The sequence below is a fragment of the Flagellimonas sp. S3867 genome (genome assembly GCF_014698935.1).
GTDB lineage: Bacteria > Bacteroidota > Bacteroidia > Flavobacteriales > Flavobacteriaceae > Flagellimonas.
Window position 1 is genome coordinate 922,744 of record NZ_JACVMN010000001.1, and the last position, 57,180, is coordinate 979,923.

The following is a 57,180-nucleotide window of genomic DNA, read 5'->3' on the forward strand; positions in this document are numbered from 1 at the left end:
CTCTAAAGCCTTTTTTAAAAAATTTTAGCTTCTTAATTTTCATGCAAGACAATTCAAGTAGTAAGAATTAGCCTACAATGTAGTTCAAAAAAATACTAAGGAAGATATAAATGTTGTGAAACAAGGTTTTGGAAAGGTGAAAGTCTTATTTGCCAAATGTATTCTCAAAGCCTAGTAGAGTACCCTGAACTTAATGGTATTTTCCACATTTTTGAGCGCTCTTACCACTTCTTTGTTATATTCCTTGTCCAAATCGGTAATTACATAACCAACTTCACTATCTGTGGACAGGTATTGACCCGTAATATTCATCTCATATTCGGCTAAAACCTTACTGATCTCGGCCATTATTCCAGGAACATTTTTGTGGATATGCAGAAACCTATGGGAATTAATTTGTTTTGGCAGTCGAATGTTAGGAAAGTTAACCGCATCTACCGTATTTCCAGAATTGATATAATCCATGATTTTGTTTGGCACAAAATCAGCTATATCGCGCTGGGCTTCCTCAGTACTTCCCCCAACGTGAGGAGTAAGAATCACATTTGGAATACCTTGCAACGAAGTTTCAAAACTTCCATTACTGCGGGGTTCCGAAGGGTATACATCTACAGCGGCTCCACTCAATTTTCCAATTTTAAGAGCATTGGTAAGGGCTTCAATGTCAACTACAAAACCTCTGGATAGATTAATGAGCATAGCACCATCTCTCATTTGGTTGATTTCATGCTCACCAATAAAATTCTTGTTTGCTTTGTTGTCATCCACATGAAGTGTCACCACATCGGAAATGGAGAGTAAATCCTCAAGACTGCTACATTTTGTGGCATTACCCAATGCCAATTTATCCGCAACGTCATAATAATAAACGCGCATACCAACAGCTTCCGCCAAAACGGACATCTGTTTTCCAATGTTGCCATACCCGACAATACCAAGGTTTTTACCGCGAACCTCTCTTGAGTTAATGGCAGTTTTGTTCCATTCTCCTTTATGGATTTCGCTACTACGTGTAAAAACATTACGCATTAGCATAATAATTTGTCCTAATGCCAACTCAACTACCGAACGTGTATTGCTGTATGGTGCGTTGAAAACAACTACTCCTTTCCTTTTTGCCGCTTCAAGGTTAATTTGAGTAGTTCCGATACAAAAAGCACCTACTACCAATAGTTTATTGGCCGCTTCCAATACCTTTTCGGTTACTTGGGTCTTCGAACGAATTCCCAGCACATGGACGCCTTTAATTTTTTCGATAAGCTCTTCTTCGGGAAGACTATGTTTGACCAACTCCACTGAAAAACCATCCTCAGAAAGGTTGTCGAATGCAGCTGGGTGTACATTTTCAAGCAACAAAATCTTAATTCTGTTCTTGGGATATGAAAGGTTTCTAGGCAAATCGTTTACAAATAAAAATTCATCCAAATTTGGAGTCACATGATCCGCATTGTTCGCAGCTTTTTCGCGATGTACGTTTTCCGTATAGGCAAAAAACTTATCGGCAATTCCGGCCTCTCTCATCACATAATCACTATAGCCATCACCAATTACCTGCACCTCACCCTCCAAATCAAGTTTTTTCAGACACTCAATCTTACCATTGTGCGTCGCTAAAACATTTTCCTCATCAAAACCGACAATATTTCCCTCATCATCAAATTTGAAGGTATTGGCATATACACGTTCCGACGGAATGTTATATGCTTCAACAATAGGATCTATAAACTCCTTAAAGCCACATGAAATTACATAAATATCGTCAGAAAATTTCTCGAAGAACTCTTTGTTGGAGGCAATTGACTTTGAAATCTTCTGGTGCAATTCGCTTACCAAACCATCTAAATCATTCCTATGCGCATTCAGAAGACGTATCCTTCTCTCTAAAGATTCGGTAAAAGAAATATCACCATCTATACCCAGATTGGTAATGTTTTGGATTTCTTGAATAATCTCTTCCTTGTTCGATTTGCCCTGAAGTGTCATCTCGGCCAAAACATCCAATGCTTCTACCCTTGTAAGGGTACTGTCAAAATCAAAAACGTACTTGCGTCCCACCTCTATCATGAATTGCTTCAAAAATTAAGAGCTAAAATTAAACATAAAATCCATCCACGGAATGGGATGCGCTCAAAATGGACCTATAAATGTGGATATATCAAAAATCAGGGGTAAAAAGTTTCAAAATGGCATTTACATAGCCATTTTTAGGTTCAAAACCAACGTCGGGTCGCTTTACAATAGGCCTTGTATGCCTTACCAAACATTTTGGTAAGTGCCTTTTCTTCATGTTTGATCTGAAAGTGGTTCATATAATACACAAAACCGGCTGCTAAAAGTGTATTAAATGCGTTGCCCAGTTTTAATCCAAAAGCCAGTAACATTAAAAGCATTCCCAAATACATTGGGTTTCGTGAATATTTGAAAATTCCGTTGGTCACCAAGGTGCTGGTTTTTGACAAATCCATCGGATTTGTGGTGGTTTTCGCCCGGACAAACTGAATGATTCCAAAAAGGATAACCAAAATCGCCATCGCAAACAGGAAGGTTGATAACTCCTTTCTCCCAAAAAACTCAAAATCACCGACCGGTAAAAACTTGGCAAGGAGGTACATCAGAAATCCAAAAATCAACATGACCAGAGCAGGTATAATCTTCATTTAAAATGGAATAAAGTGAGGTTCGAAATTACTACTTTTGGCTTTCCATTTACAAACCTTGTTTTGAAAATTGTTTTTGCCACCCACAACGCAAATAAACTTGAAGAGGTCAGAAAGTTGCTTCCCAAGGAAATCCAACTGCTATCTCTTGATGATATCGGATGCTCTGAGGACATTCCTGAAACCGGTAAAACTTTAGAGGAAAATGCCAAAATCAAAGCTGATTATGTAACCCAAGGTTACGGTTTGGATTGTTTTTCTGATGACACAGGACTTCTTGTAGATGCTTTACAAGGTGCACCCGGTGTTTATTCGGCGCGATATGCCGGAGAACAAAAAAGTGCCCAGGGCAATATGGTCAAAATTTTAAGTGAGCTTAACGGCAATGGCAACAGGAATGCCTATTTTAAAACGGTGATTCATTTAAATCTTCAGAATCATAGCTACGTTTTTGAGGGTATTGTCAACGGCCAAATTACGGAAGAGCAACATGGTTCCGGTGGTTTTGGCTATGACCCCATATTTAAACCTGAAGGGTTTGAGCAAACTTTTGGTGAGCTTCCAATGGAAACCAAAAATTCCATAAGTCACAGAGCCAGAGCAGTTCAGAAACTGGTTGACTTTCTTAAAAACCAATCAAGCTAGTTAAAAGTCTTTAAATAAGTGTACCTTTGCGCCTTTATTAACGCCGCCGGTATGGGCAAGGTGTTGCGAGGGGCTCGAATAGGTATTACAAAATCGCTCTATGCAACACAACATATTTGCGATTTAAGGTATATACCAAAATGTCAAAATTTGAAACCCTGGGGTTGGACAAACCCCTATTGGATGCTATATCCGATCTTGGATTTGAAACTCCATCAGAAGTACAAGAAAAATCAATCCCTATTTTATTGGAGCAAGAGACCGATTTAGTCGCTCTTGCACAAACAGGAACAGGAAAAACCGCCGCATTTGGTTTTCCCATGATCCAAAAGATTCAGGCAGAGAGTAGGACCACCCAAGGGCTAATCCTCTCCCCGACCCGTGAACTTTGTTTGCAGATCACCAATGAACTTAAATTATACTCCAAATATGTCAAGGGACTAAATACCGTTGCCATTTATGGAGGAGCGAGCATAACCGATCAAGCACGGCAAATAAAACGTGGTGCCCAAATTGTTGTTGCCACCCCGGGCAGGATGAAGGATATGATCGGCAGAGGCATGGTCGATATTTCCAAAATCGATTATTGTGTGCTCGATGAAGCAGATGAAATGCTGAACATGGGCTTTTATGAGGATATCAAGGATATTCTTTCCAATACGCCCGAAGAAAAATTCACTTGGTTGTTTTCGGCAACCATGCCCAAAGAAGTTGGCTCCATCGCCAAAAAATTCATGCGTAAACCTGTGGAGATAACCGTGGGAACCAAAAATGCAGGAGTATCTACGGTACAACATGAGTATTATTTGGTAGGTGGCCGTGACCGTTATCCTGCCCTAAAACGCTTGGCAGATGCAAATCCTGGCATTTTCTCTGTGATATTTTGCCGTACCAAACGCGATACGCAAAGAGTAGCCGAAAAACTTATTGAAGATGGTTATAATGCAGGAGCTTTGCACGGAGATCTTAGCCAAAACCAACGTGATTTGGTCATGAATTCCTTCCGAAAAAAGCAGGTTCAAATGCTAGTGGCCACTGATGTTGCGGCTCGTGGAATTGATGTTGATGATATTACACACGTTATCAATTATCAGCTTCCGGATGAGATAGAAACCTACACCCACCGAAGCGGACGAACAGGTAGAGCTGGTAAATCTGGAATTTCGATGGTCATAGTTACTCGTTCTGAAACTCGGAAGATCAAGGCGATTGAAAAGAAAATCAAACAGGATTTTATCTCTAAAAAAATTCCCACCGGAATTGAAATCTGTGAGATACAGCTATACCATCTGGCCAATAGGATCAAAGAAACCGAAGTCAATACAGAAATTGACAATTACCTTCCTGCCATCAACGATGTACTCGATGGTTTGGATAGAGAGGAACTGATCAAAAAAATTGTCTCGGTTGAATTTACCCGCTTCTATAACTATTATAGTAAAACCCGTGATCTTAATTCTACCGAAGGTAGTCGGGATAGAGGTGAACGTGGATCAAAAAGTGATGCCCCATCAAATGGGTCAGTGCGATACTTTATCAATGTAGGTGAACGGGATGGATACGATTGGATGTCCTTAAAAGATTTTCTACGGGAAACCTTAAACTTGGAAAAAGAGGATGTCTTTAATGTTGACACCAAGGATAGCTTTTCATTCTTCAACTCCGATGCTCAGCATACCGAATTCATTCTTCAAACATTTACAGAATTTAAAGTCAATGGTCGCTTTATCAATGTAGAAGTTTCGAAAGACCCTGGAGGGGCAAGAAAAGGTAGAAATCGAGACAGAAAAAGAGGACATCGAAAAGGTGGTGATGGCGGATATAGAAAAGGCGGTGACACTAAATCCTTTAGAGGAGGTAAAAAAGGTGGTTCTGGTAGAAGAGGTGGCAAAAAGAAGCCCGGTTTCTATTAGTTAATTCTATATTAAATAGGAGGACACTCATGTTTATTTTTGTTTGTTTAGTACTTTTATACCTACAACGATTGCATGAGAAGAAAGTTACTTATACTATTTGCCTTAGTTTCTGCTATTGGTTATTCCCAGGATGACAATGAAATCCCTTTAGAGGGTGAACTCAATGCAACCGTGGTCAACGCCCAGACCAGTTTTCCTTTGGAAAGTGTACACATCATCAACCTGAACAAGGTTGTGGGTACCATTACCAACCAAAAAGGAAAATTTAGCATTAGAGCTGCCGTAAATGACACCCTGTATCTTTCTTTTTTGGGTTTTAAATCACAAAAAGTACGGGTGACCAACGACATGTTCAAGTTTGAGGACACAGAAATAGCACTTACCGAATTGGCCTATGCATTGGAAGAAGTCATTGTAAGACCTTACCAGTTAACCGGTTATTTGGAGATTGATGTAAAGAACCTGCCTATAAACAACGCCTATCAATATAGTATTTCGGGGCTTTCCAAGAGTTACGAAGCGGGCAACAAGAACCCTAGCGCAGTAACCAAAGTTTTAGGAGCTATTCTAAATCCAGCTGATCTTTTACGTAATCTTTTCGGCAAAAAACCAAGGCAAATGCGCAAATTAAGACAGATGAAGGAAGATGATGATATAAGAAATCTGTTGGCCTCCAAATTTGACAGAGAGACGTTGACAGAGCTTCTTCAGCTTGAAAAAGTTGATATTCAAGATATTTTGAACAACTGCAATTATTCGAAATCGTTTATAAACACTGCGAACGACCTGCAGATTCTTGATGCCATCTCTAGCTGCTACGAAGAGTATAAAGTACTGAACAGACGCTGATATTGATGCTTTTCCATGGGTGCTATCCCCTGTTGAAACGGTAAATAAATTTTATATTTCCGTATTCATTTTATAGTTTTAGACAAAATCCCAAAAAATGAAAAAACTACTTGCTATCATGTCCCTATTGTCTTTTCTTTTGGGTTGTAAAGAAGTACAAAAAAAACCTCAAGAAGATACGCAGGTGGTTGAAAATCAAATTGAAGAAAAGAAAGTTCCCTTTGTTTGGGAAGGCGCAAATGTCTATTTCCTTTTAACCGATCGTTTTAATAAGGGAAATGCAGAATCCGCTACCCATTTTGATAGAAATGAGGAAACAGCCCTTCTTCGAGGTTTTGAAGGAGGGGATTTGACCGGTATTACCCAAAAAATAGAAGAAGGATACTTTACCGACCTGGGCATCAATGCCATTTGGTTTACCCCTATTGTTGAACAGGTTCACGGTCCTACCAACGAAGGCACAGGAAACACTTATGGCTACCATGGCTATTGGGCCAAGGATTGGACCGCTATTGACCCCAATTTTGGGACACGTAAAGATTTGGAGAAACTGGTAAAAACCGCACATTCCAAAGGAATTCGCGTGTTGTTGGATGTAGTTTTGAATCATACCGGGCCGGTAACCGAAAAAGACCCTGTTTGGCCTGAAGATTGGGTAAGAACAGGACCCAAATGCGAGTTTACCACCTACGAAAACACTACCGCTTGCACATTGGTAGAGAATCTTCCTGATATTTTAACAGAATCTGATGAGCCCGTAGAGCTTCCCGATGCCCTTTTGGCCAAATGGAAAGAAGAAGGCCGATTAAGTCAAGAGTTGGACGAACTTCAGTTGTTCTTTGAGCGTACCGGGTATCCTAGAGCACCGCGTTTTTATATCATAAAATGGCTTACCGATTATATCAATGATTTTGGTGTAGATGGTTTTCGCGTGGATACTGTGAAACACGTAAACGAAAACGCGTGGACAGATTTGTACACGGAAGCGACTTATGCATTTGAAACATGGAAGAAGAAAAATCCGAAACACGTGCTGGACGACTGCTCATTCTATATGGTTGGGGAGGTTTACAATTATGGGATTTCAGGTGGACGTGAATTCGATTTTGGAGATAAAAAGGTAGATTACTTTGACTACGGTTTTAAAAGTCTCATCAATTTCGATTTAAAAACTGATGCCCAAAAGGATTACGAAACTATTTTCAAGAAATACAACAAACTGCTCAACACCAAACTCAAAGGGAAAAGTGTCTTGAACTATCTCACATCCCATGATGATGGTAGTCCTTTTGACAAAGAACGCAAAAGACCTTTTTACACGGCCAATGTATTACTGTTGACTCCCGGAGCATCACAAGTGTACTATGGCGATGAAACTGCAAGAAGTTTGATTATCGAAGGTACTGAGGGAGATGCCACTCTGCGTTCGTTTATGAATTGGGAAGAATTGGATAGCCTGCCCCAAACCCAAAAAATACACAAGCACTGGCAAAAATTAGGACAGTTTCGAAGAAATCATCCCGCAGTTGGTGCTGGACGTCACAAAAGATTGGCTAAATCGCCTTACGTATTTTCCAGAACCTATATGGATGGGGATTACAAGGATAAGGTTGTGGTCGGTTTGGATTTACCTAAAGGTAAAAAATCCCTTTGGGTAAAGGGATTCTTTGGTGATGGCACAAAATTGTTTGACACCTATTCTGAAACAGAGGTTATGGTCAATAAGGGAAAAGTTATTCTCGAAAATGACTTTGATATTGCCCTTTTAGAATTGGTTGAATAATTATTCTCTGGAATGCAATGCAATTCGATTCCCCTCAGAATCTGAAAATACGCCCATATACCCAATATCTGGACTTATCTGTGTTTTTGGCCTAATGATTTTTCCTCCGGCACTTTCAATTCGGTCCAATTCATTTTGCACATTGGAGCTGGCAAAATATATCAGTACGCCATCAGTCTCACTGGGTTTATAACTCTCTTGCTGAATTAAGGAGCCATTGGCTCCGGGCTTTCCTTCAGCCCATGGAAACCATCCCATTAGAGTACCTCCAAAATCCTGTACTTGAACGTCTATCTGAAAAACCGCATCGTAAAAAGCTTTGGCCCGATCCATGTTCGTAACCGGAATTTCAAACCAGCCTACCATATTTTGTTCCATAATTATTTCTCTAAAACCGCTTTTAAACTGGCTAACCCTTCTTCAAAATCTCCGCCAACAGCCTTGTCCATATTCATGAACAACATAAAAATACTGGTCGGGAATTTGTTTTTTCCTGAAAAGCCCCAAGTAACCTTAGTGTTACCTGAACCTACATCTTCCGTAATTAAATAAGCATCAGAAGTGGATTTCCATGGCTTTAAGAAACGGAGTTCAGATTCAACACGCTCACCATCCACAATTTTAGTTAACTCTTGCTCCCCTTCACCAACCTCTTTGTTCCCAAGCCAATAACTCGTAGCTCCCACTTCTCCATCAGTTCCTGTGAACTTCTTTTCCATATTGGGGTCTTTTTTATTCCAAGGGGACCATGCATCTTGATTTTTCAAAAAACGAAGATTCTCAAAAACTTCATTCTTGGGTTTGGCAATTTCTATAGATCTAGAGACGTCATAGCTTTTTGGCGCGATCATTGCCAATATCAGAATCAATAAAACGATTCCTGCTAAAATGTAAAGTAGTGTAGTCATTTGATTTAAAAATTGGTTACCTCCTAAAATACAAAAAAGTTCATTTTGTATGGTATCTGTCTATAATACCTTCCACATCTTTGATGGTTTTTTTGGTCCAATCCAATCGTTTTTCAAGGATTTCCTCTTCCAAAAGTTCCCAATCCGCATCAGATTCCCTCAGTTTTTGGGTCAATTGTTGGATAATAATTGCTGCAGAAACGGAAATATTAAGGCTTTCGGAGAAACCGACCATCGGAATTTTCAAATAGCCATCAGCCCTCTGCATCACTTCATCACTCAGACCTTCTTTTTCAGTTCCAAAAAAGAGGGCAGTTTTGGTGTTCATTTTAAAATCAGCCAGAAATTGCGAATCATTATGAGGGGTTGTTGCAATAATTTGATAGCCCATGTCCTTCAACCTGCCAATGCATTGCGTTGTCGTCTGATATCGGCTTACATCTACCCATTGCTCTGCACCCATTGCAATATTTTTGTCCAATCGTTGTCCAAACCGGTCCTCAATCACGTGGACCTCTTGAAGTCCAAAAGCATCACAACTCCGAATTACTGCGCTAGTGTTATGAAGTTGAAATACGTCTTCGATTGCAACCGTAAGAAACTTGGTCCTGTTTTGGAGTACCTCTAAAAAACGCTGTTTGCGTTCTTTGGTTAGGTAGCCTTCCAGATATGTCAATAAATCATGGTCGAACATAAACACCAAAATAACGAAAATTGAATTTCTTATTTTTGAAAGTATCCCTTAAGGGGACTTTAAGGGTGTCCAAAACTACCATAAATGACAAAAAAGAAAATAGTTGTCCTCACCGGAGCGGGAATGAGTGCCGAAAGTGGTTTGAAGACTTTCAGGGATGCCAACGGTCTTTGGGAAGGTCACGATGTAATGGAAGTTGCCTCACCCCAAGGTTTTGCAAAAAATCCGGAATTGGTTCTTGAATTTTACAATCAGCGACGAAGACAACTTTTGGAAGTTTCTCCAAACACAGGACACCAAGCTTTGGTTACTTTGGAAGAACATTTTGATGTGAGCATCGTTACCCAAAATGTGGACAATCTGCACGAACAGGCGGGAAGTTCAAATGTGATTCATTTACATGGAGAATTGTTCAAAGTACGTAGTATTGCTAATGAAAATCATGTCTTGGATTGGAAAAAAGACCTGGTTTTAGGGGATTTGGATGAAAATGGACATCAATTAAGGCCACATATTGTTTGGTTTGGTGAAATGGTCCCAATGCTGGAAACCGCTGCATACATCACCCAACAAGCTGATATTTTAATTATCATAGGCACTTCTATGCAGGTATACCCCGCAGCCAGTTTAATCAATTATGCTCCTCAGGAAACTCCCATATATTTTGTAGATCCACGACCCAACATCAGTGCTTCAGGCTATAAAAATTTGGTGATTATTTCCACAACTGCTACGGAAGGTGTCCCTACTCTTGTTGCTCAGCTATCTCGTAATTAGATCTAGCCTTTTTTGCCCAATCCATCAATAATTTCTTCTGGTCTTCGGAAAGTCTTGCATCCTGGTGTGTCCAGGTATACGAATTCAGCGGCATCTCTCCCTCTCCTACTTCTTCTATCAACTCTTCCAGTTTATGGTCCTTCTTTTTAACGGTATAGTTTTCCCAACCAGAAAAGTCCAAATGCTCGCGACCTTCTTCGATATGGCTGTCCAACCAATAGGAAACGGGGGCAATATTATTGTACCAAGGATAGCGTGTGTTCGCACTGTGACAATCATAACAAGCAGTTTTCAAAACCATCTTTACGGCTTCAGAAGGTTTTGTTTCCGATTCAAAAGTTGCAACATACGTATTAAGATCAGCTTGGTTTTTTGCAGGTCGGTAGAATTGCATTCCAATTAGTACAATCAATAAGAATATGGCCGTTTTTTTTGCTATTTTCATCACTCGCATTTTAGTAAAAATAAGTTTTTGTGACAGAACAGCAATTGCACATCGCGTTAAATTCAGGTCGGCTTTCCAAGGCGGAAATAAATCAACTTGTTGATCAATTGTCTACACAACCTGAGTTGACCGGATATTTGCTTCAGGAAGTATTTGATCAGGACAGCACTGATTCGTTCAGTGCCAGTTGGACATTTGATCATTTGATGCGAAAAAAATTGGTGTACCTCCTGCCGCATTTTGAAAAATTTACCCAAGGCTTGGCAGGGTTAAAATCCGAATCCATCATCAGGTCCATGGCACATGTGTGCGAATTTTCAATGGAAGCTTATTTTAAGATAAAGGACAGCGTTTTTACAAAAAATATAACTTCAGAACAGTTGGAACGCATATTAACTGCCTGTTTTGATTGGTTAATCGGCAACCACAAAGTGGCAGCCAAAGTTTTTGCCATGAGCAGTTTATACTATTTGGGCCAAAAATACGACTGGGTTCACCCTGAACTAAAAATGGTATTGGAACAACAGCAGCATAATGACAGTGCCGGGTACAAATCCAGAGCGAGAAAAACATTGACAGAATTGAAGAAACTTGGCTTTTAAACTCCTTAACTAATAAGTATCTTTGCGCTTTCATAAAAAGCGGTCAATGTCTTTAAACCAACTTAATGCCATCTCTCCTATCGATGGCAGATATCGAAACAAAACTGAAGCTTTAGGGAATTATTTTTCGGAAGAAGCACTGATAAAATATCGGGTTCAAGTGGAAATTGAATATTTTATTGCGCTTTGCGAGATTCCGCTGCCGCAATTGGCCGATTTTGACACCTCCAAGTTTTCTGAACTTCAGAAAATCTATCAAAATTTTTCGGTTGATGATGCTACTGTCATTAAAGACATTGAAAAGACCACAAACCATGATGTAAAAGCGGTTGAATATTTTATCAAACAAAAGTTTGATGCTCTTGGATTTGAAAAACACAAGGAGTTTATACATTTTGGGTTGACCTCTCAAGATATTAATAACACTGCCATTCCATTGTCCATCAAAGAGGCAATGAACGATGTTTATGTACCACTTTATTTTGAAGTTTTTGAAAAACTAAAAGCTTTGGCATCAGAATGGGCAGATATTCCCATGTTGGCCCGAACCCATGGACAGCCGGCCTCCCCAACTCGATTGGGCAAGGAAATCGATGTTTTTGTGGAACGCCTGAAAGAGCAGTTCAACTTATTGAACGATATTCCAAGTGCTGCGAAATTTGGTGGCGCAACCGGAAATTATAACGCGCATAAGGTTGCTTATCCAGCAATTGATTGGAAAGCTTTTGGGCAGCAATTTGTCCAAGAGAAATTAGGGCTATACCATTCCTTCCCTACTACGCAAATTGAACATTATGATCATATGGCGGCTTTGTTCGATTGTTTGAAGCGCATCAACACCATTTATATTGATTTGAATCGGGACATCTGGACCTATATTTCTATGGACTATTTCAAGCAGAGAATCAAAAAAGGTGAAGTTGGTTCCTCAGCCATGCCTCACAAAGTGAATCCTATTGATTTTGAAAATTCTGAAGGAAATTTAGGTTTGGCCAATGCCATTTTTGAACATTTGTCGGCAAAATTGCCGGTCTCGAGATTACAGCGTGACCTAACGGACAGTACGGTGCTTAGAAATGTCGGTGTGCCTTTTGCACATACGCAAGTGGCCTTCTTGTCAACCCTCAAAGGATTGAACAAATTGGTTTTGCATGCGGAAAAATTTGAGCAGGACTTGGAAAATAACTGGGCTGTGGTGGCGGAGGCCATTCAGACCATTTTAAGACGCGAGGGTTATCCCAACCCATACGAAGCCCTTAAGGGCTTGACACGAACCAACGAAAAGATTACCCAAAAATCCATTGCTGATTTTATCGATACCCTCAAAGTTTCGGATACGATAAAAGGTGAGCTTAAACAAATAACTCCAGCGAATTATACAGGGGTTTGATGAGGTTCTGGCTGAACACTTTTGCAGGTTCAACGTGATAGTTATTTTTTACCCCTCTTTATGGATTTCTACCTGATGTGGGTATGGAATTTCTATTCCTGCACCATCCAAGGCCAGTTTACAGTTTTCATAGGTCGCAAAATAAACATCCCAATAATCTTCCGGTCTGCAAAATGGACGCACGGCAAAGTTTACCGAGCTATCGGCCAATTCCATTACATTTACTGAAGGTGCCGGGTCTGTCAAAACTTGTGTATTGGAGGTCAATACATTCATCAAGACTTCTTTGGTCTTTTTAATGTCTTCTCCATAGCCAACTCCAATAACGGTATCCACTCTAATCTTGCCTTCAGCAGTGTAATTAACAATGTTTCCATTGGCCATTGCACCATTAGGTACAATAGCCAATTTATTTTCGGGAGTGGTCAGTTTGGTCGTGAAAATCTCAATTTCCTTTACCACGCCCAAAACACCTTGGGCTTCAATCAAATCTCCTAGACGATAAGGTTTAAAAATCATGATCAAAACCCCTCCAGCAAAATTGGAAAGTGAACCTTGTAAAGCTAATCCAATGGCCAAACCGGCGGCAGCTATCACCGCGGCAAATGTGGTGACGTCCACTCCAAGTCTTGAAATCACTATAATAATCAAGAATACTTTAAGCGCCCAGGTACATAAATTGAGCAAGAATCTTTGTAGGGATTCGTCATATTTGCTCTTTGACATTACATTTCGTGTGGCTCCAATGATTCTTTTAATAACCCATGAACCGATAATATAGATGAGTATCGCTGTGATCAACTTAGGACCGAACTCTTTGGCCAGATCTAATCCGTAATCCATCCATTCCTGTGCTTTTTCCATAGTTATATTCTTGATTTGTTAGTGTTCTTGTTATGAGACACTAAGATAAAAAGAAGGTCACACAAAATGCATTAATCGTATAAAACAAAAACGGGCAACTAAAGTTACCCGCTAGCCCATTTATTGCCAATAGTCTTATAAAAATCACTCAACGGTTATGCGTAAGACAGTTAAAGATTTGCTGTAATCTTGATTTCCGGGTGATATTCTCCAGGTAATCTCAACAATATCAAGACCTTTAAAATCCTTTTTGGGAATGTAAACGAAGAACAGACCCCCTCTAACCCCGTCATATAAAATTTCACTCATTAAATGTGATCGCGCCTGTCTGGTAATACTATAACCTCCCTCAACTGGTAAATTTCCCAAATAATGGTACAGCTCTTGGTTTGATTTGGTCTTAATCTCTACCACGGTAACTGGAATGTCCTCTTCATTATCGCATGACACAACCAAAAAAATGATTGTGATAAAAAAGAATAATCTCATAACACTGAATATTAATACAATGCCTGTAATGCCACAATATCGGAATCACTGAATTCACCATCTGTGGTACTCTCTAAGCAAGCTAAAAACAAAGAATCCATGTCAATATTATTCTGGGTAGGTGTTCCAGGTATGTGAATGGCCCCTACACCAGCAGCACCCTCATTTCCACCATTTGGACATGAAATGGAACGATTAAAAAAATCGGTATGCCTCATGCCCAAGCAATGTCCGATTTCATGGGCTACCAAGCCTTCATTTGCGTTAATGGATTGATTGTTTGCAGCTACATGTATTCTGACTTCGCTGCCTGGATTGCCAAAACTGGGATACAAAGCGCTTCCACCTGGTTCATTGCTACCGGAGCCATGATCAATCACTACATTAATACCAGGAGTATAAAGTGGCCAAGATTCTTGCAACGTTCTTATGGTATAAAAATTTAAATCAAATTGAATGTCCAAATTTAAATTGTTGTAGTTCTCTACAGCTCGAACCAGACCTTCGGCAACATGATCCATATTTTGAAAATAAAAGAAGTTTATGGCCTTTACTTCAATTATTCTAACGCCATTATTAACACTTACCAGATGCGAAATACGATACTGACTATGCAAATCATCTATTTCAATTGGGTTTTTCTCATCCAAGCTGTTATTTTGGTCTTGATAGTTATCCGGATTTCGATTAAACAACCCTTCTTCGCTTATGTAACCGTCCCTTCCAATTTCATAAACTATGGAGACCTGGCCAGATTTTGTGTCCCTAGACTCAAATACCCTCACATATTCTCCTTCAAAACCTGCTTTTTGAAAGTTTTCGATTTCCCTTTTTGACAACCCATAGTCTTCAAGCAGGGTAAATTCTTTATGACCATTTAGTAAATCGGTCAACTCAGATTCAGTTAGCAAATTTGTTGTTTCCTTTGGCTCTACTGTACATCCAAATACAATTAGCCCCACCAATAACACGACGATTTCGGTTAAGTTTTTCATTTTTCCTGTTTTAAAAATTAGTAAATGATTTGGGGCTAGCTGAAATCGCATTTCAAATGTAGGAAAAATATTTATGCAATATTATTGCGTATATTAATAAACTGAACTAAAATCAAAAAAGGCAAATGCCCGTTGGAGTTTGCCTCTTGGACGGGTCTACCCTATTGAAAAAAAAACGGGCAACTAAAGTTGCCCGAATTCCGTTTTTTGATGTTTGTATTGGTTATCCTTTCAAAAAATCTCCAATTTCACCTAGTCCTTCTCCTTTGTAATCTGATTTTTGAATGGCCTGCATAAGTTGTACTATATGTGCGGGGTTCATGTCTTTTCCCAAAACCCTGACCAAGGCAAAGCCTTTGTCTTTGCTGTCACCGTAAATGATGACCTCATCGATTGCATCTTCATCCCCAAGATATTTGATAACACCTTTTCCGTAGGAAGAATTTATCTTCATCAATTCCACAAACTCATCATCCTTAAGAATTTCCCTTACTTTGGTTTTCTCGGCCTTGTACTCAGCGGCATTGTCGGCATTCTTTTTGAAAGCCAAGAGGTTGAACTTTCTAAGTGATTCCACAGCTTGCTTTTGTGTTTCGGTAAGATCTACCCCATCCATTTTTAAGATGCTCGCCGGAACATCAACTACAATGAAATTAGGATTCTCTGAATTATCCACATAATACTCCTGTAGACTTTGCTGTGATGAGCAGGAGGCCAAAAGTATGGCTCCTGCTATCATTAAACTTTTAAACATATATTTCATCTGCACTTTTTTGATTGCTATTATTCTTTATCCAATTTCTCCAACCCTTTATGGAGCTTCATTTTTCTGGTCAACGAACCCACTTTTGCAAGGTCAATATCTCCTGTCATGGTCAACAGAACGGTTTCAAAATTGTGATGGTCATTGCCATGCTTTTTGTCATCTATCCCCGTCACAAACATCAATAACTCTTCAACGCTGTCTTCATTTTTCCCATGCTTGATGTAAAACCTCAAATTAGTGTCTCCGTCTTTCACTTTCATCAATTCCTCTAATTTAGATGACTTTACATATTGCTTCATGGTCGCTGCCATATCTGCTGCCGCACTGTCATCTTCTGAAAGAAAGATTTTGATATTGTTAATGTTTTTGGCCAGTTCTACAAACTCCCTACTCTCTTCATCTTCATCATCAGCCATCATTGCCGCGGCAATTTTGAGCATGCCATTGTTAATGGTTACGGTTCCTACTCTATCGGAATCCTCGAACTTATCGAATATTGACTGTGAAATTCCCATAAAAGGAAGCATTCCGGCCAACAGCATAATAATTATTACTTTTTTCATTTTGATGTTTTTTGATTGATGTTTCGTCATCAGTTCAAAGCTGGCAGAATATCTGAATCCTGCCAACTGAAAACTGCTCACTGTTTATTGTTTTTTACCTGCCTTGTTCAACTCTTGTGGCAAGTTCATCTTGTTGGTCAACGAATTGATCTTGTTCAAGTTGATATCTCCTGTCAATGAAAGTAAAACCGTCTCGAACTTTCGGCCATCTGCCTCAACTTCTTTCAATCCGGTTACGAACATCAACAACTCACTCACATGGTCATCATCCTTACCTTGTTTAATGTAGAACTTTACATTGGCATCCTTATCCTTCACACGCATTAACTCTTCCATGGTAGAGGATTTTAGGTATCTGTTCACTGATGATTTCATATCATCACCAATTTCCTTATTGTCGGTGGTAAACACCTTTAAGCTTTTAAGGCTACTGGCAATGTCCATAAAATCCTGTGCTTCTTGATCATCCACTTCCACATCTATCTTCGCCAACAGGTTGAACATGCTTTTGTTTACCACAACAGAGGTCACGTCATCCAAATCCTCGAATTTATCGAACAGTGATTGCGAAAAACCTGAAAGTGGTAGTACAGCTATTAAAATGATTAAAATATTCCTTTTCATTTTTTACGATTTAATTATTATTATAAATTTTCTGTTTTGCGACTTCAAACTCTTGTAAATAGGCCACTTTTTCCGTGCCTTTCCCAAAATTCTCCGCTAAGAGCTCAAAAGCCTTTTTGGTTTCTTGATAGGCATACTCTGCCTGTCTTTTTTCCTGGTATTGATTACCAAAATAGATGCCAAAGGATAAAACTGCTACGGCCGCAACGGAAATCCACTTGTAAAAGTCTTTTCTAGGTTTTAATGGAACCTGCTTGGTATACCGTTCTTCCTTGGCGTTGGAAAAGTAGTTGAACATGGGCTTATATTGCTTCAGATGTGTTGGTACACTTTCTTGGGAAAAATAAGCTTGCAATGTTTTTTCTTCGGCCACCGTGGTGGTCGCTTCGAAATACTTTTCCAATAATTTTTCTATGTTATCCAATTCCATAGCTATGTTTTTTTACTAATTCTTGTCGTACTGTTTTTCGTGCTCTTGATAATGCTACTCTAACTGCCGTAGGTTTCATATCCAAAAGTTCGCATATTTCTTCAAACTCATATTGTTCTACGTCCCTTAACTGCAAAACCATTTTTTGTTGTTCCGGGAGCTCTTCCATAATCCGTTCCATCCACCGAACACTGTCTTCTGCTTCGAGCTGTCCCTGCAATGATGTGCTTTCATCGCTATAATTACTGTGCACTAATTTTAGGTTTCCCGCCTGCTTGGATTTTAATCGGTCCAAACAGAAATTCTTGGTCATTGTCATGGCAAAAGCTTCCACGTTTTTATATTCTCCCATGCTTTCGTTCTTTGACCATAGTTTTAGCAAAATTTCTTGCGTGGCATCTTCCGCTTCCTCCCTGGAGACCAAAAGCCGTTTGGCCAGTCGGTACAGCTTGTCCTTAAAGGGCATGACCACATTTAAAAATTCGGCTTGTTTCATTCGGTTGTCTTAGTTGTAATAAGCATAAAATTCTCCGCCTATATTATCACGACGACACATATCGAATTTTGTTACAAAAAGTTTGTATTCTCCTGATATGTATCTATTTTGTGACTTCAATTTGTAAGAATTTAGAAATTTATACCACATAAATACTATGTTTTCCTGTTTATATGGAATGATATTTGATGATTCTTGTAAAAAGTTCGCTATGAAGAAATTACTTTTCCCCCTTGTTGCCTTGTTGTTTATTGCTTGCTCTAGTGACGATGACAATGGCATAGAAAATCCTAATCCAAATCCGCCGACCGCTACCCTAGATGATGTATTGGTCCAAAATTTTATGTGGGGGGCGATGAACCTCTGGTATTTTTGGCAAGCTGATGTGCCTGATTTAGCTGACGGCCGATTTGCAAATGATGAAGAATACACGGAATTTTTAGCTGCGACCGAAAATCCTTCCGATTTCTTCTTTGATGTGCTTTTGTTCGGTGAAGATCGCTTTAGTTTTTTAAATGACGACTTTAACGAGCTTGTGAACAATCTCTCAGGAGTTTCAAAAAGTAATGGGCTTGAATTTGGGCTTGTTCAATTTTCTGGAAGTAATGATCTGTTTGGATATGTGCAATACATTGTTCCAGATTCAGATGCATCTACCAAAAGTATTCAGCGCGGGGATATCTTTACTCGGGTCGATGGACAACAACTCACTATAGAAAACTATCGCAATCTGTTGTTTGGCAGCAATGACACCTATACTTTAGGATTGGCCGATATTGGTGGAGGCACTATTACTGATAATGGTACAGAGGTTAGTTTAACCAAGATTGAAAATCAGGTAGAGGATCCTATTTTGGTAGCTGAGACATTGGATGTCAACGGAACCAAAATAGCCTACTTGATGTACAACCGCTTCCTAAGAAATTTTGATGAACAACTTAATGCGGCCTTTGGAAAGTTTGTTACTGATGGTGCCACGGAGCTTGTACTTGACATGAGATACAATCCGGGAGGGTCAGTAAATACTTCCAGACTTTTGGCAAGCATGGTCCATAGTACCGATACCGACAAGCTTTACATTCGTCAACGTTGGAACGGTAAAATACAGGCCCAATTGAGTGCAGAACAATTAGAGGACTATTTTGCCAATACCACGGGAACAAGTGCAGTCAATTCTTTGAACTTGAGCAAGGTTTATGTGTTGGCCACAAATGGTTCAGCTTCGGCCAGTGAACTGGTCATGAACGGCTTGGCTCCTCATGTTGATGTTGTGCATATTGGTGAAACTACACGAGGGAAAAATGAGTTTTCCATTACTTTGGTGGATGACCCGGATAATGCATTCATATATGATAGCAATCGCGAGGATCAAATCAACCCCAATAACAGTTGGGGCATACAACCTTTGGTTGGACGTAATGAAAATGCAGATGGATTCTTTGACTACACTGCTGGGTTAGCACCGGATATTGTGCTAGAAGAAGATTTGGAAAACCTTGGTGTATTAGGTGATGTCAACGAACCTTTATTGGCACGGGCTATTCAAGAGATTACTGGCATTACCACAAAACGTAGTTTTTCCGTTTCAATGCCGGCTAAAATGTTTACCAGTTCTAGAATTGAAACTTCAATCAAAGACAATATGTATTTGGACAAACCATTGCATTTGAACAAATAGCACTATTTACAAAAAAAGAAAAGCGGCCTATCGGCCGCTTTTCTTTTTTCATTTCATTTAGTTGACTTTTAACCGAGTATCACCTTCGTCGAATTTACATGATGATATTTTTTAGACAGCTTTTCGGGAACATGTAAAACATCAGGATGAAAAAGACCCGCAAGCAGTTCAATTCCATTGACCAATGTATTGGCCGAAGATTGTGTAAACATATCAAAATCAGCAATAAAAATGGCATTGTCCTGGAATGCCTTTAAATCCTTCCAGCCTTCCTTATCTCTTAAAATATGTAGCTCTTCCAATGTCCGGTCTACGGTAAATCCGCATGGAGCTATGACCAAAACTTCTGGGTTGTATTTCACAATCTTTTCCCATTGGGTAACAATGCTATCCCCAGAAGGATTGGAAAGCATATCCACTCCCCCGGCATAGGCAATTTGATGTGGAATCCAGTGTCCACAATTGAAAATAGGATCTAGCCACTCCATCAACATGATACGCTTGGGCAATGCTTTAGCAGCTCTTAACTTATCTACAACGACATTAATTCGCTGGTGCAGTTTTTTTAAATAATCATAGGCAACCTCTTCTCTTCCCAATGCCCTGGCAATGGTCACAGCAGATTGAAAAACGTCCTCCAAAGATTCAGGACTTATAGAGATCAATTCCGGTTGCTTCTCCAAATTGGCAACCACAGCAGCCGTGCAAGCAGTGTCTATCTGGCAGATATCGCACATATCTTGGGTAAAGATAATGTCGGGAGCTATTTGTTCCAAAAGTGGCTCATCCACATAATACAAATCTTTTCCTTGGTGTTTACTTGCCGAAAAAAGAGCATCTATTTCACCGCTGGATAGATTTTTTCCTTCAAGCACGCATCGAACCACTGGTTTTTTTTCTTTCAGAGCCTGTTCAGGACATTCAAAAGTGATGCCATGCAAATACTCTTCAAACCCCATATCGTAGAGCATTTGGGTCACAGCCGGTAAAAACGAACAAACCTTTAGCATGGCATCAAATTATTGAATATTATAAAGTCAAATTAAACCCAGCGCTTATATTTCTTCCGCGGGTAGTAAAACCAATGACCTCAACATATTCTTCATTCAACAAATTGTTCCCGTTCAAGAATACTTTTAGCTTATTGGGTTTTAGTTCATGTTCCACATATAAGTTCACCAAAGAGAAGGTATCCAACGCCACATCCGTAAATGTGCTGAAATCTGTATCGAATCTTTGACCGGTATACGCGTAGCTAAGAGAAATTCCCGTTGTTTCGCAAATTTGGTAGTTCAAGGCAAGATTCACCTTATGTTTTGGGATTCTAATGGCATTATCGCCCTTTCGTTCGGTAAACGTATAGTTGGCATCCACACTGAATGCATCTGATGGCTGCCATGATGCTTCCACTTCTACGCCATTGGCATCTATTTCATTGGAAACATTGATACTGGTAAAATTTTGGTCGAAACCAATCGTGTTTTTCTCGTTTCGGTCAAAATAAAGGGCGCTCACCCTAAGCTTATCATTCACAAAATATTCAACACCACCCTCGATGGTTCTGTTTTCTTCTGGTTCCAAATCTGGATTGGCACCAAAATCACCAAACAACTGAATCAAATTAGGTGTGATATAGGATGTGGCATAAGACCCCAACAATTTTAGGTATCCATTGGATGTGGTAAATGCGTATGACGGATTGACGTTGTAAACAAAATGATTGCCATATTCCGAGTGGGTATTAAATCGTACCCCTGTATTCAAATTGAAACCAAAATCGGAAACATAGACCACATTGGCATAGGGATCTAGAATATTAAAATCGGCTTCGCTGCTAAAAACAGCCTCATCCTTTACATAGTTTACCCCTAGAATGGTGTGCCATTTGTTATCAATCACATATTTATTGTAAAAATCCAAAACCAGATTCTTACCATCTGAAATACTCTCTCCAAAAGTACTTTTAGAATCCGTTTCGTAGTCCGTATAAGCCGAGTTTATATGAATAGAACCCTTGTTATATTGGAAAGAAGATGAAAGTCCAACCCTGTCTTGCTTTACCTTGGCACGATTGGGTGCTTCCGCCAGTGACGCATCAAACTCTGTGTCAAACTTTGTTTGATTGCCATAAACTGATACTTCAAAATTGTCCGAAAATTGATAGCCAACCTTTAGATTGGTACTATAATGCGAGAACGTATCTTCTTCATTTTCCGATGTTGTCGCAGCTGAAAGTCCGCTCGAATATCGGTTTGAAAAACCGGCATTGTAATAGAATTTGTTCAAGGTTCCATTTATCGATATAGCGTTTCCAAAACTTGCCAAATTGTAATTTTGGTCATTCGCAGTTTGATTGGTTCCAATTGTGGATTGTACATTCCCTGCAATTTTTTCCCTTGAACTTTTCTTTGTGGTAATATTGATTACCGCTGTTGCCGCATTGGTTCCGTATAACGTACTAGCCGCTCCCTTAATGATTTCGATGGATTCAATATCGGCTGTTGCTAGCAATCTCAAATCGTATTCTTGAGAAAAGGAAGATGGGTCAGAAACTCTAACACCATCTATGATGATCAAGGCTTGACGACCTCTACCACCTCTTGCGAAAACTCCAAACACGGAGCCGTCTCGACCACGACTTCCTGTTATTTCAATTCCACTCTTGGTGTTGATGATTTCTGGAATCGTCTTTCCCTGGCTCCTTTCCAGCTCTTCAGCCGAAATTTTAATGACTGTTTTACCTGAATTTTCTCGTTTCAACTGAAACCGGGAATCACTCACAACCACTTCTTGCAGTTGCTGTACTTCGACAGAATCTTGCCGAGATTCTTGGGCATAAAGTCCCTGACCTGCCACAAAAGTGGCACATAACAATACATAAGTTTTTTTCATTTTCGTTTAAGTGAATAAACGGGAGAATAGTATGCTGTCCCATACGTAAACCTTTGTCCCGAAAGTTTAACAATGCTTGTTTGAATGTGGCAGGTCTCCTGACTTGTCTAATGTTATTTGGCCTTCCCATCCGTTTTTAACGGACAGTGGCAATGCAGTAACAACACCCTCAAAATGAGGTGCCAAATCAAGTTTGGCATAAACTTACAGTTGCGGGAACAGTTCCGGATTCGCACCGGATTCCCTTTTAATCGTGCGAAAAAGCTTCGCACAAACCAAAATTCGGAACGAAAGTAATCATTCTGTTTAATCTTTTTTCGCAAAAGTTAAATAATCTTACATTTGAAGCATGTCAAAAAATATCCTTTCAAAGCTGTGTTTTGTAACTTTGTTCATAGCGTTACTCTCATCATGCGTAGAAAAAAAGAAGCCACTTCCGGTTGAGCAACCCCTGTCTCAACCCCACTTACAATATGCTTCGGGTTTCACCATGGAAAGGTCAGGGGACGTCACTATAATCAACGTTTCTTCACCATGGCCAGGTGCAGCTTCAGGCTTCACTTATGCGCTTGTTCCAAGGAATAAATTGGCATCCATCACCCTTCCCAATGATGCGTATGATGCCATTGTAGCAACTCCGGTCCAAAATATGGTGATTACTTCAACCACGCATATTCCCGCCTTTGAAGCCTTAGGGGTGCTTAATGTGGTTTCCGGTTTTCCCAATACCGATTTGATTTCTTCCCCAGCTACCCGGAAACGCATTGCCGATGGACAAATAAAGGAGTTGGGAACCAATGAAAATATAAACACCGAGGTTGTTCTAGAGCTAAATCCAGAAGTCATCATGGGTTTTGGCATCAATGACACCAACAAAGCTTATGAAACCTTAAAACGCTCAGGTATTCCTGTTGTTTATAACGGAGATTGGACGGAGCAAACACCATTGGGAAAGGCAGAATGGATTAAGTTCTTTGCCCCTTTCTTTCATAAAGAAGTGGAAGCCGACAGTATTTTCAAGAATATCGAAACCTCATACAAAGAAGCCAAACTTTTGACCGAAAAAGTAACCCAAAAACCTACGGTGCTTACAGGTGGATTGTATAAAGATGTGTGGTATGTGGCCGGTGGAAACAGTTGGATGGCCCAATTTCTAAAAGATGCCAATGCCAACTATTTATGGGCAGATTCTGACAATAAGGGTAGCATAGGACTGAGTCTGGAAGCAGTACTGGAAAAAGGGCAGCAAGCCAATTTTTGGTTCAATCCCTCATTACATTCCAGTTATGAGGAATTACAACAGGCCAATGCACATTATAAAGAATTTGAAGCTTTTAAAAACAAAAAGGTGTTTTCAAATGCGGTTAAAAAAGGGGCTACTGGCGGACTATTGTTTTATGAATTGGCACCACATCGTCCGGATCTTGTCTTAAAGGATTTGATTTCGATTCTGCATCCAGAACTTCTCATCGATTATCAACCCCATTTTTTTATGCCACTAAACTAAATGCATTCGATAAAACCATACCGCATTTCCTTTGCGCTAATTGCTTTAGCATTGTGCTTTGCATGGTTATTGAATATAAGCTCCGGTTCGGTAGCGATTCCGTTTGAGGCCATGCTCTCCGTGCTTACCGGGTCAACCGCTGAAGTTGATTCTTGGAATTACATTATCTGGAATTATCGTATTCCAAAGGCTTTTACAGCGGTTTTGGTCGGAGGTGGACTATCCATAAGCGGTCTGTTGATGCAAACCTTGTTTCGAAACCCTTTGGCCGGACCTTTTGTGTTGGGAATCAGTTCAGGTGCAAGTTTGGGAGCAGCTTTAGTGCTTATGAGCGCCTCATTTATTTCTGGAATTGCTTCGTTTACTTTTATAAATGATATTTCAATGGCCATTGCCGCCAGTTTAGGAAGTTTTTTGGTGTTATTGGTAGTCATGCTGGTCGCAAACCGGGTTAAAGATACCATGGCCTTGCTCATCATAGGTTTGATGTTTGGCAGCATCACCGCAGCCCTAGTGAGTGTTTTGGCCTATTTTTCAAGTGCGGAGGATTTACAACGCTTTATTTTTTGGTCGTTTGGCAGTGTTGGCAATCTATCAAGTCAACAAGTAATGCTTTTATCGGGGGTTGTCTTTCTTGGATTATTGTTAAGTGTCCTGTCCATTAAAAAATTAAATGCCTTTTTGCTGGGTGAAAACTATGCACAAAGTTTGGGGGTGTCCTTAAAAAAATCAAGATTGATCATTATTATCGCCACAGGATTACTTGCGGGTGGAATTACAGCGTTTGCAGGCCCGATTGCTTTTATTGGATTGGCGGTTCCCCATCTTACCCGGCAGATTTTTGATACCATGGAACATCGAGTGCTTATTCCTGCGGTATTCCTTTACGGTGCTATTTTGATGTTATTTTGTGATACCATTGCCCAATTGCCCAATTCAGCTAATGTGCTGCCGATAAATGCCATAACTTCATTGGTGGGAGCGCCTGTTGTCATTTGGTTGTTGGTGCGAAAACGTAAAATGCTGTTTTAATGTCCGAACTTAAAAAACATAGCATCGAGGTCAAAAACCTAAGCATAGGTTATAAAAACAAAACTGTTGCGAATAACATCAGTTTCTCAATGGAACCTGGACAGCTATGTGCCATTGTTGGTGTAAATGGTGTCGGAAAATCCACCCTACTCCGTACTCTTGGAAAACTACAACCCAAATTGTCAGGTGATATTGAGATAAACGGTAAAACCTTGGAGCGCCATTCCTCTTTTGAATTGGCCAAAACACTGAGTTTTGTACTGACGGAACAACCAGCTTCCAAAAACTTAACGGTGCAGGAGTTGATTGCTTTGGGCAGACAACCCTACACCAATTGGATCGGTACGTTGACCATCGAAGATAAAAGACAAGTTGAGGAAAGTTTATCTTCTTTTTTGTTGAAAAAACTGAGGAACAACAAATGTCATGAGCTCAGCGATGGTCAACTGCAACGGGTTTTGATTGCTCGGGCCATGGCCCAGGACACACCCCTGATTCTTTTGGACGAACCTACGACCCATTTAGATCTCTATCACAAAGTCCAGATTTTGAAGTTGCTCCAACAACTGGCCCATACCAAACAAAAAACTATCATTTTTACCACACATGAGATTGATTTGGCCATTCAATTGTGTGATAAAATTTTGATTTTGGACGGAAAAGTAAATCCAAGTGGAACACCTAGTGAATTGATTGAACAGAAGCACTTTGAACAATTGTTTCCTTCAGAAATGGTTCAGTTTGATGCCAAAACTGGTTCCTTTAAAGTAAACAAGTAATTTGTTTTGTCATTCCCGCGAAGGCGGGAATCTCATGATTCTTTATGGATTCCGAATCAAGTTCGGAATGACAAATTATATAGAATAACCTTTATCTTTATCCGAAGATTGGAATTTTATGAGCAGCGAACTTATTTATGTGCTTGTTGGAATAATTACTGTAGCCATTGGCCTGTTTTTAGGGATGTATATTCAAAAATTGAAGACAAAATCCAATGAAAGTGTTTGGCAAGAAAGAGAACAGCAACTAAACACTTCGGTCAAATCTCTTAATGACAAACTGCTGTCCAACGATGAGGAAAAAAAACAATTGCAGGCGGAAAAAGAACAGCAAAGCAATCAACTAGTTCGCTATCAGGCCGATTTGGAAAACCTGCAACGCGTCAATACCGAACAAAAGGAAGAGGTAGAGAAGCTTCAGGAAAAATTCACAAAGGAATTTGAAAATCTGGCCAATAAAATCCTTGATGAGAAAAGCACCAAGTTTACGGAGCAGAATCAGAAGAACATCAAGCAAATTTTAACCCCGTTACAAGAAAAAATTCAACTGTTCGAGAAAAAAGTAGAGGCTACACAGAAGGAGAACATCAGCATCCATTCAGCATTAAAAGAGCAATTGCTCAATCTTCAAAATCAGAACCTAAAGATTACCCAAGAAGCCGAGAACCTGACCAAGGCATTGAAAGGGGACAGCAAAATGCAAGGAAATTGGGGCGAATTGGTCTTGGAACGCGTCTTAGAAAAGTCTGGATTGGAAAAAGACCGCGAATATAGCGTACAACAGAGTTTTACCTTAGAAGATGGGTCTCGTGTATTGCCCGATGTCATTATTCACCTTCCAGATGGCAAAAAAATGGTGGTGGATTCAAAAGTTTCTCTTACCGATTATGAACGCTATACCAATGCAGATGATGAGCTAAAGGAAAAGCATCTTAAAGATCATATCAATTCCCTTAAAAAACATGTGGAGCAGCTTTCCGCCAAAAAGTATGAGGACCTCTACGAAATGGAGAGTCCTGATTTCGTATTATTATTTGTTCCGATTGAACCCGCATTTGCCGTTGCTATAAATAATGACAATTCGCTTTATAATAAAGCTTTTGAGCAGAACATTGTAATAGTTACCCCTTCTACCCTCTTGGCCACGCTTCGAACCATAGATACAATGTGGAGCAATGAAAAACAGCAGAAAAATGCCATTGAAATAGCACGTCAAGCAGGAGCATTATATGATAAGTTTGAAGGATTTGTGACCGATTTGACCAAAGTGGGCAAGAGAATGGATGAAGCAAAAACCGAATACCGTGGTGCAATGAATAAATTGGTGGAAGGTCGTGGTAACATAGTTACCAGTATAGAAAAACTTAAGAAAATGGGGGCTAAAGCCAAAAAATCCATTCCAGAGTCAGTTTTGAAGAGAGCTCAAGAAGATGATTTTGAAGAACCTAAATTGGAACTCTAGATGAAAAAGTTCAAAACTGCCAAAGAATCTCGTGTTTCCATCACAGAACTTATGCTTCCCTCCCATTCTAATTTTGGAGGGAAGGTACATGGTGGACATATTTTGAGCTTGATGGATCAGATTGCTTTTGCCTGTGCTTCCAAACACTCGCAGGCGTATTGCGTCACGGCTTCTGTAAATCGAGTCGATTTTTTAAACCCCATTGAAGTTGGGGAATTGGTCACCTTGAAAGCATCCATCAATTATACGGGGCGGACTTCCATGGTTGTTGGGGTACGTGTTGAATCTCAAAATATTACTTCTGGGCAAAAAAAACACTGTAATTCCTCTTACTTCACCATGGTCGCTAAAGGTGAAAATGGGAAGAACCTTCCCGTACCTGGTCTGATCTTAACAGACAAGCAAGGAGTTAGACGTTTTGCCCGAAGTGTGGAGCGTAAAGCTTCAGCAAGTTCTAGGGATACCAAATTTGAATCAGCAAAATTCAATGTAACCGACTATTTGGAAGTTATTGAAAATGAGAATGCAAAGCTGGATTTGAACTAGCTTCTATCTTTTAAATAAAATTCAGCTATTTTTTTGATTTCACCAACCCGTAGATTCCACATTAAATTGATGAATTGCTGATAGCTTTCTGACTGATTTTCTGGGTCCACTCTATCTAAATACTTATTGGCCATATAGGCTTTACGAGCTCTATATATTTCATCAAAAGCTTTTCCAAGCCAATATTTATGGTATTCTACCATATAATTTTGTTGAATTCGATACAGACACAGATAAATACTAAATCCATATTTCTTAAGATAGAATAGGTTAGGCACCTGCTCTGTTTTGGCCGTTGCCCTCAATGTATCATAATCATTATTTCTTGCAATATTCAAGGTATCTCTGCTATGGTTTTTCAATTCCACATAATCTTTTTTCAATTTTTCAATTCGCTGGACAATTTCTGGATGTGAGCTTATGGAATCGCGGGAAATCTTTTCTTCAAAAACATAATCGTATTTTGAAAAATCTTCTTGTTGCAACCATTTCTCATCGAAAGGTTGGTCGGGAATGTCAAATAGTTCTTTGTAAATACCTATGTCCAGATTTGCAGGCTTAATAGTGTCATACACCAAGGAAAGGTCCAGGGCCTTCAACAATTCCGTTGCATTATATTTGGTATTTCTCAATAACAAAAAACCTACCGAATCAGCTTCATACTCATGCTTTTTGTTTTTCTTACTGTTATTGAAAAGTTTCTCTTTTAGAACCGAAAATGCAGTTTTCTGTTGATTGAATTTTTGTCTCTTTAGGTTTCTATTCTCCCTTTTGGATTCTTTAGAGTGTTTTTCAATTGCGAGCTCAACAATTTTGTTTTCCGAATGATTCAAAAGTTTATGGGCCATTTCATGGCAGAGTATCGCGGCCAATTGATCTTCATTCTCCAAATAGTTTATGGTCCCCATATTCACCACCATAGTTCCATTGACAAAACAATAAGCATTTAACGAAATGTTCCTTGATACCAATATCTGAAAATCTTGCGGCACAACAGTATTTTTTTGGTAAATCTCCGTATAGATTTCATTGATTTTTTTGTTGAACGGGGTGTTGTACACGTATTCCCCTCTATCTATACTTTTAGAAAAAAATGTTTTGAAGTCTTCAAGATTTTTTTCCAGTTCATTGTTAACACTAAACGAGTACTTTCCATTGAACTTATTGCCAAACGTTTTCAACTTGGCAAGAAACAACTCCTTGTTTTCAGTTCGATGACTTTGATCCAAGGTGTCAAGAGGGACATAATCTTGCGAAAACGAACTTGAAAAAACAAAGCAGAAAATAACTAGAAATTTCATTTTCAGTAATTCAATCTTTCCAATCTAACTGCATTATAATCTTCCTTCTTATTGTACTCATGCAACATAATGTACCCCCTCTTAGCAATTGCAGGTGAAATAAAGAATTCATCGGACTTTGATGCTATTTTCAGTTCTTCCATGTTAAATTCTCCATTTATGATGGTGCATACCCCAAGGATTTTATACTTCTGTTTTTCTTCATCACCCTGCCTTTTATCAGTATAAAAGAAGGCAACATCATTATTTTCATTACTTAATCGTTGCCAAAACAAAAAATCGGTATAACTGTATTTCGATTTATCCTTTTCAATACGATCAATGCTTTCCAGTTTAAAATCCGGGGTTGTCCTGATTAAAAAGAAGTCCTTATTCTTGTTGACATTATAACCCCACAACACATTGTATGAGCTCTTATATTCTTCAGTAAGGATATAAACGGATCCATCTTGATTGACGAAAGATGCAATTGGATTCAATTTATAATTACCGCCTATCATACCATATTTGTTCAAACGGTCTATTTTATCCATCATGCTTTCAAACAATATATCGTCCCACATAATGGTATGGTCTTTTAACCCAATTTTGGTACGTCTAAAACCAATCTGGGACCCAGTTCTATCATTTAAAGCCCGAACGTCTATTAAATAGTCCTCGGTTTCTGTTCGTGTCAGTACACGATCGGTCCTGGTGTATTTTCCTGAAATATCCTCGTTCAACACTTCCTCACCAGTTTCTAGATTAAATCCGATTATTTTGTACCAATGCTTTGTATTTTGCACATTCGCTGATGAGGCTAAATATTTTGGCGATGCGTAATTTTTATCAAATTGGGAAACTATAGCATAGACATTTTTACTTTTGTTCAAGTCTTTCCAGAATAGATCAACGTTGGCAAACCCTTGTTGGGAACCTTCGGCATCTATTACCTTTTCCCATTTCAGCTCCTTGTTTTCATCAAATGATTTAATGGTAACGTCATCATAGAATTTTTTTTGGCGTTTCCTATCCAAAATCAATGAGTAATCATTTCGCGCCTTATAAACATCACTATCGTATATATAACCCTTCTCCTTAAACTTCTTTTTGTCGTCCTTTCTTTTTTCTTTGAACGTTTGATGGGTCTTACAGTCCTCAAAAATTCCATTTTCCTTATAGCACTGGAATTTATAAGGTTGAGTTCGTTTCAATTTAAAGTCGGCTTCGAGCATATCTGAATACATATATGATCTGGAATAATACACATAGGCATAGGGCAAAAAAATGATTTGTCCATCTAGGTTCATGTAGGTCGCAAAGGAATGTATCTTACTTGGGGCTGAAAATTCAATATTGGAAACTTTGTTCAGGTTCCTATCCAATAAAACTGCTTCAAAAGCTTTGTTATCCTCATCAATATCGTCTTTGGAGTAGATGGAAACATATCCAAACACATCTTTTTCCTCATCAAGAATTACGTCAAAGCCTACATATTTACCTACCGATAGGGCAATTAAATCCTGGGTTTGAGAATAACAATTACAAAATAAAAACAATAGTAAAAATAGATTGAAGAGCGTTTTCATTCAGGGTTGATTGGTTGTATTTTTAATTAAAATCAATGAATATTATAACGATTGTTGATGTTAAATATTTTTCAAAGTTGGGCCTGATCTAAATTACTCACTTTGCTGCTGCAGCTTCATCCATAAACCAAACCAAATTCCCAGAATTGGGGTTCACCAAAGATGCAGGATATGCCATAAAACCTTCAGTTTTTTCTACAATGGACTTTACTTTTTCTGCTTTGCTTGCTCCTGTAACCAAAAAAGCTACTTCTTTGGCCCTATTGATGACCTTTCCATTTATGGAAACTCTTTTTTGACCCGAATCTGGATGGGTTGCAACCACACAATGGTCCATGGCATCCCAAAGAGCAATCTCATGTGGAAATATGGATGCAGTGTGTCCATCATCACCCATGCCCAAAATAACCAAATCGAATTGAGGAGTACCTTCCACCCTGTCCAAATTGATTTCTAACAAATTAGCATATCGCATGGCTTCTCTATCAGGTTCAGCTTCGCCCAAAACCCGGTGGATATTCTTCTTGGGAACTGTAATTTTTGAGAATAGATGCTCCATGGTCATTTTGTAATTGCTTTGATCATCGGTAGGTGGCACGCATCGTTCATCTCCCCAATAAAAGTGGATATTGTTCCACTCAATTTTATCACTATAATCAGAAGCCAGCACATCAAAAACAATTTTGGGTGTGCTCCCTCCAGAAAGCGCAACATGAAATTCGGGTTTACCTTTAACCGAATTAGCAAAATAGGCTGAGAATTGCTCAGCAACTTTCTTCTTATCCTTATATATTTTCAATTCCATATTCTTAAATCTTTAATAGATATTGGACATCTAACAAATAACACAGTACCCGGGATCATCTGCCAAATTTTCGCCTGGATTTCGCCAATATCCCAAATCATCCATAAGATCATCTGAGTTTTCCGGACCCCAAACTCCAGCCGCATAGCCATACATGCGAATATCCTTTCCATTTTTCCAATAATCCAAAATTGGATCTACAAACTCCCATGCCGCCTCGACCTCATCAGCTCTTGCATATAAAGTTGCGTCGCCCTGCATGGCATCCAATAAAAGTCTTTCATAAGCTTCCATCACGTAGGTTTGCGCCAAACTAGAGTAGTAAAAGTCCAAATTAGCACGCTCAACTTTAAAGCCTTGCCCTGGTACTTTTACACCAAACTTAACGAGTACTCCTTCATCGGGTTGTATTCGAATAATCAACTTATTGTCCTTGCTATTCACACCTGAATCCTTAAAAATCTGATGGTGCGGAGTTTTAAAATGGATAATCACTTCGGTGACCTTGGTTGGCATACGCTTGGCGGTTCGTACATAAAATGGAACCCCATGCCAACGCCAATTGTCAACGAAAAACTTGACGGCCGCATAAGTCTCCGTGGTCGAATTAGAATCAACACCATCTTCTTCGCGATACCCTTTTACTTTTTCGCCATTGATTTCGGAGGCTACATATTGAGCACGAATGGTGTTATCAAAAAGCGTTTTATCATCGCGCATAATGCGCAAAGATTTCAATGCCTTCACCTTTTCATTCCGAATCTCCTCCGGTTGGTCTCCAATAGGTGGTTCCATAACCACCAAGGAAACTATCTGCATCAAATGATTCTGAAACATATCACGTAATGCTCCTGATTTATCGTAGTATCCCCCTCTTTTTTCCACACCGACACTCTCCGCGTTGGTGATTTCAACATGATGGATATAATTACGGTTCCAAAGCGGTTCAAAAATACTATTGGAAAAACGGGTCACCAACAGATTTTGTACTGTTTCCTTGCCTAAATAATGATCAATTCGATATATCTGTGGTTCTTGAAAATACTGTTGAAGTCCCTTATTCAAATCCTTTGCGCTATCCAAACTATAACCAAAAGGCTTTTCCACAATCAACCTTTTCCATCCCTTTTCTTGACTGTTCAACCCAACGTCGGCCAAGTTTTTGGCAATGGGCTCGTACAAACTGGGTGGGGTAGAAAAATAGAACATATAATTGTTCTCGGTACCATTTTGGGCATTCAAATCTTCAATACGCTGTGCCAAACCAGAATATTCTGCTGTATAGTCGCTTCCTAAATCCTCGTAAAAAATCCTATCCGTAAAACCTTTTATGTAATTCTCCTTTAAATCTTCGAGTTTGGTTTTCAAATAAGGACTTTTGTTCACTACTTTATCCCGAAATTCGGCATCGGTCATATCGCTTCGGCTGGCTCCCAAAACCACGAAATTATCTGGTAATTGTCTTGCGACATACAGGTTAAACAATGCTGGAACAAGTTTACGGGCGGTTAAATCTCCAGAAGCTCCAAAAATTATGAGCATTTGGTTGTCGGTCTTTTTCATAAAGTACTATACTAGTTGGTTTGGATATCTCAAAAAAAGTAGGGCTTAGTTATGTTTTTGCCAAAAAGCTTTTGAGACCACCTTTAATTTTTGAGCATAACGAATATAACGCTATTTTAGGTTCGGAATTCAACAATTGGCTTACTTAAAGTTGTCTTGATTCAAGGCATTAAAAATAAAGAATATGGCAAACACTTACGATTTTGGTCTTGTGGGACTTGGTGTAATGGGGCGTAACTTCATTTTGAACGTTGCTGATAATGGCTTCACAGCCTATGGCAATGATTTGGACAAGGAAAAAGTAAACGCTCTTATTGTGGAAGGCGGTGATACCAATCGCGTAAACGCTTCCACAGATGCGTCCACTTTTGTGAATGCTTTGAGTACTCCGCGTAAAATCATGTTACTGGTCCCTGCCGGAAAAATTGTGGATGCTGTTATTGAAGGATTACTTCCGCATTTGGAAGAAGGTGACATTATTATCGATGGTGGCAATTCCTTTTTTACCGATACAGATCGACGTGAAGCCTATTTAAAGGAGAAAGGAATCAATTTTTTCGGAGCTGGGGTATCGGGAGGTGCCAAAGGAGCTCGCAAAGGGCCAAGTATTATGCCTGGTGGTTCCAGAGAAGCTTATCAACATGTAAAACCCATTTTCGAAGCGGTTGCTGCCAAATATAAGGGTGAGCCCTGTGTAGCCTATTTAGGTCCAAAATCGGCCGGAAACTATGTGAAAATGGTTCACAACGGCATTGAATATGGATTGATGCAATTGACATCGGAAATCTACGATCTTTTGAAAAAAGCGGGAGGCTTGACCAATGAAGAGCTTCATGAAACGTATAGCGAATGGAATGCTGGTCGTTTACAATCCTTTTTGGTAGAAATCACTTCCGATATCCTTGCCCAAAAAGACGATTTGGATGATGGACATTTAGTGGATAAAATTTTGGACAAAGCAAAACAAAAAGGAACCGGAAAATGGACCTCTCAAAATGCCATGGATTTAGGGATACCAGTCCCAACCATTGATATTGCGGTTAGTATGCGCGAAATTTCTGCCTTAAAGGAAGAACGCGTGCAAGCGGATGAGCTATACGACCGACCAAAACCAGAATCAGTTGTAAAAGATTCTTTGGTGAATAAAGCGGAACAAGCACTCTATTTCTCATTCATCATTACCTATGCACAAGGAATGCACCAGCTTGCCGATGCCTCCAAGGAATATGGATATGAACTGGAATTGGGAGAAATTGCCAAAATCTGGCGAGCGGGCTGTATTATTCGCGCTGCATTGTTAGCGGATATCACTGAAGCTTTTAATGCGGACAGTTCGCTACAAAACTTGTTGCTCTCCCCTTCTTTTGTAGAAAAGGTAAAAGAAACGGTAGACTCCGCTAGAGAATTGGTAGCCTACGGAGCCACTAACGGCATTCCTTTACCCGGACTTTCCAATGCGTTGACCTATTTTGATGCCTACACTAGTAGTCGTTTACCCTTAAACCTGATCCAGGCCCAACGGGATTATTTTGGTTCGCATACTTACGAGCGATTGGATCGCGAAGGTATTTTTCATACGGAGTGGGAAGATTAAAATAAAATGATTCAAGGTCAATCCAACATAGCAAATCAAATTGACCATCTGTTTCGACATGAACATGGGAAACTAATTACCGTACTGACCAAAACTTTCGGAACCTCAAATATTGATTTGGCAGAAGATGTGGTACAAGAAGCCATGGTCGAAGCCTTGAACAAATGGACTCTTGATGGAATCCCGGATAATCCATCGGGATGGATATACAAGGTAGCCAAGTACAAGGCGGTCAATATTCTAAATAAAGAAAAATACAAACGGGAGTATGTTTCTGAAGTGGCACATCATCTACAATCGGAATGGACTTTGGAGCCAGCTCTAAAACACATTTTCACGGATAAAGAAATTGCAGATGATCAATTGCGCATGATTTTTACGTGCTGTCATCCAGTGCTCTCATCGGATTCACAAGTTGCGCTAACCTTAAAGACTTTATGCGGTTTCAATATCCCCGAAATTGCCAAAGCTTTTTTGACCACGGAAAGTAACATCAACAAACGTTTGGTCAGGGCGCGAAAAACTATTAAGGAAGCCAATATCCCATTTGAAGTACCCGTAGGAAGTCAATTGGAACCAAGATTGTCGAGTGTTCTTGAGACCATTTACCTTTTGTTCAATGAAGGGTATAATTCAACTTCCGAAGACTTCCCGATTCGTTATGAGCTTTGCGAAGAAGCCATACGCCTTGCTGAAATCATAGTGCAAAGTGCTGCCATTAAATCTTCAAATACCCATGCATTATTGGCTTTGATGTTGTTCAATACCGCTCGGTTTAGCTCAAGAATAAATGAATTGGGTGACATTATTAGACTTGAACAGCAAAATCGGAGCAAATGGGATCAAGAAATGATTAAAAAAGGGCTGACACATTTGGCTTTTGCTGCGGAACAAAACGAAGTTTCCATATATCACCTTCTTGCCACAATTTCTGCTCAACATTGTACCGCTCCTACCTATAAAAAGACAGATTGGGAAGGTATTCTTTCGCTATACGATATGCTTTTAGAAATTGATGATTCTCCAATCATTCAACTGAACAGGATTATTGTAGTTTCCAAAATTTCAGGCTTCAAAGAAGCACTCAACCAATTGAAAAGGATAGAAAACGACCCTTCTTTACATTCATATTTACCCTATTATACTTCAAGCGCAGAGTTATATTTTCAAGATAATCAACCCAAAAAAGCTATCGAGCTCCTCAATAAGGCGATAAAACTTCCTATCGGGGATTCTCGTAAATCCCTTATTTACAACAAGATAAAAGAATACTCAAAAAATATTTGATATTTTTCAGCTTTCCATGTCCTTTTTTGTTCCCTTTAATTGACTATGGGGTATAAACGATATTTAATCATTCAATACATTGATTATGCAAGAATTTATGATTTTCATTAAAACCAAGGGCGACCATTTGGAAGGTCTATCCGAAGAACAGCAACAAGCCCATGTGCAGAAAATTGGAAAGTACATTGGAGGGTTGATGGAATCTGGAAAATTAAAAGGAGCCCAACCATTGGATATGGATGGAGCCATTATTCATGGGAACAAAGGCGTTTTCAAAGATGGTCCATTTAACGAATCCAAAGAAGTCATAGTGGGCTACTTCCATATTGTTGCGGAAAACCTCTTAGAAGCCACGGCTATAGCCAAAGCCAACCCAATGTTTGAAGATGCGGAAGGAAACATTGAGGTTCGCCCAATAAAACAAATGGAAGGAATCAATTAAAACATGAGCATGGACAACACTAATTTTGAATACAGTGGCAAATGTGCCTTTGCATTAAGCTTGGGTAAAGCTGCTCCAGAGACCAATGGAAAACACACCATGATCAAGGAAGGTAAAACTTATACTTTTTTGAACCCCGTAGCCAAATTTTTGTTCAAGCTATTTCCGAATAGTGTTCAAAAAGCAGATGCTGCTTGGAATAAAAATTAATCCATGATGAAAAGAAAAACAATAAAAATAATAGGAATCACCCTAGCAATACTGCTTGGCCTAGTATTCACCTTTGCCAAAGTGAAAAGAATTACTCCGCTCTCTTGGTCACATAATGAGGTGAACCAACCTCTATTTTCAGATACCGCAATAAATGGATACGACCCAGTAGCCTACATTGTTTCGAACCAAGCAATGGAAGGAAATGAAAAGTATTCGTATCATTGGAAAGATGCAACATGGCATTTTACTTCAGAGGAAAACAAAAGTTTGTTCAAGGATAACCCAGATAAATATGCTCCTCAGTATGGAGGTTTTTGTGCCTTTGCGGTAAGTAAGGGATTCACTGCCAATTCCAATCCAGATGTATTTGAGGTACTAGATGAAAAACTATATCTTTTTGACAGTGAAGATGTAAAACAAGAGTGGAAAATTAATGTGCAAGAAAACTTAGAAATAGGCAAAACCAACTGGAAATAATACAACGATAGAATACTCAACTAAATACCAAAGCGGTCTGGATAACAACTAGATCGCTTTTTTATTGGCATTACTATTTTTTGTCAAAGCCCTATTCTCATTGGAGCTACTGCACTCCAATCCACTCATAATTAACGTTTTAATTTCAAACTTATCCCCAAAAATTTGGTGAATTCAAATTTTTATTTACATTTGCAGTGTTCTAGTTATCTAATACACTATAAATGTTGACCATTAAACATTTGAATTTTAATTACCCTAAAAGCCGTTCTGTGCTAAAATCCATCAATATGAATTTTGAGGCAGGGAACATTTATGGACTTTTTGGAAAAAACGGTGAAGGCAAAAGTACATTGTTGAAAATTATGACCGGATTGCTATTTCCAAAAAATGGTAGTTGCTTGCTTGACGGGTATGAGATGGGAAAAAGAGAAGTGCAATCCCTTCAACATATATTTTTGGTTCCAGAGGATTTTGAATTACCATCAATTTCCATCCAATCATTTGAAAAAGTACAATCTTGCTTTTATCCTCAATTTTCCCAGAAGCAATTTTATGAGTTGGTAAAAGAATTTCAGCTCTCCCCTACCGATAACATTTCAAAATTGTCCTTTGGACAAAAGAAAAAGGTACTTATCGCTTTTGGAATCGCCACCAACACTAAACTATTGCTCATGGATGAGCCCACCAATGGCTTGGATATACCCTCCAAAAGTCAGTTTAGAAAAGTTATGGCGTCCGTTGTGGACGAGAACAAGTGTGTGGTAATTTCCACGCATCAGGTGAGAGATTTGCACAGTCTCATCAATCATGTAATGATTTTGGACAATGCCCAAGTTGCTTTTGACCAACCTTTACATAAAGTCTCGGATGGACTGTGGTTTGGAAAACCCTCATCCAATGATCCTACAGAACTTATCTACTCGGAATCCTCTTTTGGAGGAAAGGCAATTGTACCCCGTTTAGATAAAAATGAAACTGAAGTAGACCTGGAATTATTGTTCAATGGAGTCTTAAGCGCTCCTGACACCATAAATGCAATCATGAACCAAACACAGCACGATGAAAGAGTTTAGTTTATCAAGAATTGGGCAGTTCATTCGTCGCGATATTACTATCCACAAGAGCACTTTTGTCACAGGGCTGCTCGTAGGCATTGTTTTGATTTTCCTTTTCTGTATTTTCAATATGATGTGGGACAAGCAATTGTCAACCGATGAGTTTTTTGGAATTTTCGGATTGATTTATATCCCCATGGGTGTACTATTCACCTTCTCTATTTTTAAGGAATTCAATGATGCTAAAACAAATCAATTATATCTGTCCATTCCTTTATCAATTCCTGAGAGACTTGCTTCCAAGTGGTTTACCTCCACAATAATATATACCCTTGTGTATTCTATTTTGGCCATAATTACGGGAATCTTGGCTTTGCTATTTGGAATAGTGATTTTTGATGCTGATTTTAATGTTCCGTCGCTTTTTTCAATTGAATACTGGAATGTGCTAAAGGTTTACTTTTTGGTTCAACCACTATTTTTAGTAGGTGCTATCTCCTTCAGAAAAAATAGAATTGGTAAAACCCTATTGTTCCTAGGTATTCTGGTACTTGGATTTACATTTTTCAATTTCTTTCTATTTGGAATATTCAATCATAATCATGGTTTGTTTTCCGGTGAAACCTTGGTATCCGAGGCATTTGACAAAACAACGGCAGATTTTTCAGGTTTGGGAAGGTGGTTTTATGGTTTGCTCCTTGGCCCCCTGATGCTCATTGTGGCCTATTTTAAAATGAAGGAAAAGGAGGTATAGGAATGGAATTTGACAATAGCAAACCTATTTATTTACAGATTGTAGATTTTTTCTACGAAAACATCCTTGTAAAACGATGGGCAGAAGAAGAACGTATTCCATCCGTAAGGGAAGTTGCCATGATGGTTGAAGTAAATCCGAACACTGCCATACGGGCCTTTAACCATTTACAAGACCTTGAGGTTATCTATAACAAAAGAGGCATCGGATATTTTGTTGCAAGTGACGGTTTCACCAAAGTGCTCAACATAAAACGAAAAGAATTCATGGAGCAAATGCTACCAGATGTTTTTAAAAAACTGAGCTTATTGGATATCCCTTTCGATGAATTAAAGAATGCATACAACCAACACAAAAATGAAAAAGAGTAATCTAATCTTGTTAGTCGCATTGGGTATTGCCCTCTTTTTTACACTGGTCTTCCAATTATCAGTCCATAGCAATGTAAAAAAGGCAGAAGCTAATAAAGTTGCTGTTGAAATCATATCGGAATCCAGAGCAACTTTCCATTTTAATGGAATAGTGTCCAAAAATCGGGTTAAAGTTATTTTTAACCAAAGCGAGGACTCCAAAGTGGTGGTGGAAGCTCCGGAATACATTATTGATTCTGTTAGCACTTTTGTGGTCAATCAGAAATTGGTCATTCAAGTATCCGAAAAATTGAAGAAAAAAGATAGCATCTTAATCCATATAGACCATACAGCGCTAAACAGTCTTGAATTGAACGATAGTTCCCATTTTGAAACCAACGGGCAAATTTCAGGCGAAAACCTACATCTTGAATTTAAAGATGAGAGCTCTGCAAACTTGAATCTCTCCTACGATTTTGTAAAGTATATCAATAACACCGAAGGCACTGTCAATCTACAAGGAGAAATCAAAGAAATTGAGCTTGCTTCAAATAAAAAACAATGATCAAAAAACGAACTTAGGTAGTTACTCATCATCAATCAATCAATCATCAATCAAAAACGAACAGTCATGAAATTTAGTAGAAATAAAAATCAAAACAGGCCAATTGTCCGGCTAGTTCCAATTATTGGAATGATCTCGATTATTGCCTTTCTCATTTTCAATCATAATAAGCACCAGAAAAAGCAAGCTGAACGGGCTTATAATGACACTAGAAAAGCTTTGCAGTTGTTGGTAAGCAATCTGGACAAAGGATTAGGAAAAATAGCTCACCTAAACCAATTTGAAATTACCCTACAGAAAATATACAATCATTAAATAAATCATCAATCAAAAAACCAACAATCATGGAAACAAATCAAAAAACCGGAAGAATCATTGGCTTTTTATTGCTTTTGATCATGCTTACAGGAATCCCCTCAGTTATGTTTAGGGGCTTATCGACCTCGTTGGTCGACACACCTGATTTTTTATCCCAAATCTTCGAAAATGCAACTGAGATGAGAGTTTCAATACTCTTGGATGTGCTCGCAAGTGCGCTATGGATAGCAGTCGCAACAATACTTTTCCCAATGATTAAAAGATTCAACCATAAAATTGCCTTGGGTTTCTTCGGAATCTGGATGACCTATTTTGCCATAAACATCTTTAGCAATATCAGTCATCTGTCATTACTATCACTAAGCCAAGAATTTGTGGCATCCGACTCTGGCAACATGGATTATTTTACCATTGCAGGGTTCCTTAAAATTGAAGATTATTTTTGGGCGCATTTCTTTGGCATCATGTTCTATGCCTCTGCCGCTTTTATGTTCTACTATTTTTTGTTCAAAAGCAGACTCGTACCAAGAATTTTATCAGCTTGGGGCATGGTAGCAATCTCCATTGTATTTGTTGCATGTTGGCTAAGCATTTTTGACCTGAATATTAGTTTTCACTTTTTCAGTCAAAATGGATTTCACATGATCATTCTAATGGGCTGGCTCATCGCCAAGGGTTTTGCTCCAGCCAAAATCAAAGCTCAATAAACCCGGCAATTCATTCATCAATCAATCATCAATCAAAAAACGAAAAATCATGAATTCTAATTCAAAAATCTCAATTCCTGCTATTTCAAATAAACGTTGGCCTTCATCATTCTTGAATTTTTCAGTTCAACTCTGGTTTATAGTGGCCGTAATCGGTCAGTGGATTTTTGCTTTTTATGTGGCCGCCTTTTATGGAGGAGCAGCTATAGATGGCGATTTTATGCGATGGAACCGAGTATTGCCCCACGGCTATGTGGAAGGTCAGGCCATGGGAAATTTGGCGGTAGCCATCCATCTATTGTTTGCGGTAATTGTAATGATCGGAGGACCAATCCAGTTTATTCCCCAGTTAAGAAAATACGCGCCTAAATTTCATCGATGGAACGGAAGATTTTATCTGGGCGCTGCAGTCTTGATCAGTTTAAGTGGAATTTATATTGTAATCACCAAAGGAACCATTTCCGGCCTAGTTGGCGATATTAGTGTAAGCCTAAATGGAGCATTAATTTTGACTTTTGCCTATTTGGCATTAAAAAATGCTGTAAAACGAAGATTTGATGTGCACCGAAAGTGGGCCATTCGGTTGTTCCTGGTTATGGCCGGTGTTTGGTTTTTTAGGGTAGGACTTATGTTTTGGTTGTTCGTAAATAAAGGTCCTGTTGGTTTTGATCCAGAAACATTTCGAGGCCCTTTTTTGGTCTTTTTAGGATTTGCTCAATACCTAATTCCCCTTGCAATCGCAGAACTCTATTTTATGGCCGAACGTAAAAAACAAATAACACCCAAACTATTAACTGCTCTAACGTTGTTGATTTTCACGATCATAACGACTTTAGGTACTTTTGCTGCCACCATGGGCATGTGGTTGCCAAGAATTAGCTAGCATTCTAGCAAAAAATTCTAGTAGACTTGCTCTAAGAGGTTTAAAGGGGATGTTCTTTTCTAAGAATACTCCCCTTCTTGACTTCTATATCTTTTCGATGAACGGTATACTTCTCTTTCTTCTATTTCGTTATATATCAGAAATTTACCTACTTATGAAAAAGATATCTTATTCAGTATTTTTGGTTCTACTATTCTTACTTTTTGGTTGTTCTTCCGATTCGTTGGAACCCATTTTGAACGATGGAGATTCCGATGAACAATCCCAGGATGAAACGGGTTCTGATTCCGACGATACTCCAAACGACTCTTTTGTAACCGATAGTTTTGACGGTACTGGTCCTTTGGTTGACTTTGTTGTAAACAATGAGGCAGCATTACCCGAAGTAGCACGCGAAAATGGGAGATATCGCGCTGAACTTACTGATAATACCAATGATAAGACGTTACATTTCAATGATGATCAGGGAAGATTAGATGCGAAATTGGTCTCTTTTCCTTTTGAATTCATAGCTAGAAACATTGGAATAGGTACTTTAAACGATTCGCAAGTTGCACCAACACCCGAAAATTCCCTTTATATATTTGCCGGAGTCCAAATTCACGTTGAAACTCTAAACTCTTTTAATTCTGCCCATGTGGTTGTGGGACATCGAGGCAACACCTATTTTACCATTGAGGGTAAAAATACAGTTGATGGGAATTCTTCCGTCAATGACATCGGTGCGAACATAGTACCCGACGGTAGAGCCGACATTAGAATAGTTGGAAATCAAGACCGAACTATAACGGTACATTGGCAGATTCCAAACTTGGACTATGATACAACTGCTGATGATTGGAAACTATACAATGTTACCGGCAATTTACCCGGCAATGCACCAGCTTTTGATTCCAATGTGTACGTTGGATTGATAACCTATGCCTTTGGCTCAAACGGAGTTCCCTTTGTAGGAACTTGTGATGCCATACAAACAGCCGATTGAGAAATAGGCTACTTGCTCAAATACATTTTTCTACGGGAATATAAGTTGTAGAACTCGTCGTCCTTAAGGCTATCGATGAACAAAATACTCTCTCCTGTACTTTTCATTTCCGGTCCGAGGTTTTTATTAACGTTCGGGAACTTATTGAATGAGAACACGGGTTGTTTTATGGCATATCCATCAAGGTGCGGTTTAAAGTCAAAATCTTTGACTTTCTTTTCACCCAACATTACTTTGGTGGCGTAATTCACATAAGGCTCCTTGTATGCTTTGGCTATGAAAGGTACCGTTCTGGATGCTCTTGGATTGGCTTCAATAATGTAAACTGTATCATCTTTAATGGCGAACTGTATATTGATTAACCCGACCGTATTTAATGCTAAGGCGATTTTTTGGGTATGATCCTTGATTTGCTGCATTACAAACTCACCCAAATTAAATGGAGGCAGCGTCGCATTGGAGTCCCCTGAATGTATACCGCAAGGTTCTATATGCTCCATAATACCGATGATGTACACGTCTTCTCCATCACAAATGGCATCAGCTTCAGCTTCAATGGCCCCATCCAAGTAGTGGTCTAAAAGCAATTTGTTGTTCGGAATACTTCGTAGCAAGTCCACAACATGGGCTTCCAGTTCTTCCTTATTGATCACAATTTTCATTCCTTGACCCCCTAAGACATAGGATGGTCTTACCAAAAGTGGGAAGTTAAGTTCTTCTGAAAGCGCTAAAGCTTCATCAGCTGTTTCTGCAACACCAAACCTTGGATAAGGAATATTATTTTCCTTCAAAAGTGTGGAAAAGCTTCCTCTGTCCTCGGCCAAATCCAAAGACTCAAAGCTTGTTCCTATGATATTGATTCCATATTTATCCAACTTCTCGGCAAGCTTCAAAGCTGTTTGCCCGCCCAACTGAACAATTACACCTTCTGGTTTTTCGTGTCGGATAATATCGTAGATATGTTCCCAGAAAACCGGTTCAAAATAAAGTTTATCCGCAGTATCAAAGTCCGTGGAAACGGTTTCTGGATTGCAATTGATCATTATGGTCTCATAACCGCATTCCGCTGCAGCCAAAACACCATGAACACAGCAATAGTCAAACTCAATCCCCTGCCCAATTCTGTTTGGACCTGAACCAAGAACCACAATTTTTTTCTTATCAGTAACCTCACTATCATTGGCTACAAATCGATTACCATCTGCAGTTTCAATTTCTTCCTCGAATGTGGAATAATAATAGGGGGTCATGGCCTTGAACTCTGCTGCGCAAGTATCCACAAGTTTGTAGACCCTATTTACGCCAAGCTCTGTACGTTTTGTATGGACCTCACTTTCATAACAGTCCAACATATGTGCAATCTGTCGGTCTGCAAACCCTTTTTGTTTTGCTTCTAGCAACAGTGATCTGGACAGGTTTTCTATGGTATACTTTGAAATTTCTTGTTCCAAATAATGCAGTTCTTCATATTGCTTCAAGAACCACATATCAATTTTGGTAATCTCATGAATCCTGGACAATGGAATTCCCAATTGAATTGCATCATAGATCACAAAAACCCTATCCCAACTTGGCACTTTAAGCTTTTGGATAATGGTATCGTAATCCTTGTATCCCTTTCCATCGGCACCAAGACCATTACGTTTTATCTCTAAAGATTGGGTCGCTTTATGCAATGCTTCTTGAAATGAACGTCCAATGCCCATAACTTCCCCAACCGATTTCATTTGAAGTCCAAGTGTTCTATCTGAGCCTTCAAACTTATCAAAATTCCATCTCGGGATTTTCACGATGACGTAATCCAAGGTAGGCTCAAACAAAGCGGATGTTGACTTTGTGATTTGATTGTCAAGCTCATCCAGGGTATACCCAATAGCCAATTTGGCCGCGATTTTTGCAATGGGATATCCTGTTGCCTTTGAGGCCAAAGCAGAAGATCTTGAAACCCTTGGGTTGATTTCAATAGCGATAATGTCTTCTTTTTCATCAGGACTTACTGCAAACTGCACATTACAGCCCCCCGCAAAATCACCGATACTTCGCATCATGTGGATGGCCATATCCCGCATGCGTTGAAATGTACGATCGGAAAGTGTCATCGCCGGGGCCACTGTAATGGAATCTCCGGTATGGATACCCATTGGGTCCATATTTTCAATGGTACAGATGATGACGACATTGTCATTTTTATCGCGAAGCAGTTCCAACTCGTATTCCTTCCACCCCATCAAAGCTTTGTCTATCATTACTTCGTGAATCGGAGAAACCTCCAGCCCATGGCTTAAATGATCATCAAATTCTTCAGGGTCATATACAATGGATGCTCCAGCGCCTCCCAAAGTGAACGAGGCCCTGATTACCAACGGAAAACCAAATTCCTGCGCAATTTCTTTTCCTTTAAGGAAAGAGGTCGCAGAGGCTTGTGGTGGCATACCCACACCTATTTTCAACATCAACTCCCTGAACTTCTCCCTATCTTCGGTAATGTTGATGGCATCGATGTCCACACCTATAATCTCAACTCCGAAATCTTCCCAAATGCCCTTTTCATCTGCCTCAATACATAGATTTAAAGCGGTTTGACCTCCCATAGTCGGTAGTACCGCATCTATATTGGGATGGTTCTTTAAAATCTCAATAATCGATTTTGTGGTCAACGGTTTTAAATATACATGATCCGCCATCTTGGGGTCTGTCATGATTGTTGCCGGGTTACTGTTGATCAAAGTGGTTTCAATACCATCTTCACGAAGTGAGCGAAGTGCTTGGGAACCAGAATAATCGAACTCACAGGCCTGGCCAATAATAATCGGGCCAGAACCAATAATCAAAATCGATTTAAGATCTTTTCTTTTTGGCATTATAAAATAGGGTTACTCGTTTACAAATTTTTCAAAATTAGGTCAAAAAAAAGGTGCTAAACTTGGAAAAGTAGCACCTTTATTAAAAAGTTATTTACAGTCATTATTTTTTATGACGCGGTTCTGATGAAACAGATAATTTTGTTCTTCCCTTGGCTCTTCTTCTCGCAAGAACTTTTCTACCATTGGCAGTTGCCATGCGCTCTCTAAAACCATGCTTGTTTCTTCTCTTCCGTTTAGACGGCTGGTACGTTCTTTTCATTTCCGAACTCTTTTATGGATTTGTTGATTGGGAGTTAAAACTACCCGAAAAATTCTGGGCGCAAATATACGAAGAGTTTTTACTTTGACAAATGCAAAAAGAAAATATTTAAAATTGTTTTTAGTACTTTAGCCTCCTCTTAAAACTGACTCAAAATCTCGACAAAATATGTTCCATAAAAATATAAAATTAGTCATTGCTGCTTTAATCCTTGCCTATTCTGGATATCAATTTGTAGAAGGGTATATTGGTAATGGCATAGCGTTGATTTTCCTTTCCCTGGTATTCATTTTCCTTTATTTTAGAAATGAATTGATCCTATTGGCATTTTTGCGCATGCGTAAACAAGATATGGAAGGCACCCAAAGATGGTTGAGTAAAATAAAGAACCCTGAAGCTGCATTAATCAAAAAGCAACAAGGGTATTACAACTACTTGCATGGCATCATCTATTCTCAAAAAAATCTCACCCAAGCAGAAAAGTATTTTAAAAAGGCTTTAAAATTAGGTTTAAACATGGACTATGATGTCGCCATGGCCAAATTAAGCCTTGCCGGTATTGCCATGCAAAAAAGGAGAAAGCGCGAAGCTACAACCTTGTTGCAAGAGGCCAAGAAATTGGATAAAAACAATATGCTTACCGAGCAAATCAGGATGATGCAACAGCAGATGAAGAAGATCTAGTTCTAACTAAGTTCCAATTTTCAAATTCCAAAAACCAATTTCTCTCATACTTTTGGTTTTTGGTATTTTACTGTTTATATCTACCTCACTTATTTAAGATTGGAGGATTTCCGGTCTATTTATCAATCAAAAAGGGCTATCCGTCAATTAAGCCCAAACTTTCTGGTTAAAGCCTTCAAATTTGTTTTCAACAGCCTTTGCGTGATCAATAGAAATTATTCAAACAAAGCAATTACCCTCTATTCTCACATTGGCAATTTAATCGATAAACCGACAAATCATGGCAAAAATAGGACAGTTAAAAATTCATCGTTTTTTGGTAACACTCATTTTCGTATGGTCAATAATGTTGACAAGCTGTGAAAAAGAAATGATAGCTCCAGCTAACAAATCGGAAATCCAAGAGGTCAGCAGATTCACATATAGAGATTGTAAATACAATCAAATCTCATGTACTCAAAACATGCAAGAGAGAAAAAATAGTGAAAACAAACCTATTTTCATAACCGACTTATATACTCCGGAGGATAGGGTAATGGGTACTTTTTGGCAGAAGAATCCTTACACTCTTGAGAACATGTCCCGGGCCTTTAGAAGTTTACGATTGACAGCAGTTCAAAGCCCAGTTCATACCAATTATGATTTGTTTGCCCTTATTGCCCTTACTTGGAATGATTTATCAGAAATCGAGGATTTTCCAGAAGAATCTTTTGCAGAACCTTTCCTTTTTGAAATGGAAAAAGGTGGAGACTACTTTACTGGCGACCATCGTATTCCTGATATTTTCCATAATAGAATTGTGCGCTATATGATGGTCAAGCCAGGCAGTCGGTTACCAGATATCCCTAAAAATCAACAAATAAAACTTACCAGTGTTTATGTTCCCTTTTATGATGAAAACATATCCAAAGAGCTTAGGGGCTCCTTGGAAGAAATTGCTGAAAGAGATTACACCGGAAACACCCTTGAAACACGTAGCGCTTTTCATCCATCCGCTCTTATTACCGTTTGGGACAGTTATTTTGGTGAACAAATTGGAGTTCAGGGATTAAAAATCAAGGCCAAAAGAGGTTTAAAATGGGCCACGGGAACAACCGATGAAAATGGTTATGTCCAGATTCACAAAACCTTTAAAAATAACGTTAATTATAGCTATGAATATAGCACAGATGATATGAACATATTAAATGGTAGAGAAGACAAAATAGGGAAAGAAAAGGGCTCTATTATAAAAAAAATAGGAAAAAGCGATATTAAGAATAATATTTATAGATGGAATCATGAAATACATCAAGGGGTAGAAATTCATTATGCCCATGCGTTTTTGGGTGCCTATGAAATGTACCATAACAATAAGTACAATCTAGCCCCTCCCTATAAAAGAAAGAATATTTTCCGTACGAAATTGGATATTTATGTATATGATACTGAACGTGGTGGGTTATTAGGCGGGATGATTCCCGTTGCACCAGTGCACAAATCATTTATAGAGTTGTATAACAGCTCAACTTATGGTAACATGCACAGGAATTTCAACCAATTTATGTTCTCTACAACGGCCCATGAAATTGCTCATCACACACACTGGCAAAATGCAAAAACGAATTACATATTATCTTTGGATAATGACATTGAAGGAGAATATATGAGAGAAAGTTGGGCTCTTGGAGTAGAAGAAATTTATATCACTCAGTTTTATCCAGGCATCACCGAAGTCCCCTTGGCCCAAGGCTCTTACACTAAAATCGTCCGTGATATGATAGATCATTTCTATAATGTAGGGAATGACGATGAACAGGGAGGATTCCTAAACCAAGATAATCCAGAGCCCTTTGATATGGTGACAGGATACTCTCCCAAATATATTCAGGATCAAGTTTATGCCTCTACATCATGGCAAGAATGGGAAACAAATATGAGAGCCAATTCTGATAACCCTACGAAAAGTGGTCTTGATGACCTTTTTGACTATTGGTGGAATTAACTGTTCAGAAGTGCCATTAGCTAATTCTGGCAAGATTTTCAGATAAACTCTTCGAACTTCACAAAATGGGCACAATCTAACCAATGTGCTTTTTGGAGTTTGGTCATTCAAAATTAAGCCTTGCTGGTATTGCTATGCAAAAACGAAGAAAGCGTAAAGCCACCATGTTATTGCAAGAGGCCAAGAAATTAGACAAAAACAATATGCTTGCCGAGCAAATCAGAATGATGCAACAGCAGATGAAGAAAATCTAGTTGTAGATTAAATTACAAGCACCAAATTCCAAAAAAGCAAGTTTGGAGTTTGATGCTTGAGATTTTATTTTTAAGGTTTATTGCCCTGCACTTGTCGCACGATAGTATCCCTTATTCGGAATCTCCACCACATATTTTTTACCTGAACTATTGTTCAAATGTGGTTCGCGCAACCAAGGGTTGTGTCTTTTTAGAATCTTATAATTGATTTCATAGAGTTTGGCAAAGTCCGCCCAACTTGCTACGGCAGAGTCCACTTCAACCGAAAATGTGGGTACTGCGTTGTAGAAATCACCTTTTTCAACATTAAAGCCATATTTATCTGGATTGGAGACAATCTCTTTTATCGCCATAATCCGAAACACATATCTACCAGTCTCTTCTCCCAACAAAAGATCATAGTAATCATCTGCCTTCTGAATATTCATATACTTTCGGATTCCACTAGGACCTGCATTATATGCGGCAGCGGTAAGTGTCCAACTTCCGAAGCGCTCTTTCCACTTTTTAAGGTAATCACAAGCAACCTGTGTTGCTTTCTCAACATGGTAACGTTCATCTACATTTGAATTTATTTCAAGCCCATATTCTCTTCCTGTGGTTTTCATGATTTGCCAAAAGCCCCTAGCACCTGCTGGCGAAACAGCATTCTGCAATCCACTTTCAGCCACAGCCAAATACTTAAAGTCATCTGGAATTCCATTTTTTGCCAAAATGGGTTCGATAATCGGAAAATATTTATTGGCACGCTTCATCAACAACAAGGCATTGGACTGCCAATAGGTATTCACTAAAAATTCACGGTCTACGCGTTCTAAAATTTCAGGGTCATCCAAGGGCACTTGTTCACCTGCAAAGTTTAGGTCTTGTGGAATTTCTATAGCACTAATTTGATAGCCATTGAAAACATTCTTATCCTTTTCAATTACCCCTGATTTTTCCGGCTGATCTGTAGCTTTGGATTGAACGGCAAAAATTAAACTGCCAACAACTACAATCAATCCGATACCTGCCAAGATGTTTTTTATATGTTTCATGCTGATTTCTTATTTCTTTCGTAAAGATATACTATATAGAACTCTCTTCTCCCAAAATAATTGTCGGAAGGCGCTCATTGAACCATTTGGCCCTATGAATGATCATGGTATGGGTTCCATTTTTTACCGGAACGCAATCTTTAATATTGATGATTGGGAAAACTGCATCCTTTTCGCCGTGAATATGAATCAGGTCTTTGTCGGGGTTTGTTTGTTTCCAGTTTACAATTTTATCCAATGACCAATCTATATAATGCTTGTCCCTAACGGAAAGATACTTTTCATAAAGCTCTAACCTTTTGGTAACAGTTTCTCCAAATGCGTATTTGGCGAGCAGCTCTACGTTAGTTACCAACCCGGTAGGTAGTAGTTTGTGTGCCTTGGTGTATTTTGCAAAAAGCATTCGTTTAGGCAATTCAGAACTTCGTTTTACGCTAGAAACAATTATAATCTTGGAGGTTTTCATATGTTTGGCCATTTCTTGTACCAACATACCACCAAACGAAACTCCAAGAAGTATTGGGCTTTCGTGTTTGATTTTGGCTATCATACTTTTTGCATAATCCGAAAAGGACATTCCTTTATCGGGAACAAACCATTCCAGTTTATGGGTTTCAAAACTTTCGGGAGGTAACTTGATCCCATCAAAAATAGATGGGTTGGCAGCCATTCCCGGCATTAAATATATATGTGTTTTATTGTCGGGCATTTCTCACCTAATATCGATTTGGCTAGGAAATTAGCGATTTTTTGACTAATTTTGTGTCCCTTTTTAGCTATCGCCCCAAAAAAATGCTAGGGAGATAATATTTAATTATCATTTTGGTAATTAACACCATATCAAATTAAAACAACTCTATATGACAGAAATGAAAATCAATGACAATAGTTTCTTACGCCAATATGAGACTAAGGTCGATGGGCATTTGGCCAAGATTGAGTACTCGTCACAAGAACGCAAAGTATTTTTGACTAAGTTGGTTATTCCTGAGGAGATTACACAGGAGGACTTTAAGGAAACTTTTATCAAAGCCGTTCTGCACGAAATCCAAGAAAAAAATCTTAGAGTTGTGCCTACAAGCCCGCATATAGCTGGTTTTCTAAGAAAGAATAGACAATATAAAGAGATGCTGCCCGTAGGGATCCGCATCTAATTTATTTTAGAACTGAAAGTATAAAACCTCTCGTTGAGAGGTTTTTTTTATGCCAAAACTTTTTGCTGTATAAAATTGAAACGGATCAACCCATCCTCATCAATCTCCGTAAGTTCAACTTGATGCAGTGTATTGATCAATTCTGGATTCCAAGGGGCCTTTACTTTTACATAGTTTTCGGTAAACCCATGAATGTATCCTGCTTTGTTTTCCCCTTCAAACAAAACCGTCCTTAGGCTACCCAGCTGACTTTCGTAAAAGGCTCTTCTTTTTTTAACGGAAAGCCCCCTCAGCATTTTACTCCGTTTGCTGCGCACATTTTTGGGTACGGGATTTTCCATTTCCGCCGCCAGGGTGTTGTCCCTTTCAGAATAGGTGAACACATGCAAATAGGAAATATCCAATTCGTTGAGGAAATGATAGGTTTCTAAAAAATGTTCATCAGTTTCACCAGGGAAGCCGACAATAACATCCACACCAATACAGGCGTGGGGCATAATTTCCTTGATGCGTTTCACCCTATCCACATAGAGATTGGACAGGTATCTGCGGCGCATTAACTTTAAAATTTCATCACTTCCGCTTTGCAAGGGTATATGAAAGTGTGGTACAAAGGAGTTGCTTTTTGCAACAAAATCGATTGTCTCATTCTTAAGCAGATTCGGCTCAATAGAGGAAATGCGAAGTCGATGGATACCTTCAACCTCATCCAGCGCCTTTACCAACTCAAAAAAGCTATGCTCGTGCTTTTTGTTGCCAAACTCTCCTTTTCCATAATCACCAATATTTACCCCAGTGAGCACAATTTCCTTAATATCTTTTGAAGCTATCTCAGCAGCATTTCGCAATACATTTTGCAAGGTATCACTTCGTGATATTCCTCGAGCTAATGGAATGGTGCAATAGGTACATTTATAGTCACATCCATCCTGTACCTTTAAAAAGGCACGGGTACGGTCTCCAATGGCGTAACTTCCGACATAAAAATCAGCATCCTCAATTTCACAGGAATGTACTTCTCCCCTATCATTTTTGGTCAAATCGTTTATGTAATCGGTAATTTTGAACTTCTCAGTGGCTCCCAGTACCAAATCCACACCATCAACAGCCGCCAATTCCTCGGGTTTCAGCTGAGCATAACACCCAACTGCCGCAACAAAGGCATCTGGATTACTCTTTTGCGCTTGTTTTACAATCGTTTTAAATCGCTTGTCGGCATTCTCCGTTACGGAACAGGTATTGATCACATACATGTCAGCCTTTTCAGAAAAGTCAACACGCTCAAAATCCTCTTTTTCAAAACTTCTTGCAATGGTAGAAGTTTCAGAGAAATTGAGCTTGCAACCCAGTGTGTAAAAAGCGACCTTTTTATGCATTGACCTATATTCAATTTTAGGGCTGCAAAGATAGTGATTTGTTGGAAGTTAAGTTCAGATAGGGTAATAAGGATGAAGGCTCGGTTGATCCAATCTTGTTTATAAAACCTTAAAAGGTTTTTAAACTAATCCATTGAAATTGAATTTTTATTCTGCTAACTTCGTTGTCGGTCAATATAACCCATTAAAACGAAGTGATATCTGAAACGTTGTAACAAATTTTGAAAATGGACGAATTTTATGCATTGAGCCAAGTAACAATTACCATTGCAGGGTTTGCGGCCTTATTCTCTATTCTAAAACCTCGTGACAGTCAGTGGACTGATCTCGATAAGCTCAATCTAGTACGTTTTTATATGATGATTGAGATCGCTTGTCTAATTTCAATATTTAGTTTCCTTCCAGTAATACTAATTGGTTACTTCGATACAGACATCACTTTTAGATTATCATTTGGGTTCTGCTTTGTAATTATCACATTATATTATATATATGGAACAAAACGTAACAAACGATACTCAGGTAAAGTATCCATAGGTGGTGTTTCAACCATAATAATATTGACAATTGGAATATTCTGGTTATTGTTTTCTTTACTTGGTTCTTTAAATTTTCTTGGCAACAATTATAAAACCAACTACCTAATTTTACTCTTCATATTTTTCGTTATGAACATATACCTCTTTATAAGATTAATTTATTTTACAGTTAGAAAAAATTGATAAAACCTGTTACAACAATGGCTATAATTCATTGCTATATTCTTCTTAAATTGAAACCTATTAACCATTAAAACGGCTGGATTTCATACGGAAAAGTCCTTCGGACATTTTCCGCAACGAAATTATAGCCGAACCGATAACGAAACTCCAAATTTTATACAAGCAAGCTACAATAGTGTATAATGCCCATGAATGCACAACCACTTGCCATTTTCTTTTACAAAAATCCGGGTTGACTTACCCCTTGAAGTGAAAGATTCCCCGTTTGTAACACCTTTATCCCTCCAGTAATAGGTAATCCAGGCAACGTCACCCTTAATTGTTATTAAAGGCTCGTCCATTTTCGTGTGGATTCCGGTAGAATTTTTTACCCACTCGGCCACACCTTTGACCTCCACCTCTTTCCCAACTCTAAGTATGGAGTCTGTTTCACCGAACTGGGTAAAACCTGGATGCACATAACTTGCATAGCGGTCAACATCGTCATTTTCAATCGCATCCCACATGGCAACAAGAGTAGTTTTGATAGCTAGTTTTTCTTGTTCCGCAGTTGCCAGCTCACTTTGCGAGTCCATCTTATCTGATTTGCAACCAAGAAAAACAAAACAGTATAAAATTATGGCTACTAGAAATCTCATTTTGAATTAGGTGTTAACGTGCCTCGACAAGGTAATCAAAAGCAAATTAAATTAGGGACCATATATATCGCAACCCAACTTTTAGGAACTTTTCTTATTGCATCTTTTTTCCATTACCTTAGTGAGATTCAACTAAACTGAGTATCAACCTTTTTCAAGACCAACTTTTATGAAAATCAAGGTTCTCTTTGCCTTATGTTTTAATTTGTTTCTTTCATTTAGCCTATTCGCCCAAAACGGCGAACTGTACCATAAAGAAAAAGTAGTGCTACATGATACTATAAAACAAAAGATTGCCAATAGACCTGTTATTCAGAAAACTGTTGACGCAACCCAGCTTTATAGCATCATCTATGAATCTGACGGCTTAAAAATCAAAGGTTATCTGGCAACGCCTAAAACTGAAGGAGTTTATCCCGTAATTATTTTTAATAGAGGTGGCAATCGTGAATTTGGTGCTTTAAATGATTTAAGAGCCACTTACATATTGCAGACCATTGCATCCTGGGGCTATGTGGTTGCCGCCAGCAATTATCGCGGTGGTGGAGGCAGTGAAGGTATGGAGGAATTTGGGGGTAAAGATGTAAATGATGTTCATAACCTTGTGCCCATGCTTGCGAATATGAAAGGAGCAGATACTACAAGAATGGGAATTTACGGATGGAGTCGTGGTGGATTGATGACCTATAGGGTACTTTCTGAAACCTGTAAGTTTAAAGCAGCTATAATTGGAGCTGGTGTTGCCAATAGTTTCAGAAATATTGAAGCAAGGCCAGAAATGGAAAAATATGTGTTTTCACAATTACTGCCCAATTATGAAACCAACAAGGAGGCCGAACTTAAAAAACGTTCCGCAGTTTATTGGGTAGACAAGCTTTGCAGGACAACGCCCATATTACTGCTTCATGGCTCAGGGGATTGGCGTGTTTCACCCAAGGACGCTTTGGACATGGCAGATTCATTGTATGCGAAAAAACATCCATTCAGGTTGCATTTTTATGAAGGCGGAGATCACGGGTTGAGTGAGTATCGCTCCTTAACGGACAACAACATAAAAGAGTTTTTAGACCATTATGTAAAAAACCTTAAAACCCACCCTCATATGAAACCTCATGGGAGATGACCAACATTGCAATGATTAAATTCCAAGGTGTTCGTGAAACTTGGCTTACATAAGAATGCCAATTATCGTAAAATTATTCCCTAAACAACTCTAAATTAGGCCAATATCCAATATACCAAAGCACTGAACAAAGCAGCCACAGGTAAGGTCAATAACCATGATAGAAGTATATTCCTAACCGTTTTTACATCGGCTTTTTTGGTTACGGTACCAATTCCAAATATGGAGCCCACCGAAACATGGGTTGTGGATACTGGCATACCATGAATACTGGCGGTGGTTACCAATAAGCCTGTAATAAGATTTGCCGTAAAACCCTGCCCATGATTCATAGGTGTGATTTTTTTTGCAACGGTATGTCCCACCTTTTTGGCATTTATAATACCCCCAATGGCCATGGCCAAAGCAACAGCGATCATTCCCCATTCAATACTAAGCGAGTTGATTACTAATAATAATCCAACAATTTTGGGGGTATCGTTCAATCCTCTCGCAAAACTGACCACCCCAGCACTTAGGTAATGGGCATAATCCAGTAATTTTTGAGCTTTGATGCCTAAAAATTTGCCCTGATATCTTTCTTCACTTCGTTCGCCAACGGATAACCTCGTGGTCTTTTGGCGAATTACTTCAAGGGCTACGGAATTATCCTTGTTCTGAATCTGAGGGGTCAATTTGGTCTCCTCACTTACGTAAACATAGGTTTCTTTGGATACACCACAGGCAATTCGTAATCTTCTGAAAAGAACATACACCAACAAACTTACTACCGCAGCCATTAAAGGGCTTACAATTAAAGGAATCAGGAAAGTATTGCCAAGCTTAGTAAAGTTAAATGCACTGCCTACGGCAACGACCCCACTTCCAAACAAGGCCCCCACCAAGGAATGGGTGGTAGAAATGGGCATCCCTATGCGGGTAGCCAAGAAAACCGTTATTCCCGCCCCCAATGCTATAGCCACAGCAAAATTAGGGTCTTGAATCAATTCATTGGGAACCAATCCCTTTCCTGAGAAATTTTTGACCAAGGTATCTGCAAGATATATTGCCGCTACGGATCCTAGAAACGTGGTAATCGTTGCCCAGGTAATAGCTCCTTTGTAGTTTGTTGTTCCACTACCAAATAATGTGGCTACACCTTTGAAATTATCGTTTGCACCATTACTGTAAGCTAAAAAACACGCAACAATAAAAAGAACTATCAGAATCATATGCAAAGGTTTATCTTATTCTGAATTCTCAAAAATGACCTTGTCTATATTAAAAAATAGTACAGCTGTTATTGGCTAAACACAAAGTCTATCAAGAATTTTGGTCAACGATATTTTCTTTGGTCGATATTTCGACCGTTACTTTACTGAAAAATACGCATTCACCCCGACTCTTAGGCAGAAACAATTGGAAGTCAATAAAGTATAGTTAAAAATAAAAAAGAAATTGGATTGGCCAGAGTTAGAAGTTACGCCACTTTTCGGTTTCGTCAAAGACGTGTTGTAGAATCTTTGCCTCAATTTCGTCAAATTCCTTACCTCTCCGGGCCATCATCACTTCTGCTGTCTCAAATGCTTTTTTGGTATGGTAGGTTCGAAATCCTGAAGCACCTCCCCAACTAAAACTTGGGATAAAATTTCTTGGGAAACCAGGAACATAAATGTTGCTGTTTACTCCAATCACGGTTCCTGTATTGAACATCGTATTAATAGCAGTTTTACTGTGATCACCCATCATAAGTCCACAAAACTGTAGTTCAGTGTGATCAAATTTTTCCGTGTCGTAATTCCACAACCGTACTTTAGCGTAGTTGTTCTTTAAATTGGAATTGTTCGAGTCCGCGCCAATATTACACCATTCACCCAAGACAGAATTGCCCAAATAACCCTCGTGCCCCTTGCTTGAATATCCGAAGATAACAGAGTTGCTGATTTCTCCACAGACCTTCCCAAAAGGGCCTATGGTTGTAGGACCATAAATCCTGGCTCCCATTTTTACTACTGCTTTCTCACAGAGGGCCAATGCACCACGTATAAGCCCACCTTCCCATATCTCGGCATTTTTTCCTACATATATGGGGCCTTCTGAGGCATTCAATATCGAATATTCGACCGAGGCACCTTCTTCCAAAAAAATATTTTCAGGTCTTACAACTTTGTTGGTATCTGAGATTGGAGCACTTTTTCTTCCTTTGGTAATAAAATCGAAGTCAGCTTGAAGTGCCTCGCCGTTTTTAGAAAAGATGTCCCATGTATAATCTACGGTGAGTATATCACCAATAAACTCGATTTTTCCATAGTCTGAAAAATCAACTTCACCTCTAGGGTTATCAGTTCTGTAGGCTACAATTCTATCCTGATAAAAGATAGCTTCCCTTTCTTTTAAAGAAAGAATATGCTGCATTAGAGGTTCATTTGGAAGAAAAGAAGCCACAA

At 39.0% G+C, this 57,180-nt stretch carries 59 protein-coding genes, 1 pseudogene and 1 riboswitch (2 of these 61 cut by a window edge); of the genes and pseudogenes, 31 read left to right on the forward strand and 29 right to left on the reverse strand.

Features of this window, described 5'->3' with window-relative positions; all coding sequences use genetic code 11:
- The 3 genes from IAG46_RS04145 to IAG46_RS04155 all read right to left on the reverse strand — a co-directional run.
- Positions 1–43: the 5' end (the start) of a hypothetical protein gene (locus IAG46_RS04145; protein ID WP_190809053.1), read on the reverse strand. The gene continues 881 nt to the left of window position 1, outside the view; only the first 43 of its 924 coding nucleotides appear in the window; it begins with the start codon at positions 41–43; its stop codon lies off the left edge, out of view.
- Positions 44–171: 128 nt separating this feature from the next.
- Positions 172–2,064, reverse strand: coding sequence for a phosphoglycerate dehydrogenase (gene serA / locus IAG46_RS04150; protein ID WP_190809747.1), 1,893 nt, complete (start codon positions 2,062–2,064; stop codon positions 172–174).
- Positions 2,065–2,210: 146 nt separating this feature from the next.
- Positions 2,211–2,657: an isoprenylcysteine carboxylmethyltransferase family protein gene (locus IAG46_RS04155; protein ID WP_190809054.1), complete on the reverse strand. Its 447-nt coding sequence runs from the start codon at positions 2,655–2,657 to the stop codon at positions 2,211–2,213.
- 63 nt (positions 2,658–2,720) lie between these two features.
- Between IAG46_RS04155 and IAG46_RS04160 the strand changes: the two genes are divergently transcribed.
- The 4 genes from IAG46_RS04160 (at position 2,721) to IAG46_RS04175 (ending at position 7,850) form a co-directional block, all read left to right on the forward strand.
- Positions 2,721–3,302 carry a non-canonical purine NTP diphosphatase gene (locus tag IAG46_RS04160; RefSeq protein WP_190809748.1) on the forward strand — a complete coding sequence of 194 codons (582 nt, stop codon included), beginning with the start codon at positions 2,721–2,723 and terminating at the stop codon, positions 3,300–3,302.
- A gap of 140 nt (positions 3,303–3,442) precedes the next feature.
- Positions 3,443–5,215, forward strand: coding sequence for a DEAD/DEAH box helicase (locus tag IAG46_RS04165; protein ID WP_190809055.1), 1,773 nt, complete (start codon positions 3,443–3,445; stop codon positions 5,213–5,215).
- A gap of 75 nt (positions 5,216–5,290) precedes the next feature.
- Positions 5,291–6,067: a carboxypeptidase-like regulatory domain-containing protein gene (locus IAG46_RS04170; RefSeq protein WP_190809056.1), complete on the forward strand. Its 777-nt coding sequence runs from the start codon at positions 5,291–5,293 to the stop codon at positions 6,065–6,067.
- A gap of 97 nt (positions 6,068–6,164) precedes the next feature.
- Positions 6,165–7,850, forward strand: a complete 1,686-nt coding sequence (locus IAG46_RS04175; protein ID WP_190809057.1) for an alpha-amylase family glycosyl hydrolase — start codon at positions 6,165–6,167, stop codon at positions 7,848–7,850.
- Here IAG46_RS04175 and IAG46_RS04180 read toward each other — a convergent pair whose 3' ends face one another.
- From IAG46_RS04180 to IAG46_RS04190, 3 genes are read right to left on the reverse strand one after another with little or no spacing between them, the layout of a single operon-like run.
- A complete protein-coding gene (locus IAG46_RS04180) occupies positions 7,851–8,228 on the reverse strand; it encodes a VOC family protein (RefSeq protein ID WP_190809058.1) in 378 nt (125 codons plus the stop codon).
- A 2-nt stretch (positions 8,229–8,230) separates the two neighbouring features.
- The gene (locus IAG46_RS04185) at positions 8,231–8,758 is read right to left on the reverse strand and encodes an SRPBCC family protein (RefSeq protein WP_190809059.1); all 528 of its coding nucleotides are present in this window, start codon (positions 8,756–8,758) and stop codon (positions 8,231–8,233) included.
- Positions 8,759–8,798: 40 nt separating this feature from the next.
- On the reverse strand, positions 8,799–9,452 hold the full coding sequence (locus IAG46_RS04190; RefSeq protein WP_190809060.1) for an RNA methyltransferase: 654 nt from the start codon (positions 9,450–9,452) through the stop codon (positions 8,799–8,801).
- Between the two features lie 84 nt (positions 9,453–9,536).
- Here IAG46_RS04190 and IAG46_RS04195 point away from each other — a divergent pair, with 84 nt between their 5' ends.
- On the forward strand, positions 9,537–10,229 hold the full coding sequence (locus IAG46_RS04195; RefSeq protein ID WP_190809061.1) for an NAD-dependent deacylase: 693 nt from the start codon (positions 9,537–9,539) through the stop codon (positions 10,227–10,229).
- Here the strand turns inward: IAG46_RS04195 and IAG46_RS04200 are convergent.
- Positions 10,198–10,674, reverse strand: a complete 477-nt coding sequence (locus IAG46_RS04200) for a heme-binding domain-containing protein (RefSeq protein ID WP_190809062.1) — start codon at positions 10,672–10,674, stop codon at positions 10,198–10,200. The two genes, IAG46_RS04195 and IAG46_RS04200, sit on opposite strands and share 32 nt — an antisense overlap.
- Before the next feature lie 29 nt (positions 10,675–10,703).
- Here IAG46_RS04200 and IAG46_RS04205 point away from each other — a divergent pair, with 29 nt between their 5' ends.
- Together IAG46_RS04205 and purB are read left to right on the forward strand one after the other, a co-directional pair.
- Positions 10,704–11,276: an adenylosuccinate lyase gene (locus tag IAG46_RS04205; RefSeq protein ID WP_190809063.1), complete on the forward strand. Its 573-nt coding sequence runs from the start codon at positions 10,704–10,706 to the stop codon at positions 11,274–11,276.
- Positions 11,277–11,322: 46 nt separating this feature from the next.
- Entirely contained in the window at positions 11,323–12,666 is a 1,344-nt protein-coding gene (gene purB / locus IAG46_RS04210; protein WP_190809064.1) for an adenylosuccinate lyase, read from the forward strand.
- A gap of 48 nt (positions 12,667–12,714) precedes the next feature.
- On the opposite strand, the gene IAG46_RS04215 is transcribed toward purB, so the two are convergent.
- The 8 genes from IAG46_RS04215 to IAG46_RS04250 all read right to left on the reverse strand — a co-directional run bounded on the left by IAG46_RS04215 (position 12,715) and on the right by IAG46_RS04250 (position 17,893).
- Positions 12,715–13,530: a mechanosensitive ion channel family protein gene (locus tag IAG46_RS04215; RefSeq protein WP_190809065.1), complete on the reverse strand. Its 816-nt coding sequence runs from the start codon at positions 13,528–13,530 to the stop codon at positions 12,715–12,717.
- A 144-nt stretch (positions 13,531–13,674) separates the two neighbouring features.
- On the reverse strand, positions 13,675–14,019 hold the full coding sequence (locus IAG46_RS04220; protein WP_190809066.1) for a hypothetical protein: 345 nt from the start codon (positions 14,017–14,019) through the stop codon (positions 13,675–13,677).
- Between the two features lie 11 nt (positions 14,020–14,030).
- The gene (locus tag IAG46_RS04225) at positions 14,031–15,014 is read right to left on the reverse strand and encodes a M57 family metalloprotease (RefSeq protein WP_190809067.1); all 984 of its coding nucleotides are present in this window, start codon (positions 15,012–15,014) and stop codon (positions 14,031–14,033) included.
- A 223-nt stretch (positions 15,015–15,237) separates the two neighbouring features.
- A complete protein-coding gene (locus IAG46_RS04230) occupies positions 15,238–15,777 on the reverse strand; it encodes a DUF4252 domain-containing protein (RefSeq protein WP_190809068.1) in 540 nt (179 codons plus the stop codon).
- Positions 15,778–15,797: 20 nt separating this feature from the next.
- Positions 15,798–16,343, reverse strand: coding sequence for a DUF4252 domain-containing protein (locus tag IAG46_RS04235; protein WP_190809069.1), 546 nt, complete (start codon positions 16,341–16,343; stop codon positions 15,798–15,800).
- 84 nt (positions 16,344–16,427) lie between these two features.
- Complete coding sequence (locus tag IAG46_RS04240; RefSeq protein ID WP_190809070.1) at positions 16,428–16,967, reverse strand: DUF4252 domain-containing protein; 540 nt, start codon at positions 16,965–16,967, stop codon at positions 16,428–16,430.
- A 10-nt stretch (positions 16,968–16,977) separates the two neighbouring features.
- Positions 16,978–17,397 (reverse strand): hypothetical protein, encoded by a 420-nt coding sequence (locus tag IAG46_RS04245; RefSeq protein WP_190809071.1) that lies wholly within the window; start codon positions 17,395–17,397, stop codon positions 16,978–16,980.
- Positions 17,384–17,893: an RNA polymerase sigma factor gene (locus IAG46_RS04250; RefSeq protein ID WP_190809072.1), complete on the reverse strand. Its 510-nt coding sequence runs from the start codon at positions 17,891–17,893 to the stop codon at positions 17,384–17,386. The genes IAG46_RS04245 and IAG46_RS04250 overlap by 14 nt, the downstream gene beginning before the upstream one ends.
- Positions 17,894–18,104: 211 nt before the next feature.
- Between IAG46_RS04250 and IAG46_RS04255 the strand changes: the two genes are divergently transcribed.
- Complete coding sequence (locus tag IAG46_RS04255) at positions 18,105–19,571, forward strand: S41 family peptidase (protein WP_190809073.1); 1,467 nt, start codon at positions 18,105–18,107, stop codon at positions 19,569–19,571.
- Positions 19,572–19,639: 68 nt separating this feature from the next.
- Here the strand turns inward: IAG46_RS04255 and IAG46_RS04260 are convergent, their stop codons facing one another.
- Both IAG46_RS04260 and IAG46_RS04265 read right to left on the reverse strand, forming a co-directional pair.
- The gene (locus IAG46_RS04260; RefSeq protein ID WP_190809074.1) at positions 19,640–20,581 is read right to left on the reverse strand and encodes an ABC transporter substrate-binding protein; all 942 of its coding nucleotides are present in this window, start codon (positions 20,579–20,581) and stop codon (positions 19,640–19,642) included.
- A gap of 19 nt (positions 20,582–20,600) precedes the next feature.
- A complete protein-coding gene (locus IAG46_RS04265) occupies positions 20,601–22,463 on the reverse strand; it encodes a TonB-dependent siderophore receptor (protein WP_190809075.1) in 1,863 nt (620 codons plus the stop codon).
- A gap of 70 nt (positions 22,464–22,533) precedes the next feature.
- Positions 22,534–22,758: riboswitch (cobalamin riboswitch) on the reverse strand.
- 54 nt (positions 22,759–22,812) lie between these two features.
- Here IAG46_RS04265 and IAG46_RS04270 point away from each other — a divergent pair.
- The 5 genes from IAG46_RS04270 (at position 22,813) to IAG46_RS04290 (ending at position 27,789) form a co-directional block, all read left to right on the forward strand.
- Positions 22,813–23,970 carry an ABC transporter substrate-binding protein gene (locus IAG46_RS04270; RefSeq protein WP_190809076.1) on the forward strand — a complete coding sequence of 386 codons (1,158 nt, stop codon included), beginning with the start codon at positions 22,813–22,815 and terminating at the stop codon, positions 23,968–23,970.
- Positions 23,971–25,002, forward strand: coding sequence for an iron ABC transporter permease (locus IAG46_RS04275; RefSeq protein ID WP_190809077.1), 1,032 nt, complete (start codon positions 23,971–23,973; stop codon positions 25,000–25,002).
- Positions 25,002–25,781, forward strand: coding sequence for an ABC transporter ATP-binding protein (locus IAG46_RS04280; RefSeq protein WP_190809078.1), 780 nt, complete (start codon positions 25,002–25,004; stop codon positions 25,779–25,781). The genes IAG46_RS04275 and IAG46_RS04280 overlap by 1 nt, the downstream gene beginning before the upstream one ends.
- A gap of 118 nt (positions 25,782–25,899) precedes the next feature.
- Positions 25,900–27,243 (forward strand): DNA recombination protein RmuC, encoded by a 1,344-nt coding sequence (gene rmuC / locus IAG46_RS04285; RefSeq protein WP_190809079.1) that lies wholly within the window; start codon positions 25,900–25,902, stop codon positions 27,241–27,243.
- The gene (locus IAG46_RS04290) at positions 27,244–27,789 is read left to right on the forward strand and encodes an acyl-CoA thioesterase (protein WP_190809080.1); all 546 of its coding nucleotides are present in this window, start codon (positions 27,244–27,246) and stop codon (positions 27,787–27,789) included.
- On the opposite strand, the gene IAG46_RS04295 is transcribed toward IAG46_RS04290, so the two are convergent.
- From IAG46_RS04295 to zwf, 4 genes are all read right to left on the reverse strand, one after another.
- The gene (locus IAG46_RS04295; protein WP_190809081.1) at positions 27,786–29,090 is read right to left on the reverse strand and encodes a M48 family metallopeptidase; all 1,305 of its coding nucleotides are present in this window, start codon (positions 29,088–29,090) and stop codon (positions 27,786–27,788) included. The two genes, IAG46_RS04290 and IAG46_RS04295, sit on opposite strands and share 4 nt — an antisense overlap.
- A gap of 2 nt (positions 29,091–29,092) precedes the next feature.
- Positions 29,093–30,658, reverse strand: coding sequence for a hypothetical protein (locus tag IAG46_RS04300; RefSeq protein ID WP_190809082.1), 1,566 nt, complete (start codon positions 30,656–30,658; stop codon positions 29,093–29,095).
- Positions 30,659–30,755: 97 nt separating this feature from the next.
- Complete coding sequence (gene pgl, locus IAG46_RS04305) at positions 30,756–31,463, reverse strand: 6-phosphogluconolactonase (protein ID WP_190809083.1); 708 nt, start codon at positions 31,461–31,463, stop codon at positions 30,756–30,758.
- A 30-nt stretch (positions 31,464–31,493) separates the two neighbouring features.
- Positions 31,494–33,026 carry a glucose-6-phosphate dehydrogenase gene (gene zwf / locus IAG46_RS04310; protein ID WP_190809084.1) on the reverse strand — a complete coding sequence of 511 codons (1,533 nt, stop codon included), beginning with the start codon at positions 33,024–33,026 and terminating at the stop codon, positions 31,494–31,496.
- Positions 33,027–33,210: 184 nt separating this feature from the next.
- Here zwf and gndA point away from each other — a divergent pair, with 184 nt between their 5' ends.
- The 13 genes from gndA (at position 33,211) to IAG46_RS04375 (ending at position 42,659) form a co-directional block, all read left to right on the forward strand.
- Complete coding sequence (gene gndA / locus IAG46_RS04315) at positions 33,211–34,620, forward strand: NADP-dependent phosphogluconate dehydrogenase (protein WP_190809085.1); 1,410 nt, start codon at positions 33,211–33,213, stop codon at positions 34,618–34,620.
- Positions 34,621–34,626: 6 nt separating this feature from the next.
- Positions 34,627–35,907, forward strand: coding sequence for an RNA polymerase sigma factor (locus IAG46_RS04320; protein WP_190809086.1), 1,281 nt, complete (start codon positions 34,627–34,629; stop codon positions 35,905–35,907).
- An 85-nt stretch (positions 35,908–35,992) separates the two neighbouring features.
- Positions 35,993–36,349 (forward strand): YciI family protein, encoded by a 357-nt coding sequence (locus IAG46_RS04325; protein WP_190809087.1) that lies wholly within the window; start codon positions 35,993–35,995, stop codon positions 36,347–36,349.
- Positions 36,350–36,358: 9 nt separating this feature from the next.
- The gene (locus IAG46_RS04330; protein ID WP_190809088.1) at positions 36,359–36,559 is read left to right on the forward strand and encodes a hypothetical protein; all 201 of its coding nucleotides are present in this window, start codon (positions 36,359–36,361) and stop codon (positions 36,557–36,559) included.
- A 3-nt stretch (positions 36,560–36,562) separates the two neighbouring features.
- Entirely contained in the window at positions 36,563–37,039 is a 477-nt protein-coding gene (locus tag IAG46_RS04335) for a YHS domain-containing (seleno)protein (RefSeq protein WP_190809089.1), read from the forward strand.
- Between the two features lie 224 nt (positions 37,040–37,263).
- The gene (locus IAG46_RS04340; protein ID WP_190809090.1) at positions 37,264–38,115 is read left to right on the forward strand and encodes an ATP-binding cassette domain-containing protein; all 852 of its coding nucleotides are present in this window, start codon (positions 37,264–37,266) and stop codon (positions 38,113–38,115) included.
- Positions 38,102–38,851 (forward strand): hypothetical protein, encoded by a 750-nt coding sequence (locus IAG46_RS04345; protein WP_190809091.1) that lies wholly within the window; start codon positions 38,102–38,104, stop codon positions 38,849–38,851. Before IAG46_RS04340 ends, IAG46_RS04345 begins: the two co-directional genes overlap by 14 nt.
- 2 nt (positions 38,852–38,853) lie before the next feature.
- Positions 38,854–39,222: a GntR family transcriptional regulator gene (locus tag IAG46_RS04350; RefSeq protein WP_190809092.1), complete on the forward strand. Its 369-nt coding sequence runs from the start codon at positions 38,854–38,856 to the stop codon at positions 39,220–39,222.
- Positions 39,209–39,766, forward strand: coding sequence for a DUF2807 domain-containing protein (locus IAG46_RS04355; protein WP_190809093.1), 558 nt, complete (start codon positions 39,209–39,211; stop codon positions 39,764–39,766). Before IAG46_RS04350 ends, IAG46_RS04355 begins: the two co-directional genes overlap by 14 nt.
- Positions 39,767–39,832: 66 nt before the next feature.
- Positions 39,833–40,081 carry a hypothetical protein gene (locus tag IAG46_RS04360; protein WP_190809094.1) on the forward strand — a complete coding sequence of 83 codons (249 nt, stop codon included), beginning with the start codon at positions 39,833–39,835 and terminating at the stop codon, positions 40,079–40,081.
- Between the two features lie 29 nt (positions 40,082–40,110).
- Positions 40,111–40,791: a DUF4386 domain-containing protein gene (locus tag IAG46_RS04365; RefSeq protein ID WP_190809095.1), complete on the forward strand. Its 681-nt coding sequence runs from the start codon at positions 40,111–40,113 to the stop codon at positions 40,789–40,791.
- Positions 40,792–40,840: 49 nt separating this feature from the next.
- The gene (locus IAG46_RS04370) at positions 40,841–41,674 is read left to right on the forward strand and encodes a DUF2306 domain-containing protein (RefSeq protein ID WP_190809096.1); all 834 of its coding nucleotides are present in this window, start codon (positions 40,841–40,843) and stop codon (positions 41,672–41,674) included.
- Positions 41,675–41,828: 154 nt separating this feature from the next.
- Positions 41,829–42,659, forward strand: coding sequence for a hypothetical protein (locus tag IAG46_RS04375; protein ID WP_190809097.1), 831 nt, complete (start codon positions 41,829–41,831; stop codon positions 42,657–42,659).
- 8 nt (positions 42,660–42,667) lie between these two features.
- Here the strand turns inward: IAG46_RS04375 and carB are convergent, their stop codons facing one another.
- Together carB and rpmH are read right to left on the reverse strand one after the other, a co-directional pair.
- The gene (gene carB, locus IAG46_RS04380; protein ID WP_190809098.1) at positions 42,668–45,520 is read right to left on the reverse strand and encodes a carbamoyl-phosphate synthase large subunit; all 2,853 of its coding nucleotides are present in this window, start codon (positions 45,518–45,520) and stop codon (positions 42,668–42,670) included.
- Between the two features lie 103 nt (positions 45,521–45,623).
- Positions 45,624–45,782 (reverse strand): 50S ribosomal protein L34, encoded by a 159-nt coding sequence (gene rpmH, locus IAG46_RS04385; RefSeq protein ID WP_190809099.1) that lies wholly within the window; start codon positions 45,780–45,782, stop codon positions 45,624–45,626.
- Positions 45,783–45,950: 168 nt separating this feature from the next.
- Here rpmH and IAG46_RS04390 point away from each other — a divergent pair, with 168 nt between their 5' ends.
- The 3 genes and pseudogenes from IAG46_RS04390 to IAG46_RS04400 form a co-directional block, all read left to right on the forward strand.
- On the forward strand, positions 45,951–46,466 hold the full coding sequence (locus IAG46_RS04390; protein WP_190809100.1) for a DUF2892 domain-containing protein: 516 nt from the start codon (positions 45,951–45,953) through the stop codon (positions 46,464–46,466).
- Positions 46,467–46,929: 463 nt separating this feature from the next.
- Positions 46,930–48,450, forward strand: coding sequence for a hypothetical protein (locus IAG46_RS04395; RefSeq protein WP_190809101.1), 1,521 nt, complete (start codon positions 46,930–46,932; stop codon positions 48,448–48,450).
- A 107-nt stretch (positions 48,451–48,557) separates the two neighbouring features.
- A pseudogene (locus IAG46_RS04400) lies at positions 48,558–48,704 on the forward strand (DUF2892 domain-containing protein); the annotation flags it as partial.
- Between the two features lie 77 nt (positions 48,705–48,781).
- Here IAG46_RS04400 and IAG46_RS04405 read toward each other — a convergent pair.
- Both IAG46_RS04405 and IAG46_RS04410 read right to left on the reverse strand, forming a co-directional pair.
- Positions 48,782–49,741 (reverse strand): lytic transglycosylase domain-containing protein, encoded by a 960-nt coding sequence (locus tag IAG46_RS04405; protein ID WP_190809102.1) that lies wholly within the window; start codon positions 49,739–49,741, stop codon positions 48,782–48,784.
- A gap of 31 nt (positions 49,742–49,772) precedes the next feature.
- Positions 49,773–50,450, reverse strand: a complete 678-nt coding sequence (locus tag IAG46_RS04410) for an alpha/beta fold hydrolase (protein WP_190809103.1) — start codon at positions 50,448–50,450, stop codon at positions 49,773–49,775.
- Positions 50,451–50,601: 151 nt separating this feature from the next.
- On the opposite strand from IAG46_RS04410, the gene IAG46_RS04415 reads away from it, so the two are divergent.
- Complete coding sequence (locus IAG46_RS04415) at positions 50,602–50,895, forward strand: GNAT family N-acetyltransferase (RefSeq protein ID WP_190809104.1); 294 nt, start codon at positions 50,602–50,604, stop codon at positions 50,893–50,895.
- Between the two features lie 47 nt (positions 50,896–50,942).
- Here the strand turns inward: IAG46_RS04415 and mtaB are convergent, their stop codons facing one another.
- Complete coding sequence (mtaB, locus tag IAG46_RS04420; RefSeq protein ID WP_190809105.1) at positions 50,943–52,271, reverse strand: tRNA (N(6)-L-threonylcarbamoyladenosine(37)-C(2))-methylthiotransferase MtaB; 1,329 nt, start codon at positions 52,269–52,271, stop codon at positions 50,943–50,945.
- Positions 52,272–53,160: 889 nt separating this feature from the next.
- On the reverse strand, positions 53,161–53,568 hold the full coding sequence (locus tag IAG46_RS04425) for a DUF4440 domain-containing protein (RefSeq protein ID WP_190809106.1): 408 nt from the start codon (positions 53,566–53,568) through the stop codon (positions 53,161–53,163).
- A 232-nt stretch (positions 53,569–53,800) separates the two neighbouring features.
- Here IAG46_RS04425 and IAG46_RS04430 point away from each other — a divergent pair, with 232 nt between their 5' ends.
- Positions 53,801–54,754, forward strand: a complete 954-nt coding sequence (locus IAG46_RS04430) for a S9 family peptidase (protein WP_190809107.1) — start codon at positions 53,801–53,803, stop codon at positions 54,752–54,754.
- A gap of 95 nt (positions 54,755–54,849) precedes the next feature.
- Here IAG46_RS04430 and IAG46_RS04435 read toward each other — a convergent pair whose 3' ends face one another.
- On the reverse strand, positions 54,850–55,965 hold the full coding sequence (locus IAG46_RS04435; protein ID WP_190809108.1) for an inorganic phosphate transporter: 1,116 nt from the start codon (positions 55,963–55,965) through the stop codon (positions 54,850–54,852).
- Between the two features lie 241 nt (positions 55,966–56,206).
- Positions 56,207–57,180: the 3' portion of a GlmU family protein gene (locus IAG46_RS04440; protein ID WP_190809109.1), read on the reverse strand. The gene runs 202 nt beyond the window's last position; the window shows 974 of its 1,176 coding nt (coding positions 203–1,176); the start codon falls outside the window, past its right edge — the gene reads right to left on this strand; its stop codon occupies positions 56,207–56,209.

Coding starts and splice junctions, on each gene's coding strand:
- IAG46_RS04195 (WP_190809061.1), top strand. CDS start 9,537: ATGACAAAAAAGAAAATAGTTGTCCTCACCGGAGCGGGAATGAGTGCC.
- IAG46_RS04235 (WP_190809069.1), bottom strand. CDS start 16,343: ATGAAAAAAGTAATAATTATTATGCTGTTGGCCGGAATGCTTCCTTTT.
- IAG46_RS04290 (WP_190809080.1), top strand. CDS start 27,244: ATGAAAAAGTTCAAAACTGCCAAAGAATCTCGTGTTTCCATCACAGAA.
- pgl (WP_190809083.1), bottom strand. CDS start 31,463: ATGGAATTGAAAATATATAAGGATAAGAAGAAAGTTGCTGAGCAATTC.
- IAG46_RS04260 (WP_190809074.1), bottom strand. CDS start 20,581: ATGCTAAAGGTTTGTTCGTTTTTACCGGCTGTGACCCAAATGCTCTAC.
- IAG46_RS04265 (WP_190809075.1), bottom strand. CDS start 22,463: ATGAAAAAAACTTATGTATTGTTATGTGCCACTTTTGTGGCAGGTCAG.
- rpmH (WP_190809099.1), bottom strand. CDS start 45,782: ATGAAAAGAACGTACCAGCCGTCTAAACGGAAGAGAAGAAACAAGCAT.
- IAG46_RS04215 (WP_190809065.1), bottom strand. CDS start 13,530: ATGGAAAAAGCACAGGAATGGATGGATTACGGATTAGATCTGGCCAAA.
- IAG46_RS04275 (WP_190809077.1), top strand. CDS start 23,971: ATGCATTCGATAAAACCATACCGCATTTCCTTTGCGCTAATTGCTTTA.
- IAG46_RS04240 (WP_190809070.1), bottom strand. CDS start 16,967: ATGAAAAGGAATATTTTAATCATTTTAATAGCTGTACTACCACTTTCA.
- rmuC (WP_190809079.1), top strand. CDS start 25,900: ATGAGCAGCGAACTTATTTATGTGCTTGTTGGAATAATTACTGTAGCC.
- IAG46_RS04395 (WP_190809101.1), top strand. CDS start 46,930: ATGCAAGAGAGAAAAAATAGTGAAAACAAACCTATTTTCATAACCGAC.
- IAG46_RS04185 (WP_190809059.1), bottom strand. CDS start 8,758: ATGACTACACTACTTTACATTTTAGCAGGAATCGTTTTATTGATTCTG.
- serA (WP_190809747.1), bottom strand. CDS start 2,064: ATGATAGAGGTGGGACGCAAGTACGTTTTTGATTTTGACAGTACCCTT.
- IAG46_RS04255 (WP_190809073.1), top strand. CDS start 18,105: ATGAAGAAATTACTTTTCCCCCTTGTTGCCTTGTTGTTTATTGCTTGC.
- IAG46_RS04360 (WP_190809094.1), top strand. CDS start 39,833: ATGAAATTTAGTAGAAATAAAAATCAAAACAGGCCAATTGTCCGGCTA.
- IAG46_RS04345 (WP_190809091.1), top strand. CDS start 38,102: ATGAAAGAGTTTAGTTTATCAAGAATTGGGCAGTTCATTCGTCGCGAT.
- carB (WP_190809098.1), bottom strand. CDS start 45,520: ATGCCAAAAAGAAAAGATCTTAAATCGATTTTGATTATTGGTTCTGGC.
- IAG46_RS04430 (WP_190809107.1), top strand. CDS start 53,801: ATGAAAATCAAGGTTCTCTTTGCCTTATGTTTTAATTTGTTTCTTTCA.
- IAG46_RS04220 (WP_190809066.1), bottom strand. CDS start 14,019: ATGAGATTATTCTTTTTTATCACAATCATTTTTTTGGTTGTGTCATGC.
- gndA (WP_190809085.1), top strand. CDS start 33,211: ATGGCAAACACTTACGATTTTGGTCTTGTGGGACTTGGTGTAATGGGG.
- IAG46_RS04330 (WP_190809088.1), top strand. CDS start 36,359: ATGGACAACACTAATTTTGAATACAGTGGCAAATGTGCCTTTGCATTA.
- IAG46_RS04200 (WP_190809062.1), bottom strand. CDS start 10,674: ATGAAAATAGCAAAAAAAACGGCCATATTCTTATTGATTGTACTAATT.
- IAG46_RS04175 (WP_190809057.1), top strand. CDS start 6,165: ATGAAAAAACTACTTGCTATCATGTCCCTATTGTCTTTTCTTTTGGGT.
- IAG46_RS04270 (WP_190809076.1), top strand. CDS start 22,813: ATGTCAAAAAATATCCTTTCAAAGCTGTGTTTTGTAACTTTGTTCATA.
- IAG46_RS04355 (WP_190809093.1), top strand. CDS start 39,209: ATGAAAAAGAGTAATCTAATCTTGTTAGTCGCATTGGGTATTGCCCTC.
- mtaB (WP_190809105.1), bottom strand. CDS start 52,271: ATGCATAAAAAGGTCGCTTTTTACACACTGGGTTGCAAGCTCAATTTC.
- IAG46_RS04245 (WP_190809071.1), bottom strand. CDS start 17,397: ATGGAATTGGATAACATAGAAAAATTATTGGAAAAGTATTTCGAAGCG.
- IAG46_RS04190 (WP_190809060.1), bottom strand. CDS start 9,452: ATGTTCGACCATGATTTATTGACATATCTGGAAGGCTACCTAACCAAA.
- IAG46_RS04365 (WP_190809095.1), top strand. CDS start 40,111: ATGGAAACAAATCAAAAAACCGGAAGAATCATTGGCTTTTTATTGCTT.
- IAG46_RS04295 (WP_190809081.1), bottom strand. CDS start 29,090: ATGAAATTTCTAGTTATTTTCTGCTTTGTTTTTTCAAGTTCGTTTTCG.
- IAG46_RS04250 (WP_190809072.1), bottom strand. CDS start 17,893: ATGAAACAAGCCGAATTTTTAAATGTGGTCATGCCCTTTAAGGACAAG.
- IAG46_RS04340 (WP_190809090.1), top strand. CDS start 37,264: ATGTTGACCATTAAACATTTGAATTTTAATTACCCTAAAAGCCGTTCT.
- IAG46_RS04320 (WP_190809086.1), top strand. CDS start 34,627: ATGATTCAAGGTCAATCCAACATAGCAAATCAAATTGACCATCTGTTT.
- IAG46_RS04165 (WP_190809055.1), top strand. CDS start 3,443: ATGTCAAAATTTGAAACCCTGGGGTTGGACAAACCCCTATTGGATGCT.
- IAG46_RS04180 (WP_190809058.1), bottom strand. CDS start 8,228: ATGGAACAAAATATGGTAGGCTGGTTTGAAATTCCGGTTACGAACATG.
- IAG46_RS04390 (WP_190809100.1), top strand. CDS start 45,951: ATGTTCCATAAAAATATAAAATTAGTCATTGCTGCTTTAATCCTTGCC.
- IAG46_RS04405 (WP_190809102.1), bottom strand. CDS start 49,741: ATGAAACATATAAAAAACATCTTGGCAGGTATCGGATTGATTGTAGTT.
- IAG46_RS04225 (WP_190809067.1), bottom strand. CDS start 15,014: ATGAAAAACTTAACCGAAATCGTCGTGTTATTGGTGGGGCTAATTGTA.
- IAG46_RS04280 (WP_190809078.1), top strand. CDS start 25,002: ATGTCCGAACTTAAAAAACATAGCATCGAGGTCAAAAACCTAAGCATA.
- IAG46_RS04375 (WP_190809097.1), top strand. CDS start 41,829: ATGAAAAAGATATCTTATTCAGTATTTTTGGTTCTACTATTCTTACTT.
- IAG46_RS04230 (WP_190809068.1), bottom strand. CDS start 15,777: ATGAAATATATGTTTAAAAGTTTAATGATAGCAGGAGCCATACTTTTG.
- IAG46_RS04325 (WP_190809087.1), top strand. CDS start 35,993: ATGCAAGAATTTATGATTTTCATTAAAACCAAGGGCGACCATTTGGAA.
- IAG46_RS04435 (WP_190809108.1), bottom strand. CDS start 55,965: ATGATTCTGATAGTTCTTTTTATTGTTGCGTGTTTTTTAGCTTACAGT.
- IAG46_RS04300 (WP_190809082.1), bottom strand. CDS start 30,658: ATGAAAACGCTCTTCAATCTATTTTTACTATTGTTTTTATTTTGTAAT.
- IAG46_RS04335 (WP_190809089.1), top strand. CDS start 36,563: ATGATGAAAAGAAAAACAATAAAAATAATAGGAATCACCCTAGCAATA.
- IAG46_RS04415 (WP_190809104.1), top strand. CDS start 50,602: ATGACAGAAATGAAAATCAATGACAATAGTTTCTTACGCCAATATGAG.
- IAG46_RS04425 (WP_190809106.1), bottom strand. CDS start 53,568: ATGGACTCGCAAAGTGAGCTGGCAACTGCGGAACAAGAAAAACTAGCT.
- IAG46_RS04170 (WP_190809056.1), top strand. CDS start 5,291: ATGAGAAGAAAGTTACTTATACTATTTGCCTTAGTTTCTGCTATTGGT.
- purB (WP_190809064.1), top strand. CDS start 11,323: ATGTCTTTAAACCAACTTAATGCCATCTCTCCTATCGATGGCAGATAT.
- IAG46_RS04370 (WP_190809096.1), top strand. CDS start 40,841: ATGAATTCTAATTCAAAAATCTCAATTCCTGCTATTTCAAATAAACGT.
- IAG46_RS04350 (WP_190809092.1), top strand. CDS start 38,854: ATGGAATTTGACAATAGCAAACCTATTTATTTACAGATTGTAGATTTT.
- IAG46_RS04155 (WP_190809054.1), bottom strand. CDS start 2,657: ATGAAGATTATACCTGCTCTGGTCATGTTGATTTTTGGATTTCTGATG.
- zwf (WP_190809084.1), bottom strand. CDS start 33,026: ATGAAAAAGACCGACAACCAAATGCTCATAATTTTTGGAGCTTCTGGA.
- IAG46_RS04410 (WP_190809103.1), bottom strand. CDS start 50,450: ATGCCCGACAATAAAACACATATATATTTAATGCCGGGAATGGCTGCC.